The sequence below is a fragment of the Rahnella sp. JUb53 genome (assembly GCF_004346065.1).
GTDB lineage: Bacteria > Pseudomonadota > Gammaproteobacteria > Enterobacterales > Enterobacteriaceae > Rahnella > Rahnella variigena.
Window position 1 is genome coordinate 1 of sequence record NZ_SLYT01000012.1, and the last position, 57,488, is coordinate 57,488.

Sequence of the window (57,488 nt, forward strand, 5' to 3'; positions counted from 1 at the left end):
AGAAATGTCATTTTCTGCGGGGCGAAAACGCTTTCCTACCTGAGCGGGATGTATTTTAAAACTAACACACTTATTCTCCCACAAAACATATCTGCAGATAAGTTGAAAGAGGAACTACTTTTTTGGTGGTACAGGTATAATGTTGGGATCTATTCTGTTATTTGTCCAGAATCTACTGATGTCTTAACGCCAACAGAATGGAGGATAATAAGGTTGTTTTGTGCTGGATTACAAACTGAGGATATTTCTAACATAGAAGAAATAAAACTTAAAACAGTAAGCTCACATAAAAGAAATGCCATGCAAAAAATTTGCGCTAAGACAAACCAAGAGCTTTTTGTTAAAGTTAAGTTGCTAACAATTTTAAAGGTATTTCAATAAATTTTTGCCAACACCAGTAACTCATGTTCTGCCTTACCCTTCACCGTATTCAAAAGAAAAAAAGGTAAGACAGAACTAATTTTTGACTTAATGATTTATCTGGATGTGCATTATTTTTGACTGAATTGAATTTCGATTGGCAAACGAAGACCTGGAAAATTACTAATGAATTTTGAAGTAAATATGTTTCAATTAGATGAAGAAAACTTTCCCTAACCTGGTTCTTTCACACCACCTCTGTTTATAATCCCAGGCTGGATTATATAATCCAATTGAAAAATGCATTTTTTTATTTTTTTCTTTGCATAGATTTTGTGCATGCGTTATGTTCAACCACATGAGAATACTACCAGGACTCAGATGAGCAAAGTCAGGGTCTACCCCACCATTCGGGACATCAAAGTAGATCCAGTTCTGGCATTCAGCTTTCATAATCAGGTCATATGCACATGGTGATGTCCCGTTAACAAAAAGAACATGGCCATAAATCATATGGTTAAAGCGAGTAATAATATCCACAAGCACTTGCTTTTCATAACATTTTACATTGTTCTCGAATCTTTTGTTGAATAAGTAAATATATATATCTGCTAGTTCATCAGGGGTAAAATCACTAGCATTTTTAACTGATCCACCATGACTTATAAATTTATTAAATTCATTTCTTCTGGTTTTTTGTGTTTTTTTTGTAAAATTATCTTTTGCTAAACAAACTTCATTTTTGCTTATCTTGGAGAAAGATATATTGTATATACTTTTTCTATTTATCGGTGACAACCGATTAGATTTTGCGGGGATGATGAATTTCTCATCTTCATTTAGAGGGAGAATAATTTCATCATAGGTTATAGGGTATTTCCTCCAAACATCCACCCCAATTTTCCCTTTTTCGTTTTTAAAATAGGCGCCCTCAATTTTATCATTTTTAGAGTAATGATAAAATTTTATTTTACAGCCCCCTTCCTTTATAAGGTATTCAATAATATCCGGATGATTATTAACCCCCCCTCCAAACTTTTCGTAAGTCAATTTATAAATATCAAAAGTGGATTCTTTCCATCCAAATATTTTGGATATTACACTCATCATAATAGACAACTCCATTTGTATGCTCTTTTAAAAAAAGATTATTGCTATATAAAATTTAGTGTTGAATCTTAAAACATAAATTTCTTTGCATAAAAAATGCAAAGTCACTCAATAAGCTTGAGTGTTTTCTGATTTAAATAAGGATTTCTTCATAAAACTTTCTATAGCTGATTATCATGCTATTCATAATTAATGAATAGTAAAAAACAAAACCTATCTTTCTGTCGGGGTATTTTTCATTTCAAATGGGTGAAAATTACACAACAAATTATTATCAAGAAAATTTATCTCACTGTCAAATAATCTTCAAACTTAAAAATGGGTATTACATTCAAGCCTTACCACTTTGACTTAGATATGACGACTATTTATTAAATCAAGAGTGAAGGTTAATTTTAATGCTGACGAATAAACAGGTAGCGCAACATGGATAGTATCCCCTTTAATTATAAGAAATTAGGCGTAGTTATTCAGCCTTATGTATTACGCTAGTTCAATTTAGCATTACTGATTCATTCCCCACATAATACACTCATTTAGGTAAACGATTCCTAACAGACATGAAAAATTGAACGCTCAATGTAGCAACAGAACTTCCGCCCCCCCATAACCTGGCAAGCCATACCCACTAAGCGGATGATTAGAAGAGGTGACCTGCTCCCGTTAAACTAACATAGCACGATGTAAGCAATGTCTGCTTCTGGCACAAAGCGGACCGCCATACCTGCTTAAGTTACTGGCTTAGCGTAGGATATTTTCCGTTTTCTAAGCGGCCCCCGAAAAGGCCAAAGATCAGATCACTGGAACCGGCTGTATCTGTCATTATCTCAGTCGGGTTTAGCTCCGGTTTGCTGCTCCAGTAGCCCTTCCAGCACGAAAATGGAATCCCTTAGCGTGCCTGGAACGACAACGCCATGAAATCTGGAGTACTGATCTGAAATGAAGTTGTACCAGGTGATCCCTCACTGGAGCCAAAATATTTTCGGTTGGGGCCTGCATGTACCGTTCGTACCGGGGCAATAAACCGTATTCCATCAGCAGAGGCCACCTCACCACCGCCCCATTTCTGAGCCAGAGGTAGAGTAGACAGGGAATCAACCAGTCTGGCGTTTGCTTTTACCAGCGTTTCTGCCCTGAGATAATTTTGTTTGGTCCAGCTCAGACGATAACGGGTCAGCGCCGGAATATTGGGTCGAATAAAGGGCTCCATGCCAATATTACAGGCTTCAGCCAGCAATACCGCGCAGATACTGACGGTCAGGTCATCCATGTGCGCGCCCTCCTCGCTTGCATGGGTAAATTCATCTGCAAATCCTGTTGCGCGTTAATCTCAAGAAGAAGTTCTGTCAGATCGACAACTGGCAGCAGGTCAGATATACGTTTCGAGAGTAACTTCCGCGTCGGCGACTCATCCAGTCCGTTCAGATGAGCAATGGTCAGCTTCGTGCGTTTACCGGTGAAATCCAGTGAAACAGCCTGATTATCGGCAAAATTTTTAGCGACCTGTCGATACACAGTGTCCAACTGCCGGGTCAGTGCATTAACGGCCTCTCCGGCATTGAGGGGATGCCCAAGGGGGCGATATACCTGCACTCTGTTTTTGTGCCAGCCCTGCCCCTGGAGAAGTTTAGCCCGCGGATCTCCCCACCACGCCGGAATTGACAAGCGGTCGAAGCACCATGACGGCCACGCCAAACAGAACCGTTCCAAGGGCTGCAACCCAAAGCGACCCATTGGCATAGCCGATACCGGCCAGGCTGGCCGATAGGGCTATCCCAATGTACATCAGGCTCATGCCTAGAGCGATCAGAGCTCCGCGTCGTGCGGTAGCCAGTCTGGCGATGTGGTATTGCAGGGCGGGAGAACCCACTCCCCCCGCAAGCACCCATAACGGCAATGCAATTAGCAAGGACCATGGCAGTGCGCTTGCTACTGAAAATACCATTACATTCATGACCAAGCATATAATTAGGGCGATGCGCATGACGCGCCGCCCATCGCCGAGGCATGAAATCATCACGGGCATCATGAAATTGCCCGCCATACTGAGGACTCCGAGCAAGACGTACCTCAATCCGATGGTGCCTGTTCCGTACCCGGCAACATCGCGCAAGCGCTCACCGATTAGCGTAAAATACCGATGCCACCGCCAAGCCCAAAACCCATTGCGATCAGAGCACCCAAGGTCCCCGGTACAAGCAAGGGGGCTTAGGCTTCGTGACAACGACTACCGAATGCGATTGTGGTTTGATCACGAATGTCAGCGCCGCAAAAGGCACAGCTGCAAGGCCAAGCGCGATAAAGGCCACCGGCCAGGAGAACAGCGCGGTCAGTAGTGCCCCCAAACCAGGACTCATGATCATGCCAAACGTCAAACCGGCCGAAACGAAGGCTATGCTACGCACCGCGTTGGTGCCCCCTGCATCGCTGGCGATCGCAAAAGCAACCGGCAGCATCCCTGCACTCGCCGCGCCGGTCAGCACGCGAGAGAGCAGCGCCATCTCAAACGTCGCAGCGAGACCAGTCCCATCGAGGCTGCGGCGACGATAATTGACGCCGGGATGAGAATCCTCATTCTTCCATACCGATCCGACAACACACCGAAAAAGAATACACAAGCTGCATTGGCCAAGCTGTAGGCCGTGACAAAGAACGTCACGCTTTCCGGCCTCACGGATAAGTCGTTGCCGACTGGTGTGAGGATGGGCCCGAGCAGTAGTTCATCGGCACCGACGAGGAACGCGATGAAGAACAGCGTGACATTTTGGGTCCAAATCACTGTAGCTGCTCAATAAGTCGTGGTGATGGTCTTATCGTTGCGCAGAAACCAATACCATCATGGGACGCTCCACCTCTTCGGCCAGCGCCGGGTTTGCTTTGATTTGTTCCGCAGTTGGCCCCCATTCATTGACATGGCGAATAGCAAAACCAGAAGCCATCAGCGCGTTCAATGTGGTGCCCAAGGTCCGATGGTATTTTACCACCCCGTCAGCCAGCCAGTTGCTGACGCGCTTACCTTCATTTTGATAGTTGTTGACCGCCCACGACCGCTGACCTTCATCATCGGTAAGCCAGCCCTGACGTACCGGGCAGGTGTAGATTGGGTGCTCGGTCGTGAAGACAAACCAGCCGCCGGGTTGCAGCGCCTGATAGATGGTGGCAAATACCGGAGCGAGGCCGGGCAGGTAATGCAGAGCCAACTGGCTGTATACCAAATCGGTTGCCTGGCTCGGCAGTGCGAGCTGTTCAAGATCACCGCGTTGATAGCTGATGCCGTTGTCATCGGTGAGCTCCCGTGCCCGTGCTAGCATTTTTTCAGACAAGTCGACACCAAGTACCTCGGCGGCTCCTGCCTCTCGCGCACTGCGGCAAAACCAACCGTACCCACAGCCGAGATCGATGACCCGTTTTCCGGACAGATCCGGGAGCATGGCCTGAATAGACGCCCACTCCGGGGCGGCCTCCAAACCGAACTGAGAGCGTGGCAGTTGGGCATAACCGTCGAAAAAAGCCTGATTGTCGTAAATGTTTTGAGACATATTGAACTCCGAAAGTAATTTAGATCGCCTCAAAAATGAGACAAAAAAAAGCGAGCAAGGGAAAGCCCTGCTCGCTCTATGAAGCTGCCTGAAGGCAGCTTCAACGAAAAGGGCCTTGGATGAGTTATCATCCAAGGCCCTGATTAATCGCCACACACATAGCCAGCTATCTTTACAGACGAGGCATACGAGCATCGTGGCGATGAATGTAAGGAGGCTAAAGCTCCTGATCAGGCTCTGAACAACGCTTCATCGCAAGCAATTGTCAGAGCTACCCCGGGTAACGAGCTGATCTGAATCGTACGTATTTTGCATACCAAGCCAATCAAATAGGTGAGTATGCGCAATTTCTAATGCTTTTAGCGAAAAAAGTCAATTGGCGTTTTCTGTTATGTCGTGCGAGATTCTGTGGCTGCGCCAATGCTGACCAGCTCACTCTCCGTTTATCGTTATGGACTAGCCCGATAGGCGCTAAGAAACACAAGCTTAGCGTACGTTTCCGTACGGTTGGGCTTCAGACCCCATCAATGGGCCTTTGAGCATCGCGTGGAGTTGCGACTTATCCAGCCCGGCAAGCCGATACAGAACGGGTTTATTGAGAGTTTTAACGTACGCTTTCGCTATGAATGCATGAATGAACCCTGGTTCAGTGACGTCAGTCATGCCAGGAAAACCATCAGTGAATGACGTCAGGATTATAATGAGTGCCGCCCGCACCCCGCGCTGAACTATCAGACGCCGTTTGAATATTCCGCGGCCTGAAGAAAGGGTAATTCTTATAGTGAAGGATCCGACATTACTAAGTGAGCGTTGTATCTAATCCTGAGGGCAGGTCAGATCAAAGATAATGTTTTTGGCTTAGATGGAAACTTCAATCGATAAGGTTTGTAAGACATCTTTCATTATAATTTCTGAAATTAAATAGACTATAATGATTCACGCTGCGGGCTATAGTGTACTGCGAAATTGCTTTCAATGTTATTGTCCTGGATTATATTTTTTGTAATCGGCACGTTTTATAGGGGCTAATCTAGAATATTTCGCAAGAGCATAATGGTTAGAAGGTACATGCGCATATCCATCCATCTAACCATTATTAATTATTTGATGACTTTTGCTGAAGATTCAAATAAAGACGCAACTTCTAAAACATCCATGGAGTTATTTTTCACAAAATACATCATTCTATAAATAAATAAATCATAAGGAAGTGGTTTACTTATAAAAATAATATCCTCATTGAAATTTTGGCTTTTTACAAACTCTTGGGTTGTAAATGTAAACCCCAAACCTTCATTAATCCATGGAATAGCATCAATTATTTCCATGGGATTTTCCTTTATCAAAAATCCATCATTTAATAGTCTTTTTTTTAATTGTATGAACTTTATGTGCTCAATAGTAGATAGCGTTTGAAGCAAGAATTCATTTTTGAAAAGATTTTTTATATTTTTATGTTTGTCTAAAAGATTCTTATGAACGAGAACCCCAACTCTTTCTTTTCCTAAGGGAATTTTTTCTATACTATCACCGTTTAATTCAATATCAGAAGGTGAAATTACTATATCTGAAAAGCCATTTTTCATTTCATGCTTAATACTTTGGACTACCTCGCATGTACAAGACAACATAACTCTTGGATGACTTGTCATGTACGATCTAAGCTTTTCTTGGATGACAGGGTAGTACATACCGTCACTTTTTATTCTTACTACTTTGTTTATTTTATTAGATTTTATTGTTAAAAGTATTTTTTCAAGTGCCTCAACATGTGGACTAATCTCATCGTAAAAATATTTACCAATGTTAGTTAGGGTCATTCCATTTTTGGTTTTGCTTAGAAGTGACTTGCCTATTATTTGTTCTAACTCACTAATGCCCTGACTAATGGCTGAAGGCGTTATATTTATTTCTTCAGCCGCTTTAGTAATTGAGCCATACTTTACTGCTGCAAGAAATTGGTTCGTCTTTTTATTGATCAACATTTTATCCTCGCGATTTTCAATTAATACATTTCTTATTTAGGCCCCGGTAATAAAGTCTATATAAATATTATTAATAAAATTACAAAAAATAGTTTTTCAATAAAGACTACATTTTTCTAGTAAATTAAAAGAACTAATTAATACTAGCATATATATTTTTGAAAATGAAAAAAATTATTAAAGACAAATAGTAATTTTCTTAAAACACCCATCAAATCAATTAATGTTATATTAGAACCTCACTTACCATAAGAATATTCTTAAAACAATAAAACTCCCCGTATCTATTGTAAGAACAAAACGAAGAGCGATTATTTTAAATTTTGTTATCGTTAATTTTGTTGAGTTGGATGAAGGTAGTATTTTTCTATTATTGATCATAATCAATTTAGGAATTAAAAAAATCACCCTAAGACTAGGGTGCATATCAATTTATCGAGTTACTCATTTTATACCTAGTTTTTAATGTTATAACTTTCACAATCTGTAAGTATCCCGCTTAACCGAACCATTCACTTTTAGAGATCTTCCGACATACTGATTATGTCACCTGTGGAGATCGCTATGCGTAAGATCCGATTCACCGAGCACCAGATCATCGCCGTTCTGAAGTCTGTCGAAGCCGGGCGCACCGTCAAAGATGTGTGCCGCGAAGCCGCTATTTCCGAAGCCAGCTACTACAACTGGAAGGCGAAATATGGCGGTATGGAAGCCGCTGATATTAAAAAGAGCAAAGATCTTGAAGACAAGAATCGTCGTCTGAAGCAGATGTTTGCCAATCTGAGTCTGGAATGCCGGGCGCTGAAAGACGTCATCGAAAAAAAAGATTTAAAATCAGCAATGAAACGTGAGCTCGTCGACTATCTGACCACGCAGTTTACGATGAGCATACGCCAGGCATGCAGGACGTTATCGCTGAACAGGACGGTGTTTAGTTATAAACCGGATATGCGACGTGATGAACCGGTGATCCAGAGGCTGACAGAGGCAGCTGAACGCTATCCCCGCTACGGTTTTAAGAAGCTTTTTCAGGTGCTTCGCAGGCAGGGGCACTTCTGGAATCACAAGCGAGTACACCGAATTTACTGTCTGTTAAAACTCAATTTTCGTCGTCAGGGTAAACGAAGCCTGCAGGTGCGCAATACGGCTCCGCTGGCAACGCCGGAGGCACTCAACCAAAGCTGGTCGATTGATTTTATTCACGATGCGATAAAATGTGGCCGACGTTTTGGGACTTTCAACGTCATGGATGATTTTACCGCGAGGCTCTGGCTATCGAAATTGACCTGAATATCCCGGCGCAGCGGGTTGTGCGGGTGCTGGACAGGATAGTGGCAAACCGTGGATATCCGCTGAGGATGCGGATGGATAACTGACCGGAACTGATATCACTGGTTCTGGCGCAACGGGCCGAAGAGCATGGCGTGATGCTGGAATTTATCAAGCCCGGTTAGCTAACACAGAATGCGTTTATAGAACGGTTTAACCGAGCGTACCGGACCGAAATACCGGATTTTGATCTGTTCAGAACGCTGAATGAAGCACGGGAAATAACGGAACGCTGGCAGAATGAATACAACAGTGAGCGTCCTCATGAATCCCTTAAAAACCTGACGCCGGAAGAGTACCGGCTGATGGCTGTGAAACTGGAAATATCAAAAAAGTGCCTGGAACTAAAACCGGTGTGCTTACATTACCTTTAGGAGGTTTATATCCATAAAAAATGGAGTGTTGCTAGCATTGCTTTATCAATGAACCATCAACAAACTATAAAATATTTTATTTCATGAGGCATTTTTTTAATTATTTCATGAGCGTTATAATCTGCTTAACTATATTGTCCGCTCAACTCGCTCCATGCGCATACTTTTTATTATGAACAAAAAATTATAAATTCCATGGATTTTTAAGTAATCAATATTCGCTTTATTTTTAAGTTAGGTCTTTGACTGCTCGCAAATCAGCTTAAAAGAAGCTGGTTAATTAAGCATTGATGCGAATTTAGGTTAAGTAGCGAACGAAGTCAAGAGTTTGATCGTTACAATCGATCATTGAAATTATTTTGATAGGCTATGGCTATCAAAATTTGTTTAATTGATCGTTATAAACAGGTTTCATTAATGTTATTTACTTGGTTATGATTAAGGGAATCTAAATAAAACCCTAACCAACTCTCGTTAAATTTGAGGGTTGTTTGAATTTTAAAATATTAAAAAGCCAGTCATAATCTGATGACAACTTAACAGGGAAGGCCTCAGTCTTAACTATAAATTAAGAACGAATCTTGCTCAGATAAAAAATGAAAGATTGCAGTTTTTGTTTTTACAAAAACGTAATCGCGCAAATTTAGCTGTGCAATCTATATATTTATGAAAACTTTTACGCTTATGGCTTGGGGTAAACTCAGCGTTTTAAATATTATGCTGACACTGGCATCCCTCCTTTCATTTTTCATTGGGTGCGTCAGCAGAAGTTGTCAACGCTCATCAGGCTCCGCGCTGACGGATGGATAATGGGTTTATGTGAGCGGTATGCCTGACAAGGGAACCCGTAATCTGGGGTACGCGACCGATGTGACGCTTATCCATTCGCGCTGCCATGAAGAGGGTTAATGAATGAAAAAGCGATTTTGGTTTGGTCTAAGTGGCGTTCTTTTCTGGGCAATGGCTTCCGATGCACAGGCTTATGAATGCAAACTGATGACCGCCGCGACTACTCTTCCGGCCCCAGACTTGATAGTGCAAAGGGACCAGCCGGTAGGCTCAGCTATAGGCAATGAACTGGTCTCCGGGGTGGTGTCGGTTTACAACTGCACGAATGAGCCTGCTCCGGCCTTAATTGCCCAGACATTTGGGGTAAAGGCAGAGGGGACTTATGCAATGATGCTGTCTGGGAGGCGCATTTACAGCACCAATATTGCGGGCATAGGTTACGCGGTAGGTGTAACATCTGTCAGTAATTGTAACAACGCCTATACGTATTATGTTGATGGGACGAATGATATGGGTGGGAATAAAAACACTAAAGGAGTATGTGGTGCTGGGGGAATTCTTACTTTTCAGCCAATTACCGCACAAGCAAACATCCAGTTTTACAAAACGGCGCAAACGACGGGAACCGGAAACCTTGCTGTAGGAAAGGCCGGTGCGTTCATACTCTACAATCAGGGGACAACTTTTGAACCTGAGTCAGCTATTAACATCCCCGCGTTCAACGTCAAAAGTGTGGCATGCAGTGTGCAAGATACCGCGATAATCGTCCCAATGGGAACGGTAGAAAAGCGGGCATTCAAGGGCCCGGGCACCTGGCCGGGTGATGCAAACACGCGTTTTTTCCAAATCACTTTAAACTGCGATAGCCAAACCAATATTTATTTCCGGATAGACGGCAGCGCGCAGAATGCATTACAGGGGATACTGAACCTGACTGGTGCAAACGACGGTGCGTCGGGCGTGGGTATACAGCTTCTTTACAAGGATGTTCCTTTGCCCTTGTCTACCGAGACATATCTTGGGGTTGCTAATACTCCGGGGAGCCGAGACTATATAGTTCCACTAAAAGCCCGCTACTATCAGACGGGAAGTAATATCACCACGGGCACCGCAAAAGCCAGCGCCACGTTTACGATTATTTATAGGCAATAAAAATAATTATTCTGTTTATATACTATGACCATAGCACGCTTATTGCGTGAATTGCGCTGATTCATGGGAATGTCCTCATGTGGCTTATGATGACTCACTAACATCGGGGTGTACTAATAAACTGGTAGCTGGTCAGATGAGATGGGCTATCTATGGAATGCTGAATGGGGGGAAGCGTGTTGTCCGTTACCGCCCCGATGGGACCACAGACGCTATTCTGACGTCACCTGGAATCCAGAGCACCTGTCCGACACTCGCTACCCGCCTCTATTGCAGCACGGCTACAGCGTGACTCACTGCGCTGTTTGAATATGGCGGTGCATTGCTTAAAGCTAAATCTGGTCTCAGTCCCAGATTACCTGAAAACCGTTTTGCGGCACACACAGTTTCATGGTTTTGATACTGATGGAAATTTGGCAGTTCAGGCTTAAAGAAAACGTCCGCTTCTGGCACAAAGCGGGCAGCTGAGGGAACACTGTCCGAAATAGGCGAAGAACGGAAGTCAGGAATCCATACTCTCATCGATGTGTCTTGAATCATGGGCTGCAGGTCAAAACGATTGGTTGCTTGTTTGTCTGCGCCGACTACATGAATGACTGAATGAATACTGAGAGTTGTTAATTCCGCGGTAGCTGTACTACCTATATCTTCAATTTTTTGACGTTTTTAACATAGTCAACGCTGACGATCTTGTTAGTCGGTAAGTACCGTTTATTTCTCATAATATTCAATGCGATAACCTTATGCAAATTTATAAATAGCAATTGGTTTAATTAATGTTTCATTCCAGTTTGTAGAATAGAGGCTAACCAAATAGATAAGGATTATTCTTCACATGAAATCATCAATAGTTGTCGCCACTGTTTTAATGGGTTTTTTGTTAAGCGGCTGCGCTGTGCAAAATGATAAAACAAAGTTTCAAGGGTTGGGCTTGACATATCAATCTGATGTTAAAAAGCTGAATAATGGCGACTATCTCACTGAAGTAGAGGCAGCACCTGCTGCAGGACGTATACAAGGTGCTATTGGGACTGCAACTAAAAAGGCTTCTGATTTTTGTAGGGTACAAAATAAATCCATGAGTGAAGTTAAAACTGAAATTGATACACACTTACTTGTTAATGGCGTTGCTCGCCTGACGTTCAAATGCGTTTAAATATTCTTAAGTTGTATCGCTTTTTATAAAACTGAGAGCCGTTATTAAACAGGTTCTCTATGTGTATGTTATTACTGCTACTTAGTGATAATGAAATTATTCGCTAAAAACGGGCCATTCGCTTTTAGAGATCTTCTGATATTTTATCCCTTCCCAATATCGGTGTCGGGATAAATCAGAGATCGGGGTTTGAGAGCCATTAATGTAAAAAACCACGCTAAGAGCTTTCAGATTGCAGATATTTCCCGCTATACCCACTTTTAATGACTCACATTCTACATTGACCCATTTTGGATGCTAGCCTACTCACCTAGCATCCATCTTGTTTTTCATTATCCTAATGCCTTCCTCCGCACGCCTGAAGATAGCAGAGGAACGGCTCAGCGCTTCGCTATACTGTGACTTTTGCTTTTTGAGCATGGATGCGGTGCCGCCAGCAGGTATTCGACCGCCTAGCGTTTCTGCACCGGCCTCAGAACTTTTTTCGGATGACGTCCTGTAGCATTTCCTTGTCCAGACTGAGATCAGTGACCAGCCGTTTCAGGAGGTCAGCGGCACCAGCCGGATAACCCAGCGGTGAAGCGTAGAATGGTCAACGATAAAGCCGCGCTCAGCCATCATTTCTTCGAGATTCGTAGGCTAATGGCATAAGCCAGATACCAGCGAACGCTTTGGGCAATAGCATCAATAGGGTAATGCAGGCGTTTGAAAGCTTTACGTATCAGAGGCATTAGCAGGCAACATCATAAAAAAAACAGCATGTTAACTGACGCCGTCATAATGCGAAAGAACCGAACCAGTACACCTAATGTCGCGACCTTAACCGCAGCGGGCGGTATAGCCTCTGCACCGGGGGCGGCGCAGGAGCTGACTAATCTGGCTAAAGGGAATCTAGCAGCAGATTCCACGGATGCAGTCAACGGCATTCAGTTATAGGTACCGTGAAGGAGTAACACCCAACATGTTTATATGCCCACATAACAGGGGTGATAGTCATGCCATATCCTCTTCCAGAACTGGATAACCTTTCTGACGCAACTGCTGTAACGTAGCACCCATGTAAATTGTATTCAACAGCACGGTCATGTTAAGTACCAGTCCCATAGAACCAAGCTGACCTTATTAATCTTCACGGTAGTCTTACCTTAATTCACCTCGTTTTCCGTGAAAACATTTCTGGCCGTCGCATGACGACCTTCTGCTGTACTCATGGGGTTCTACGCCGGAACCCCATATAACTTTATTTGACCTGCAATTTCGATAAAGCGTGAAAGACTAGAAAGCCTGACCCACTAATTTCCAAAGTGTATTCGCAACCCCAGGCGCCCAACCAGAATTCGATACATGCGCTTGAGTACAAATATATTTCCTTCCATTGTGTTCAACAAGCTCATCGACTTCGTAACGAACAGAATTTGGAGACCATAGAACAGGTTTATCACCACTAATTTGGAGTGCTTCTATCGCCCTTCTAATATTAGGAAGAGGACCAACATGTCCGCCGCTTCCTTGTCGAGTACCTGTTTTGATTAAAAGCTCTCTCATAGCATGAGGAGATAATACTTCACCATTATTATTCGCTTTATACCATGACTGTACTGCAATAACTGCAGAGGCAACTATTGGTCCGGCAGATGATGTACCACTAAAATTAGATCTATAGTTTCTTAAGGGGCCAGCGTTAAAAAGATTACCACCTCCAGTAGTCGCGACTGTCCAGTCACCCCATCCTTGCAAATGAACCATGCTACTGCCATAAGTAGAAAAAGAGGCTCGGTGACGACCGACTTTTGTTCCGGCACCTACACGAATAGCGCCATTATCTCCCCGTTTTCTATAATTTTCGTAAGAGGGGTCATCCAAATCCTCGCTCCCATTTCCTGCAGTCATAACAACAATAATTCCATTATCTGTCGCGTTTTTTGTCAAATCCCAAACAGCCATATTAAAATCAGGTGGTACATAGTTGCCGTTTTGCCCCCCAGTTTGCATCTCAAATAAGAAAACATCTCCAGGGCGAAGATACTCCAGTCCCTTGGCAATACCAGCGGGCCTGCCATGAGTTATTTCAGATATTCCATAGAAGTAATCAAGACCATTGGCTGCCCCTTTCATACCAAAACCATTACCTCTAGCGAAAATAACACCTGCCACGCCAGCGCCATGGTCGTCATTAGAATGGTTAGTTGTAGCAACAAGCTCTATGAAGTTATCACTTTTTAAATTTTCATGACCATAAATATTACCCCATTCAATATCTGCACATCTGACACCTTTCCCGGTAATACCTATTGACCAAGCGTAGTCAGCATCAATACCGTAAACGTCAGCTCCAGCCTGGTCACGATTATATGTTTGATAGCTCGAGAGGTCGGGAGTGTTAGACAATACTCTGATACATGGCTCCTCCAAGTCAGGCATGGAGGGCGGGATGATAGGTTCTGCTGGCTCTAAAACGACATATTCTACAATATTTAGTTGTCTTAATTTGTCTGCAATTTCTTCCAGCTCACGGGATGTCATATCATTGTCAACATAAACAAGACCTTTATATTGAGAGAGGTCTATGTTATTTTCTGTGAATTCTTTTTTTCCGTTAGCAGCCAGATCAGGAATAGCCATCCTATAATCAAGGTTAAATATGAAATAACTGTCTCTTAACATAGTCTCTTTATCATGAAAATATAAAACACCATCTTTTACATGAGAGATGTATTCTTGTTTGAATTTTACAAGTAATTTGTATTTTTTTTCCATTTTCTAAATCCTAGATAATTAATATAATAAACGATTGGATAGTCAAATGTAAACTGTTAAAACATTTTTAATATATCAATAATAACAACCTTTTGCTTTAAATTAAAATAAAAGCAGTTTAAATATAAATTTAACTCATTGATCTATCGAGTCATCAATTCTTTTTCGTATATTAGTTTTGTGAGAACAGTAGTACGCCTACGGCATAGTTGAACAAGGAGTCTGAATCTCACTACTATTATTGGCATAATTACCGGTACCATCAAAAAAAAGACCAATAGTAAGAGTGATTTCACGGTTTTTTTCTTTGAAACCTTCGAGTGCAACTCCGGTTTAGCGATCGTTCTAACTTTAAGCATAACTTAGTCCACTTGAGCTAAATTACGAATAAAAAAGGCAGCATCCATTTGCCAGAGGCATTTTATGATTCGTTTATAAAAGTGAATGATAAATTATCTAAAGCCACCTTTGACTAAAGTTCCAGTCTTATCATGACTCCAGGTAATAGCTCCAGGACAAGCATCAGAGCCCCTGGATAAGGTAGAAATAGTACCTTGAATCTTCCCATAATTTCCGGTTGGTGGTAAAAACTTTACTTCGTAGTACGGCCAACCTTTATTATCACAGGTAAGTTTGAAGTTCGGATCATTCATTTTATAATTTTCAATCCAAGATGAATGTGAAATAGCTAAGCTACCTGATGACATTCCAATCTTCCATTGGCCAATGATATCCTCACGACCAGTACTTTTATTCAACACTGCACCAGTCATGAGTTGTCCTTCTTTCTTGACATGAAATAAAAATGAGTCACCTAGCTCACCTGGGATGTAAAGTCGGCAAGTGGCACCAGCTTTTCCTCCATCCGCTCCACTTTTACAATTTAAGTGATTTACCGTTGTGTCTTTTCTGAAACTGCTAAATAAAACTAAAAACTGCCGTTTACCATGGCTAGTATTTTTAGTTGGTTGGATTCCAGTATAACCTCCGCCACCTCCACCAGTGAAACTGAATTGGTTTGCAAAATAAAACTCATCGATAGGAGCTGCCTCATTAATAGTTATCCCAAACGTAATTTGATTTAATGGCTCTGGAGAGTTTATCCGCCAGTCCATCGTTGGTGTAGCAGATATACTACTGTTGGCATAAATAAGGCAGGGCATAAGTAATGTACATAACTTTAATATACTCATATTAACCTTCTTTTTTAATACTTACCTTGGAAAAATATTATTACTTTCTAAATATAGGATTATTACTAATTGTTTAACGCTTACCTATAGATAGATATAAGCACCATTACAACAAAGGATTAACATCTAATTGAATTTCTTAATCGTTCTATCTTAAGTGATAACATCACTCGGTATTAGAAATGTATTAAGATTTCACACTATGAATGAACTGCGTTTAGTATTTGATTTTTGATTAAAAATATCATAATACTCAAAACTCACATGATACAATCCAGGTTCTAAACATTCCACATCTAACTGGATATCCCTTTTATGTGGAGACGTTTCATTGTAACCAATTTTAAGCTCTCCATTCTTCATCTCCTTTCTAACTTCAATGTAAAATGTTAACTGCGGAGGAGTTGATTCATTAACCTCCCATGAAATACAAATATGCTTATTATTTTCTGTGTAGGTTGTAGACAAAGAGTCAACTAGAGGTGGAATAACTGGTTTTGGTTTACTATCCCACTGGTTAGGATTCAATGTTATAGTTGTTGATTGATTATTTGATTTCCCAACACTTAATTTTACATTTGCGTCTTGGTATAGTTCCGCATCCCATATTTCAGGTCTACCCCCAGCTGATGCGACATATTTAAAAGGTTTTTCCCAAACACCATGTTCGTCCATTCTAAAATGCTGTCCATAAATACCATGGTATGACTCGGCGGTCCCTGAAAAACGTTCAAGGAAACTGTTACACGTATTTCCAGTAAGTGGGACCCTTACCCCGGGAACATCAGCTGACATATAATGCGTCCACTTAGAATCAAGGTAAGAATACATAAACATTGCCATTCCTGTAGTTTTCGAGCTAACTGGGTTGTCCCACCGTCTAATGACTATTGCATACCATTGATTTGGGGTCCATGGCATGGGATGTGATGTATGAAGGCCAGTACCCTCCCCCCCAAAGTGACTAGAATGTAATCCAGGTAACCCATAGGTCAAAGTAACTTCTGAGGGAAGTGATGGGTCTAATGAATCTAAGTCCCAAATTGAGCAAATATTATTTCTAGTGAAAATTTTCCCATCAATTTCTTTATCATTCTGATGCTGAATACCTGAGTAACCACCTCTCTCTTCGAAATAAAAATTACAACCACTCCAGTATATGCTGATTTCGTCTCCCATTGATGGAACCATTTGCTCTACGTAAATTAATTCATACTTGTCTTTTGTGAAATATGAAGTTAAGGAAGGCCCCCAGGAAGGAACTTCATTAATTTCTTTAGTTTCATTTTTATTTCTGTCATTCGTACTAGGCATATAACCCCCATGTTCGTTAAGACTATATTGAGTGAATTTTTTGAATGTTTTTAAGTTTTTTCAAACTTTTAGAAACGAAGATCTTTCAGATCATTACATACTTGTGTTTTCCTATGAGTGAAATTCTAAAATATAAAACCCAATCGAATTTTATGATTAATATTTATCCCAGAATTTAGTTCTGTAATTAGTGATTTATATAAATTGATTATTTTTTTCGCACTAATAAGACTCTATTATTATGGGTAAAATGACCTAGGTAGTTCGAAATGAGGACCATCTTTTAGTTTTGACCATTCTCCTCCCCAAATAATAGGAATATCTAAATCTTTAGCTGCTTTTTTAATTATTTTCGCTAACTCTTCAAAAATTGAAAAGTCATCCCAAGGAACTTTATTATCAACAATAGGCACTACGTCAATAGCATGTCCAGTAAGGTGCCGACTATTTTGTGTAAGACTACGACCGCTCATAACCATCTGGCGTTGACGCTCTTCGCTACGAACCCCTTCTATTACTCTAAAATCTATTCGTGATATGCTTATAGCAAGTTTAATAATCTTCACTAAGTCTGGATGTACACCTTGTAAATTTTTCAAACTTACTTTTCCTAATGAAAATCTACTCATGACTTTTCTTCCCCATAAAACGATGCCACAGATAGCTTAAAGCGGTGCTACCTAACGTGCCGAAAAGCCCTGAGATTGCGAATGTCATATAATCGCTACCTCCATTCTCTAAGCTTAGTAGACCGCCAAGCACTCCTGTAAAGCTTGAAATAACTATTTGGCTAATGACGCCCATCCAACTCCAATTATATCTGCGTCCCTGTCTATCCATTAGATATCTAACAACCCCTCCCCAAGCAGAAAACCCCGCGACTATCAGCCAGGTTAATGCTTGATTATCAGTTAAAATATCCAAAACCATAATCTTCACTCCAGGCATAAATTTAATTAATTTGCCAAAAAATAATGAAATTTTTTATCCAGTAGCGTATTTTGGAAATGCTAGTCTTGATAAAAAATTACTTTAAGTTTAAGCAATATCTATGATGACTATTAGCAAATACATTTCAAGTTAGATTGGCTAGCATTTTTTGAAAACTGTAAGAGGTATGCCAACTCAAATTATTAACCTATTTACAGATATGAACTACGCCTTCAGTCCCTTTCAGTAATTCAATAATCTCATCCCTTACATTTTCTATTTCAATCCAGGTATCATCGCCATATATTTTTTGTAGTCCGTAATAACTTTGGTCTCTATATGTATTATCACCATCAGGAATATCATTATCATATTCTTTACTCACTAAGAATTCGATATTCTCTGCCAAATCATGATTCAACTCAATGCCTAAATCTAAAGATTGCTTTAATAGCATTGGAATGGTTGGAAGATTTAAAGTTTTATCATATTTATCAAGGTGGATATTTTTATAAAAATCCCAAGCTTCGAAAAATAACTTATCCTCTTGGATTTTTACAAGCCATCCGGTTCCCATATCGGTCACTCCATTTTCACCCTTAGTTAGGCTAGGTATTTCAATAAGTGTACCGAATGGACGTTGAATAAATTCAATTGTTCCCAAACCATTATGTATGTGCCCACACAAGCAAACTACCTGCGGATACTTTATCAAAATTTCTTTGAGGTACTCATCTTGATCTCCAAATCCACCAAACAGACTTGATCTCCAGTGTGTAAAGTTAAATGGCTGATGTGTTAATAAAAAAATTGGCTTGTCATCAACTGAAGCTTTTTGGAGAGTTTTATCGAGCCATTCAATCGCAATGTCTTTAATTTTCATTTGATCTTTGAGTCCAAAGTCAGTGTTTAAGCAGATAAAGTAATATCCATTTATCACCGAACAAATACTCATAAAATCGTCTGAGTACTCTAAGTTGAAATTATCCAGATACGAATGATATAACTTCACCAAATCAGGATCTAAGTTTTTATCAGGTAGTGCGCCAGTCCTAACATCATGATTACCAAGCATTGATATGATATTTGGAAAGTGATATTTTTCCGACTTTAACTTTAGTATTTCAAAAAAATTTTTTCGCCTCGACTCATAATCTCCAATATCACCGGCGATTAAAATACCAGATACTCCATTATTGATTATATTATCAATGCAAGTAGATATGACCTCTTGCTCGGATAGGCCATTGTTGTGAACATCACTAATAATCCCAATATTCATAATTACACCTTTAGGTATGTTGTCACTATTTTAAATATCATTATACTAATTGAAATGGTACTTGCTTAAGTAAGCAATTTCTTCTTGGGAATATATATTTTTTATAACATTTGGCAAGTTAATAAAATTTAAGTTTATCTAATTTTTTTAAAGCATCACAGGTACACCTTATTAGAGTTACATAAAATTTTTATTTAGCACCCATTGAAAATGTTACATTTGAGAAGGTTTAGTTATCTTAATGCATCTGTTAATTTTTTTATAAAGTTTTAAGATGGCAATTTTCCAATGATATTTCTTAGAGTCTACCTATGTCACTATTTTGAAATCAAGATGGATTTGCAAGCATACCCGTTTTAGTTCCACACACTTTTGAGATTTCCGTCTTCTCAGCCATCAGCCGGTATTCTTCCGGCGTCAGGTTATTCAGGGATTCATGGGGCCGTTCACTGTTGTATTCATTCAGCCAGCGCTGCGTTATTTCCCGTGCTTCGTTCAGCGTTCTGAACAGATAAAAATCCAGTATTTCTGTCCGGTAAGTTCGGTTAAACCCTTCGATAAACGCATTCTGCATCGGCTTACCCGGCTTGATAAATTCCAGCATCACAGCATGGTCCTCAGCCCATTGCGCCAGAGCCAGTGATATCAGTTCCGGGCCGTTATCCATCCGCATTTTCAGCGGATATCCACGGTTTGCCACTATTTTGTCCAGAACACGCACAATGCGCTGTGCCGGGATATTTAGGTCAATTTCGATGGCCAGAGCCTCGCGGTTAAAATCATCGACGACGTTGAAAGTCCGAAACGTCGGCCGCATGTCAGCGCATCGTACATAAATCAATCGACCAATTTTGGTTAAGTGCCTCCGGCGTTGCCGGCGGAGCCGGATTGCGCACCGGCAGGCGTTGTTTACCTCTACGACGAAAATTCAGTTTTAGCGACAGTAAATCCGGTGTACCCGCTTGTGGTTCAAGACGTGGCCCTGCCTGCGAAGCACCTGAAAAAGCTTTTTAAATCCGTAGCGGGGGTAGCGTTCAGCCGCCTCGGTCAGCACCTGGATCAGCGCTTCATCACGTCGTGTATCCGGTAGGTAACGAAACACCGTCCTGCTTAGCGATAACGTCCTGCATGCCTGGCGTATGCTCATCGTAAACTGCGTGCTCAGATATCTGACGAGCTCACGCTTTATCGCTGGTTTTAAGGCTTTTTTTCGATGAAATCTTTCAGCGCACGGCTTCGACAGACTTCAGAACGGCAATGATCTGGTGTTCGGTCAATCGGATCTTACGCATAGCGATCGCCTCAGGGGACATAATCAGTATGTCGGAAGATCTCTAAAAGTGAATGGGCCGTTTTGACGGGATACTTACAGAAACCCTGCTACTGCTTCGCGGAGAATACAGATGATAATTAGAACTAAATTTATTATTAAGTATATTTTTTTTGAGTTTGTGCTTAAAACAAAAGTAATGGTAAGTCATTAATTGACTGACAAAATGAGGTGCGAAATGTTTTTTTTTGAAAATTGGTCGCAATGTAGGGCATGGCTCAGAGGTATTGTAGACATCGGCCTGTGTACTGAAGAAGAAATAATTGAATTCATTGCGTCTAATAAACCGAAGCATTATCCCTGTATTGCATATTTTGATGTTAAAGAAATGCTATCGAATGATGAGGGTATTGTGTATATTTACAAAGACCAGATTCAAGAATGGTCTAAGCTCATGGCAGAACCTGAGGGCAAGACTCATGAATGCTTGCATGTTTCTTTAAATCCAAAATCAGAATAACCATATGAATATAAAGAAAAACCCACATACCCAACTGAAGAAAAAAAAGATTGGATTTAAATCTTCTGATCTATTTCCATGCTGTCTATCAGACAGGAAGTGTGAAGCATGCAGCATCATTTCTAAACTGCAGTTCACCTAATGTGAGCCAGTCATTGCAAAAGTTACGAGAGATTATTGGTGATCCGTTATTTATCCGCGATGGTCAACAGTTAAGCGCAACGACTGTCGCAGCAAGATTGTATGACGAGACAAAGGATAATATTCATGAACTGCTTTATTCTATAGAGAATTTAAGTGAGAAAATCCAAAGAAAACTTGTTATCGAGTGCATGCCTTACTTTTCAATTAAGATAACCCCATTAATCACCTTGTTTCTTCAGTCAAAGAATATTGATTGTGAAATTGTCCAAATGTCTCATACCACAGTAGAATCTGTTTTTTGGGAGCGTCTCTCTTTAAAAAAAGTTGACCTTGTATTCGGAATGAAGGTTGATTTAGAGGGTTCTAAGATGGGGTATCGCCTTGGTTCAGATACTTGTGTCTTAGTCTGCAGAAAAAACCACCCAAGAATTGTTGATTCATATACATATGGATCTGATGTCACGGAATCTATTACCAAAATTCACTCAGACATATCTGAGCTTCACAAAATGAGAAGTTTAAATAATGATTACTTTCAAAATTCTCCTTGCTCATTACAAGCAAAATCTCTTTTAGCTATTTGTTCACATATCTATGTATCAGACTCTATTGCAATTATCCCTTCGAGTTTTTATGAAAAATTCAAAGAAGTATTTAATCTTAAATCCTTAAAAACAAACCTGCAGATGCCTGATTTTGATGAGTATATGTATTTTAACAAAGCATCCAGTGATAAAGAGCTGTACCTGGAACTGTACAGATACGTTCAGGATAATTATGACAAAGTTTAATTAATTTTTTCTTTTCATAGCCATATCCTCTGTACCGGCTTTAAATTACCGTGCAGAGGAAACCATTCACCTTTCGGTATTGATTTACATTTGAATTGTTCCAGTGAACTACTTCCCCCCAAAAATTTGCTACCGACACTTTTAACAAAAAACTGAAAAATTAACACATGAGTTAAAAACTATCGCGTAATCCAATGTTTTTATTCGCATTTTGAATTATTAAATTAATTATTAATAAATTAAACGTCGGCCTGTAAGTTATGTTGTGTTATAAACACCTCACTTTTGTAAGGATACTTACTTATATTCCGCAAAGGTTATTTTATCATTTTAGAAATTAAGGAAAATTCATGAAAATCATCGATAAAGTTGCGGCGGTTACCATTATCGGCGGCGGTAGTAACAGTTGCTGGACAGAAAAACATTTCTCTCATTATCTAAATGGTCGCGGTGTTTGCTATGATACTTACCCTTGTATTTATACTGACAAGCATGGCAACACAAAACGTGTTAGTGATAAACGAGTGTCAAGTGATCGCTATTGGTGCTAATAATTTAGTTGCACGTTCGAAGCATAACTAATACGCACCATCTATAAAATAAAAACTAGCTTTTACAGGGACAAATGCGATCCATTAAGGATCAGTTGAATGCCCCAGTGGTTGTTTGAAAATCTGGAAACTAATTTAGTTTCCAGATTTTTTATACGTGCTATTCGATAAGACGACGCAATGACGGTCGGTAATGTTGAGCCGCAGCGTGGTCAGACACGTAGTCAGTCGGTTATCGACAACGTTCTGCAAAATCTGCAGGCGATTAACTTCATTCATCGTGAAAAAATCCTGACCGTATGCCGGCAGCATCTTGGGATCGCAACATAATCAGTCCAACAAATCATCCGCATCTCCAAAAGTGACATTATCAAATGTGACTCACACGCTCGGTACGCATAATCATAATCACGATAATGTTAAGAATGCATCACTCAATGGGTTCATCATTCATACCCCATCTCTCCAGCGGGATTTTGCGATCCCGCCCTTTTCTTTTATGCGCTTTCTGTTTGCGGTTCGAGGTACTTTTTGAACCAGGCAATGGTTCTTTCCCAGGCGAGATCCGCTGCGGCTTTGTCATAGCGCGGTGTCGAATCATTGTGGAAACCGTGGTTCACGCCGGGATAAATATGCGCCTCATAGACTTTATTATTGGCCTTCAGCGCCGCCTCATACGCAGGCCAGCCCTCGGTAATCGGTTTATCCAGTTCGGCGTAATGCAGCAATAACGGCGCTTTGATTTTCGGCACATCTTCAGCTTTCGGCTGACGCCCGTAGAACGGCACAGCGGCCGCCAGTTCCGGATACGCCACCGCTGCCGCATTGGCTACGCCGCCACCGTAACAAAAACCGGTGATCCCGACTTTGCCGGTGGCCGTTTGGTGATGCATCAGAAATTCAACCGCAGCAAAAAAGTCGTTCATCAGTTTGGCCGGATCGACCTTTTGTTGCAGCTCGCGCCCTTTTTCATCGTTACCCGGATACCCGCCGACAGAACTCAGACCGTCCGGCGCCAGCGCGACAAATCCGGCTTTCGCCACCCGCCGCGCCACGTCTTCGATATACGGATTCAGCCCGCGATTTTCATGCACCACCACTACGCCGGGCACTTTACCGGCTAATTTGGCCGGACGTACCAGATACGCCCGCACGCTGCCGTGCCCCTGCGGCGACGGGTACTCAATATATTCCGCCACAATATCCGGATCGGTGAATTCCACCTGTTCGGCGTAGGCGTAATTGGGCGTCATCAGCGTGGTCAGCGCTGCCAGCGACAAGCCGCCCGCCACAAATTTGGCTGACAAATCGAGAAATTCACGCTTGGTCATTTTGCCGTGTACGTAGAAATCAAAATATTCGAGGAGTTCAGGAGGGAAATCTTTGGCTGTCATTCGCGTCATTTTCAGGCTCCGTTCCATGCAAAAGAAGGATAAATAATGGCCTGCTTTTGGCGATTTTGTAAACCGATTGTGAAATTGAATGCCAATCACGCCCAGCGCAGACCCTTTTGCGGGCTGAGAATGCTAAACTCCGTGGAATTAAAAGGAGACGCTATGAACAATAATCTCGCAGGGCTGAGTAAAGAAGAAATGGACAAAGTGAGTGCCGGACTGGCCGCCGGGACGGTCGCGGTGCGTGAGCGCAATAATCTGCCGGTGAATGCAGACGAAGTTGAAATGGAACAACCGGAGCATCTGCGGGCGTATTTCCGCGAGCGTCTGGCGCACTATCGCCAGCAACCCGCAAAGAAGTAACCGCCACGATTTATACACGTACAGTTTTACCGGCGCACCGCGAAGAAATCGCTTATCGCCTGAATCAGATACCCCGCCGCCTCACCGGGTGGCGTCTGCCCCTGATGCAGGCTGATCCCCACTTCGCCCGGTTCGGGCAACGCATTTAACATTCTGACCGTCTGCGGCCTGCCGAAATCGGTACGCACGGTGATGCCTAGTCCCGCCGACATCGCCGCCCAGATCCCGCTCAGGCTGCGGCTGGTAAACGTGATACGCCACGGAATACCCGCTTTATCCAGCGCCGTTGTGGCGGCATTTCGCATCAGACACGGCGCTTCGAACACCAGTAACGGCAGCGGTTCGCCGGTTTGCTGATAGTGTTTCAGGTCGAAGTTTTCAGGGCCTATCCAGCGCATCGGTATACGCCCCAGCGACCGGCTGGATGGAAAGAGCGGCGCTTCATCGGCCTGCCAGCACACCGCCAGATCAAACTCGTTATGGCGGATCCCGTCGAGCAATTGCTGGTTGCGGGTTATGCTGGCGGAGACTTGCACCTGCGGATGTGCGCGGGTAAATGTGCCGAGGAGCGCCGGTAAAAGCGCTTCGCCGAAATCTTCCTGCATGCCCAGATTCAGACTGCCACTCAGGGCGCTGGCGAGCATGATGGCGCTGACTTCATCGTTGAGGCGGAGGATCCGCCGCGCATAGCTCAGCATCACTTCGCCGCGTTCCGTCAGGATCAGGTGCCGCCCTGATTTCTGTACCAGCTCCGTACCTGCCTGCTGCTCCAGCTTTTTCAACTGTGCGCTGACCGCAGAAGTCGAGCGCCCCAGCCGGTCAGCAGCCAGCACAAAACTGCCCAGCTCAATACCGGTCACAAAACTGCGCAACGCCTCTGCATCAAAAGTCACCGGTCGTTTTGCCATGTTTAATCATCCCGTTTTCATGGATTAATACTGCTGATATTTTCGATATTAAGGATAATCATAACGCCTTATGCTCCTTCTCACACCCACAAAAAGGAGCCTGATATGAGCACAGCTTCCCCACAAACGCAGACGCTGGACGCGATGTCACGCCTGACGCCTAAATTTGCAGAACTGACGGAACAGGTACTGTTCGGCGACCTGTGGAAAAGAGAAGAACTGTCACCGCGCGACCGCAGCCTGATCACCGTTGCCGCGCTGATTGCCCTGAACCGCGGCGAGCAGTTGCCCTTTCATCTGAGTCTGGCGGTGAAAAATGGCGTCACTCAAACCGAACTGGCGGAAGTGATCACCCATCTGGCGTTTTATGCTGGCTGGCCCGCTGCGGCATCCGCCCTGACGCGCTTCTCCGCGCTCAGCGATCAGTAAACCGCGCCCCGTTACCGGAGGAACAACCGTTGCCTTTTACCCGAATTTCCTTACCCGAACACCACGCAGATACCTGGCAGGACGCCATTTCAGCCATATTGCAGAACACACTGGTTGATCATTTTTCTGTGCCTAAAGATGACTGTTTTCAGCTGTTCGAACCGGCCAGCCGCCGCCAGAGAGTGATCAATCCGACTTATCTTGCCGGGGAAAATCATCACCGCTCAGAGGATTTTTTGCTGTTTCACATCACCGCAGGCAAACCGCGTAACAGTTATCAGAAGCAGGAACTGTTCCGTCATCTGGCTGAAAAACTGCACGTTGCGCTGGGGATTTCTCCGGCGGATGTGATGGTGGTGGTGAGCTTTACCCAACCGGAAGACTGGTCGTTCAGTCATGGTGAGATGTTCAAACTCCCACAAGGAGTGTTCTTATGATTGCCATGCAATACACCTTTACGCTGCCTGCCGATTACGACATGGGCATTATCGAAAAGCGCATTGCTGATAACGGCCATCTGATGGATGGATTTGCCGGGCTTATCTTCAAAACTTATCTTTACGCCCGCCGCGACTGCTCGCAATACGGCAGCGCAGAAAATCTGTATGCACCGTTTTACCTGTGGCATGACGTGCAAAGTATGAATCGCTTTATTTCAGGTGCCGGTTTTCAAGGTGTCGCCAGAGCCTTCGGCTGGCCGCAGGTCCGGGTTTATCCGGTGCTGGCAGCGCACGTCAGCGCAGACGTTGCGGCAGCTGTTTTTGCCAAAAGAGAGATTACTGACATTGCACCTTTCAGTGACCTTGCGCCACCTGATCAGCAAACGGTCAGTGACACACTTATCGAGGTGACCGCCTGGGATACGACAAACTGGAAGAAAATACATTTTACTGCGGGAAGAAACCCGCCGGAAGGAAACGGGCAGCATTACCGCATCGGCCATATTTCCTTGTCCGATGCGGTAATGGAAACGGATTAAATCAGTGCGCGGCAATCCCCAGTTTTTTCATTCGCGATAGCAACGTTGTGCGTTTTAATCCCAGCCGCTGAGCCGCGCCACGGGGTCCGGCCACCACGCCGTTGGTTTCTTTCAGCACCTGCAAAATGCGCGCCCGCTCGTCGTCTTCACTCAGCTGCGGTGCGGGCGTGCTTTCGCGCACAGAAGGCGTGACCAACGGAGCCATCGGTAACGGATAATTCAGCTCAGGCAGTTGCAAATCCAGCACCGTTCCGCGCGTCAGCAATACCGCTCTCTCGATGACATTTTCCAGCTCGCGCACGTTGCCCGGCCACGGCATACGGCTCAGCAGACGCAGGGTTTCGGCGGGAATACTGTCGATGGTGCGCTTCATGCGTTTGGCGATTTTATAGGTCAGGAATTTCACCAGCTGCGGAATATCTTCCGGACGCTCACGCAGCGGCGGAATGACAATCGGGAACACATTCAGCCGGTAATACAGGTCACTGCGAAATTCTTTGTCGGCCACCATCTGGCGCAGGTCACGGTTAGTCGCCGCGATCATCCGCACATCCACTGAAATCAGTTTATTGCCGCCGACACGCTCAAACTCCTGTTCCTGCAAAATACGCAGCAACTTGGGTTGCAGTTCAATCGGGATTTCACCCACTTCATCGAGGAATAACGTGCCTTTGTCAGCCAGTTCGAAACGCCCCATACGCTGCGCCGTAGCGCCGGTGAAAGAGCCTTTTTCATGGCCGAACAGATCGCTTTCCATCAGGCCAGCCGGCATCGCCGCACAGTTCATTTTCACCATTCGCTGATCACGGCGATCGCCCAGATTATGAATAGCGCGGGCGATCAGTTCTTTGCCGGTGCCGGTTTCACCGAGGATCAGTACCGAGCAGTCGCTTTTCGCCACGATCTCGACCTGCTTCAGCATCGCAGACATGGAAGGACTGCGCCCGACAATGTCGCTGAAATCCGGGTTATTGCTGTTGATTTGCTCGGTAAGATACAGGTTCTCGTGCTGCAATTTTTCCTTCAGGCTTTTGATTTCCTGATAGGCCAGCGCGTTATCTACCGCAATCGCAATACGTTCGGCAATTTGCTGTAAAACATGCAAATTCGCCGTATTGAAATTATCAGGCTGACACTGCGCCAGTTTCAGCACGCCCAGCGTTTTGTGACCAAAACGTAACGGCAGGATGCACAGCGTTTGGGTCTGATCACGCCACAGCAGCTGAAACAGCGTGCTCTCATCGCTCCCGAATTCTTCTGCTGGCCGGACATTGGTCAGCAGCATTTCGCCGCTTTTCATCACCTGTTGCTCAAGGGAACCGTTCAGCATCATGCGCGACTGCTCGCGTTCTGCAACGTGAGTTTGTACGTAATGAGTGGCGTAAACACTGGCCTGTTCGCTGTCTTTGTCCGCATCGCACAGCACAATACTGATGGCATTGATGTGGAAAAAATGATGAATGGTTTTGGCAATTTCACCGGTCAGCTCATCAAGATCCAGCTTTGAGAGAACCGCGTTAGTGATATCGACCAGAATGCGGAAATCGTCCCGCTCGTGACGCAGCTGAGATTGCTGAAACAATGCATTTTCACGCAGCTGGATTTGTTCAACCGCAATGGCAGCCAGCATACAAAGTTCGTGCAGACCGTTTTTGTCTTCTTCGCTGAACGGCGTTGCATTCTGGCGGGTAAACTCACAGCCCCCCAGTAAACCGGATGAAGCCAGCAAAGGCACCAGACAATATCCGCTAAATGGCGGATACAGATTCAGTGCGCTTAATTGCGGATAACGCAGATGCAAAGCATCGCTGCGCCAGACCTGAGTTTTCGGGTTATTTAGCAGGGCATGTACCGGACCGGTCGCCAGCAGCGTTTCATCTTCATAGCTGACCGGCTGATGATGGGGATCGATACCATAAAAACTGACGCGTTCGCTGTTGTTGTCGAACAACACCAGCGTCACGGTATCCGCAATACCCGCGCCCTGCACTACCTGAGTGAGAGTTTCCAGCAGCGATGTCATGGTCTGTTGCAGCAGCAATGTGCGCGTCAGTTCCAGCAATCCTTTGTGTTTGGTAATGCTCATTGTTGCACTCTGCATAGCGTTAACTCTGGCTTTTGATTCAAAGCATTTTTGAAGAAACTATTAAGAAAGTTTACGCCTTCATAGCGGCGCTCTCCCCTGACGAGATCAACAAATGCGGGGTAATGGCTCCGCATGGGGCAACATTAGCTGGCGTGAAACCCCCAGCGCACCGCGCAGACAGACCCGGGGATTTTCTGTTACTTCACCTATCGTCGCAGCGTCGGCACCCAGCGGGTGGCTGCGTAATAGTTTCAGCACCGCGTTTTCTTCCTGCGCCGAAACCACCACCACCAGTTTTCCCTCGTTGGCAAAATTGAGCGGCTCCAGCCCGAGCAGCTCGCAAATTCCGCGTACCGCGGGCTTCACCGGGATAGCCGTTTCGTCGATGCACATCCCGAACCCGCTGGCGGCGCTGAATTCATGAAGGATCGCATTGACCCCGCCCCGCGTGGCATCGCGCAAGGCGCGGACACCCGAAAGTGCGCGCAGCGGAGCGATCATCGGCGCCAGCACGGCGCAGTCGCTTTCCACCTCCAGCGTCATTCCCAATTGTTCGCGAAGATTGAGGATAGTGGCACCGTGATCGCCCAGCGTGCCGCTGACGATCACTTTGTCTCCGGCCTGAATATGGCTGGCAGCCCAGCGGACATCCGCCGGGATCACGCCGATCCCCGCCGTATTAATAAAAATCTTGTCCGCCGCGCCGCGCTGCACCACTTTGGTATCGCCGGTGACAATGGCAATCCCGGCCTCGCGGGCGGTCTGTGCCATCGCATTCACAATCTTGCGCAAGTCTTCAAGCGGCAACCCTTCTTCGAGAATAAATCCGCAGGAAAGATATGCCGGTGTTGCACCACTGACGGCCAGGTCATTCGCCGTTCCGCACACCGCCAGCTTGCCGATATTACCGCCGGGGAAAAACACCGGATCGATGACATAGCTGTCGGTGGTAAACGCCAGTCGGTCGCCCTGCGCACTCAGGCTGGCAATCGGCAAACGTGCCGCATCTTCGCGCTCACTGAGCCACGGGTTATCAAAAGCACTCAGGAACAGGCGTTCGATCATCTGCTGCATCGCCCGCCCGCCGCTGCCGTGCGCCATGGTGACGACGTCTTTATGCTCACTCATCCTGTCACACACCTTCTGTTGTTGTTTCTTGTGCTGTGGTTTCCTGATGCCGGTACTGATACCACGCGGCGCAGGCGCCTTCGGAGGACACCATCAGCGCACCAAACGCGTTGTGCGGCGTACAACCGGTGCCAAAAAGCGGGCATTCATGCGGCTTGCAACGTCCGGTCAGCACCTCGCCGCAACGGGAACGCGGATCATCCGCCACCGGCTGCGCCTGCGGTCTGAAACGAATTTCCGCATCAAACGTTGCATAAGCCCGGCTCAGGGAAATACCGGAGTCTTCGATAATCCCCAGCCCGCGCCATTCGCTGCTGCCGGAAAGCCGGAACACCTCGCGCATGGCTTCCTGTGCCAGCAGATTACCCTCTTGCGGCACGACGCGCCGGTACTGGTTTTCTGTTTTACACGATGCCTCGCAAACTTGTTCCACCAGCATCAGCACGCTTTGCAGCATATCCAGTGGCTCGAAACCGCTGATCACCAGCGGCTTACCGAATTCTTCATTGATGAAATGATACGGTGCCGTGCCGGTCACCATGCTGACATGACCGGGTGCCAGAAAGGCGTCGATGCGCACATCCTCCTGTTGCAGCAGGCTGCGCAACGTAGGCATCAGGCTGATGTGCTGGCAGAAGACGGTGAAATTGTTCAGGCCTTCCCGCCGCGCCTGTTGCAGCGTGACGGCGGTCACCGGCAGCGTGGTTTCAAAACCGAGCGCAAAAAACACCACCTGAGACTGCGGATTTTCACGCGCCAGCTTCAGCGCATCCAGCGGGGAATACACCACCCGCACGTCCGCGCCGCGTTCGCGCGCCTGCAACAGCGAACCCTGTTTTCCCGGCACGCGCAACGCATCGCCAAAGGTGCAAAAAATCACCCCGTCATGCCCGGCGATTTCGCAGCAGGCATCAATTCGCCCCATCGGCAACACGCATACCGGACACCCCGGTCCGTGAATAAATTCCAGCTGCGGGGGCAACAGTTTATCCAGTCCGAATTTGAAAATGGCATGGGTATGACCGCCGCACACTTCCATAATTTGCATCGGCTTTTCTGCGCTGAAAGGCAGATGTGCCGCCCGCTGATGCAGGCGCTGGATTAATGTTTTCGCCAGTTTCGGATCCCGAAACTCATCAACAAAACGCATTACCTTGATTCTCCTGCACCCAAAAATAAGGCGACGTCGGCTTCCACTTCTTCCATCGCATGCAGCGCGGCCAGCGTGTCCAGCGCTTCGTGCTCATCGAGCCGGCTCAGGGCAAAACCAACGTGGATTAATACCCAGCAGCCGATCAGCGCTTCGCGGTCGCCTTCACACACCAGCGCGATATTAACTTCACGTCGCAGTCCGCATACCTGCGCCCAGGCGTGATCGGGCTGATTTTCATGCAACGCGACGATTTGTCCCGGAATGCCTATGCACATCGCTGCTGCTCCAGCCAGTGCAGCCACTGATCCATGCCTTCGCCGGTGGTGGCAGAAAGCTGAATCACTTCAATCTGCGGATTCACCTGACGTGCATTGGCGATACAGGTCTCAACGTCAAAACTGACGTAAGGCAGTAAATCGATTTTGTTGAGGATCATCAGGCGGGAAGCGGCAAACATATGCGGATATTTCAGCGGTTTGTCTTCGCCTTCGGTCACGGAAAGTACCGCGACTTTGTGCAGTTCGCCGAGATCAAAACTGGCCGGACACACCAGATTGCCGACGTTTTCGATAAACAGCAGGCTGTTGTTGTTTGGCGATAACTGATGCAGCGCATCGTGAACCATTTGCGCGTCCAGATGGCAGCCTTTGCCGGTATTGACCTGAATGGCCGGAACGCCGGTGGCGCGGATCCGGTCGGCGTCGTTGGTGGTTTGCTGATCGCCTTCAATTACCGCGCAGTCGAAATACGGGGCCAGCCGGGTCAGGGTGCTGGTCAGTAAGGTGGTTTTGCCGGAACCGGGACTGGACACCAGATTCAGCGCCAGAATCCCCGCCTCAGCAAAGTGCTCGCGGTTGTGGGCGGCAATGTGATTGTTCTTCGCCAGCACATCCATTTCGATATCCACCAGACGACGCGCTGCAAATGGCAGTCCGTGGGAATGGGCATGGGAATGATCGTGATGATGGTCGTGCGAAGGGTCATGAGAATGATGAGCGTGCCCGCTACTGACGCCTTCAATACGAAGTTCGCCGCTGGCACAACCACAGGTACTGCACATAGCTTTCTCCCCGGGCAAACAAACGCCCGTTATTCGATTTCGATACGTTTTATTTTCATGCCGTCACCGGCAATCACCCGCAAATCGCGTCCGCCACATTGCGGGCAAATCAGCACGTTTGGGCTGAGCAGCGCGATATCCTGCTGACAGGTGCGGCACCAGCTTTCTGCCGCCGGTGTGTCCAGATGCAATTCGCATCCCTGCGCCAGCGTTTCACGACACGCCAGCTCAAAACAAAACTGCACGGCCTCCGGTTCGACGCAGGAAAACGCGCCGATTTCCATCCATACCGCGGTAATTTTCCGCGCATTATTTTGCCGTCCGAACTGTTCCATTATTTCAACGGCATTCTGGCATAACGTTATTTCGTGCATTATTTCCCCTCCCTCGGGAGAACAATTAAGACTGGCTGCAATATTGATGCCAGAAATTTCGACACGTTGCCTTTATGCAAAAACCTTCTCAGTAAATGATGTGCAGAAATAAGCCGTCACCGCCCGTCATAATTGTCGAAATAAGGTGTCATCGACATGTCATTTATTTTATCCGCTGACACAGAACCAAAGCCAAATCCTATCTAACCCGTTAATTAAAAAGCATTTATCAGAATAAAACAGAAACTGGCACGCTTTATGCCAACAGAGAGTTATGCGTCGTATTTTCGTCGTCACCCGACATATCAATTAACAACGGATAATGAACATGAGCACTCTCAGCGAACTGACTACTAAAGCCGACTATATCGCCAGCAAAAACAGCCAGATGAAATCACAATGGCATACCTATCAGAACAGCCTGATAAAGGCCGTCACCACATCAAATAAAAAGATAAATCATGAGTTTAACTGTGGAGAAGAACAGGACATCCGCTTTGTGCTGTTCAATCATTTTGTGGTGAGTATTCATCAGGGCGATGACTTTTACAGTCAGGAGATCATTTACAGCCTGAACATGGCGCAAGGCCAGGAAGAAGTGGATTTCAGAGCCTTCGCGCAGGCCAGATTAAGTGAGGATGGCCGCGTGGACGGCACGGTGGATATCCACGATAAGAACGCCGTGCTGGAACATTATCTGAATAAAATCTCCGCTATTTATCAGTGCCTGTTTGATTCCCTGCACAGTAATCAGCCGGTGCATCCGCAACTTGAGAAATTACTCGGCCACGCCGGATAAAAAACCTAAAACATTATTTTACGGTCAGGTGGGAATAATCTTTTCACCGAAAATATTGACCGGTTTTTAGCGGATCCAATGCCGACATAAATGTCGAAATGTCAATTTAAGTGCCGATTTCGTCACCTTTGACGAAATACCAAGGAGACTTCATGCGCAATATGGCCGCCATGAATCAGTATGTGATCGCGGACCCCAAACTTTGTATCGGCTGCAATACCTGTATGGCGAGTTGTTCGCAGGAGCACCAGCTTCACGGCCTGCAATCCGAGCCCCGCTTGCAGGTGATGCGCAACCGGCTGGATTCTGCGCCGGTGATGTGTCACCAGTGCGAAGACGCGCCGTGTGCGCAGGTCTGTCCGGTGAACGCCATCACCCGTGAAAACGACGCCATTCATCTTAACGAGAGCCTGTGTGTGAGCTGCAAACTGTGCGGCATCGCCTGTCCGTTCGGGGCGATAACGTTTTCCGCCAGCACACCTGTTGATATCCCGCGTGACTGCAATACCTCAAAAGCGCTGCCCGCACCGCGTGCGCCACGCGCTGTCAGCCCGTTTCTCGACTGCGTGCCAGGGCTTCGCGCCGTGGCGGTGAAATGCGATTTATGCAGCTTCAGCCCGGAAGGTCCGGCATGCATCAAAACCTGTCCGACCCAGGCCATCACGCTGGTTACCGCCAGCCTGTCTGAATATTCCAGCCAGCAAAAACGCCTCAATGCCATGAACGTTTTCCCCGCCGGACTGACTTCACTGAACGCCCCTGATACGGAGGCTAAATAATGACGACTCTATTTACCGGTGAACCGGCGTCGTTACTGGCGCTGGCGCTGCTGATTTGGGTGCTGAGCGGCCTTGGTGGCTGGCTTCTGGCGTCCATGACGAAAATCAGCAGCCTGATTTTTGGCGCAGGCGGCATGGCGGCAGCGCTGTGCGTTATCGTGGCGGCGTTACAGATTTTGCAGGGCGGTGTGGCGGTTCAGGCCGTACTGCCGGTGGTGCCTTTTCACGCTGAACTGACTGCGCTGAATGCCTTAATCCTGCTGGCGATGTCCGTCACCGCGCTGATGTGCAGCCTGTATGCCTGTGCGTGGCTGGCGAATGTGAGAGCCCCTAAGCGCGCCCGCACCGGTCTGATGTGCAATCTGCTAATGGCCGCACTGACAGCAGCGGCGATGTCGGCCAGCGCCGTGGAACTGATCCTGATGATGGAACTGGCTGCCCTGTGCGCCTATTTCATGATTGTTCAGGCTGACGATGTGAAAAGCCGCCGTGCCGGTCTGAATCAGTTTTTATCCGGCCGCCTCGGCACACTGTGTCTGATCCTGGCCTTCGCGCTGCTGCATCACGCCAGCGGCAGCGTCAATTTTGAGGTGCTGCGCCACACGGCGTTCACGCCGGGCATTAAATCGGCGGCCTTCCTGCTGGCGCTGGCCGGTTTCGGGCTATACGCCGGGATTATCCCGCTGCACGCCTGGGTGCCGCAGTCGCATTCCAGCGCGCCTGCTCACGCCGCCGCCCTGTTCTCTTCTGCCCTGATGAAAATCGGCATTATCGGCATCGTAAAAGTCGGTCTGGATCTGCTGGGCGCACCGCCACTCTGGTGGGGCCTGATGGTATTGCTTCTGGCAATCCTGACCGCGTTTATCGGCGGGTTGTATGCGCTGATGGAGCACGATATCCGCCGTCTGCTGGCCTATCACACGCTGGAAAACGTCGGGATTATTTTGCTCGGTATTGGCGGGGCAATGACCGGCGTGGCACTGAACCAGCCGGTGCTGGCTTCCCTTGCGCTGCTGGCGGGTCTGTTCCATCTGTTCAACCACGGGCTGTTTAAAACGGCGCTGTTCCTCGGTGCCGGTGAAATTGAAATGCAGACCGGCATAAAGGACATGGAAAAACTCGGCGGTATCGCCCGTCTGATGCCGTGGACAGCGGCAGCGATGCTGATCGCATTAATGTCGATGGCCGCGCTGCCGCCGTTAAACGGTTTCGCCAGTGAATGGCTGCTGTACCAGTCGTTGTTCCAGCTGAGCAGCAGCCACGTCTTTATCGCCCGCCTGATGGGGCCGCTGCTGGCGGTCGGTCTGGCACTGACCGGCGCGCTGGCGCTGATGTGTATTGCCAAAGTTTTTGGCGTCACGTTCCTGGGTACACCGCGCAGCCAGGCTGCCGCAGACGCCACACCGGCACCACGCGCCATGACGTTCAGCACCGTATTACTGGCGTTGTTGTGCGTGATTTCCGGCGTGGCTTCCCCGTGGATTATTCCGCAATTCTCTGCTGTCGCCGCCTCCGTACTGAACACGCCGGTTCTGCTGGCTGCTCAGCATGGCGTGGCGTTCTCGCCGGCGTCCGCGGTGTCTGCCCCGATGGTGGCCATTTTGCTGCTGGGAATGCCGTTAGTGCCGTGGCTTATCGCCGCAGTTCTGCGTGGCGCGCGGCTGCCAAACCGTTCGCGTGGCGATGCCTGGGCCTGTGGTTACGCGCACTCCGCCGACATGGTGGTGACGGCGACCGGTTTCGCCCAGCCGCTGCGCGTGATGTTTGCTCCGCTTTACCGTCTGCGCAGCCATGCGACACCGGCGTCACTGGTTTCAGCCCTGCACCGTGGCTGGCTGGGGCCGTTCTGCCGTCGTCTGGCGTTCATCGAACTGGCCGTATTACTGGTCGTGGCTTTTGCCTGAGGAACTGACTATGAACTTTCCTTCCCTGCTGGCCGGTTCGCTGTGGCCGCTGGCGCTGATTCAGGCGGCGGCATTGCTGGCTGTCGCTCCGTTATTTGCCGGATTCAGCCGCGTGATGCGTGCGCGGATGCACAACCGGCGCGGGCCCGGCGTATTACAGGAATACCGTGATATCGCCAAATTACTCCGGCGACAGAGCGTTGCCCCCGCGGCGGCAGGCATGGCGTTTCGCAGTATGCCGTATCTGCTGACCGGCGGTTTACTGGTCATCGCTACTGCGCTGCCTGTGGTGACGCTGACATCGCCGATGGGCGCGGCGGGTGATCTGATCACCGTTATCTATCTGTTTGCGGTAGTGCGCTTTGTATTTGCCATCGCCGGACTCGACACCGGCAGCACTTTCTCCGGCATAGGCGCCAGCCGTGAAGCGGTACTCGGCGTTCTGGTCGAACCGATTCTGCTGCTCGGCCTTTGGGTGGCGGCGCTGGTCGCCGGTTCCACATCACTCGGCGCGATTGCGGCGCGGGTACTGCACTGGCCGGTTTCCTCTTCATTAACCCTGATTCTGGCCGGTCTGGCCTGTGCGTTCGCCACCTATATCGAAATGGGCAAGCTGCCGTTTGATATGGCCGAAGCCGAGCAGGAGTTACAGGAAGGTCCGCTGACCGAATATTCCGGCGCGGCGTTAGGCGTGTTGAAAATCGGCATCAGCCTGAAACAACTGGTGGTGTTGCAACTGTTTCTCGGCCTGTTCTTCCCGTTTGGACTGGCAGAACACATTACGCCGCTGACGCTGCTGATCGCCGTGGTGTTGTGTCTGCTGAAACTGCTGATCGCGGTGTTTGTCGTCGCGCTCATCGAAAACAGCGTCGCCCGTCTGCGCTTTCTTAAAACCTCCCGCACTACGTGGGCGGGATTCGGTCTGGCGTTTCTGGCGCTGGTTTCCTGGCTGGTCGCAGGCTGACCTGACATTTTTCTTGTCCCGCTGCGGCGGGAAGAGGCTTTGCAATGAGTGAGTTCAACACCGCATTAAATCAAAACCCGGTCGGCAAAGAGTATCTGGCTGCGCTGGCAAAACAGTTTCCGTCGGCGATTCTGGGCAGCGAATGGCAGACCGACACGCAGGCGACCGTCACCATCAGGCTGAACTGGCTGCCGGAAGTGGTCGAATGGCTGTATTACCAGCAGGGCGGCTGGCTTTCCGTGCTGTTCGGTAACGACGAACGCACGCTGTGCGGCAACTACGCGCTGTATTACGTGCTGTCGATGGAGAAAGGCGTGAAGTGCTGGATAACCGTGCGCGCCGAGGTGGATCCGATTTCACTGGAATTCCCGTCCGTGACACCGCGCGTACCGGCGGCGGTCTGGGGTGAGCGTGAAGTGCGTGATATGTATGGTTTGCGTCCGGTAGGGCTGCCGGACGAACGTCGTCTGGTGTTGCCGGATGACTGGCCTGACGATTTATATCCGCTGCGCAAAGACGCGATGGATTACCGCCAGCGCCCTGCACCGACCACAGATGAAGAAACCTATCCGTTTATTTCTGAGGCCAAAGAAGGCAGCAAAATTGTGCCAATTGGCCCGCTGCACGTCACTTCTGACGAACCCGGACACTTTCGTCTGTTTGTCGATGGCGAAGACATTATCGACGCGGATTACCGTTTGTTCTATGTGCATCGCGGCATGGAAAAACTGGCCGAAACCCGCATGGGCTATAACGAAGTGACGTTCCTGTCTGACCGCGTGTGCGGCATTTGCGGGTTTACCCACAGCGTGGCGTATACCTCGTCGGTCGAAAACGCGATGGGGATTGTGGTACCGGAACGCGCCCAGATGATCCGCTCCATTTTGCTGGAAGTAGAACGCCTGCACAGCCATTTACTGAACCTCGGGCTGGCCTGTCACTTTGTCGGATTTGACTCCGGTTTTATGCAGTTTTTCCGCATCCGTGAGCAGTCGATGAAGATGGCGGAAATCCTGACCGGTGCGCGTAAAACCTACGGCATGAACCTGATCGGCGGCATCCGTCGCGACATATTAAAAGACGACATGATTGCCACGATTGCGCTGGCAGGCGGCATGCGTCGTGACCTGAATGAGCTGGTGGATATTCTGCTGAGTACCGCCAACACCGAACAACGCAGCATGGGCGTTGGCATTCTGGATCCGCAGGTGGCGCGCGATTTCAGCAACGTCGGCCCGATGGTGCGCGGCAGCGGACACCGCCGCGACATGCGACAGGATCACCCTTACGCCGGTTACGCCAAACTGCCGTTCGAACTGTACAGCGAAACCGGTAACGACGTTTATTCCCGCCTGAAAGTGCGCATTCACGAAGTCTTTAACTCCCTGAATATGATCGAGTTTGGCCTGCAAAGCCTGCCCGGTGGCCCGCTGGCAGTGGAAGGCTTTAATTATATTCCGCACCGTTTCGCGCTCGGTTTTGCCGAAGCGCCACGCGGTGACGACATTCACTGGAGCATGACCGGTGACAATCAGAAGCTGTTCCGCTGGCGCTGCCGTGCGGCGACCTACGCCAACTGGCCGACGCTGCGCTACATGTTGCGCGGCAATACCGTCTCCGACGCACCGCTGATTATCGGCAGTCTCGACCCTTGCTATTCCTGCACCGACCGCATGACGGTGGTCGATGTACGCAAGAAAACGTCCATCGTCGTGCCTTACAAAGAGATCGAACGTTACGGCATCGAACGCAAAAACTCGCCGCTTTAAGGAGCCGCTCAAATCATGCTGAAACTGATTAAAAAAGTGCTCAAAACCGGCACGGCAACGGTGGGATATCCGTTCGAACCGCTGGATTTAGCGCCCAATTTTCGTGGTAAGCCGCAATACACCGCGCAACAGTGCATCGCCTGCGGCGCCTGCGCTAATGCCTGTCCGTCGAATGCGCTGACCATGACCACGGCAGAAGACGGCGAAACGATCCGCTGGCAGCTGTTTTTAGGGCGCTGTATTTTCTGCGCCCGCTGCGAGGAAGTCTGCCCGACGGCGGCGATCAAATTGTCTCAGGAGTTCGAACTGGCGGTCTGGCGCAAAGAAGACCTGTTTGAAACCGCAGATTTCCCTGTCTGCCATTGCCGGGAATGCGGCAAACCTTACGCCGTCCAAAAAGAAATCGACTTTGCGCTCAGCCTGTTACAGGAAAGCGCCGCGCTGAGCGACCGGCAGATCAGCGATCGCCGCGTGCAGTATGAAACCTGTCCGGCGTGCAAAAAAATGCACGGTCTCTCTTCCAGCGACCGCATTGATATTGGCCGCCATATGACTACGGAGGCCCGCTGATGAGCCATAACCCGATTGCGCCGCGTGACGAGAATGGCCTGCCGGTGCCCGTTACGCTTGATGAAAGTATCGCCGCGCTGAAATCGACATTACTCAATAACATCCGCCGCTCCGCCTACGTTTACCGCGTGGACTGCGGCGGCTGCAACGGCTGTGAGATTGAGATTTTCGCCGCCATTTCGCCGCTTTTCGACGCCGAACGCTTTGGCATCAAAGTCGTTCCGTCGCCCCGCCACGCGGACATTTTACTGTTCACCGGTGCCGTCACCCGCGCCATGCGTATGCCCGCTTTGCGCGCCTGGGATTCCGCGCCGGATCCGAAAATCTGTATTTCCTACGGCGCGTGCGGTAACAGCGGCGGAATTTTCCACGACCTTTATTGCGTCTGGGGCGGCACCGACAAAATCGTGCCCGTGGATGTTTACATTCCCGGCTGCCCGCCGACCCCGGCCGCCACCATTTACGGGTTCGCGATGGCGCTGGGTTTGCTGGATCAAAAAATCAAAGGCCAGCAGCACGACGTGGCCGCCGCAGAACCGGCTGCTTTATTGCATCCGGACTTGCCGCAGCCGCTGCGCGTACTGCTGGATCGTGAAGCACGCAGGATGGCAGGTTACCGCTACGGTCGCCAGATAGCCGATCAGTTTATGGATCTCGTCGCTGCCCCCGGTTTACAGCCGGTGGAACAGCGCGTTGCGACTTATCTGGCGGAACAGGGTGACCTGCGTCTGAGCGAAATCGTCGGCAATCTGCAACACATTTATCAGCAGGTGCTGCGTGGCGAGGTGCGTCTGTGATGACTTCAGTCAACGACCAGCGCTACGCGCGCCATCAGCCTTATGCCGGTCATACGCCTGACAAAAACAAAGTGGTTTTCTATTCGCTGAGCAGCAAGTTCGTCGATGAGAAAAGCGCACAGAAACGCAGCTCGCAGAAAGCGCAGGAAGTGATTTATTACAGCCTGGCTATCGGCCATCACCTCGGGGTAATCGACTGTCTGCAGTCGCGCCTCGAATGCCCGCTCGACGGTTATCTGCACTGGATTAACTGTCTGGAGGAAAACAGCGAAGCGCGCCGCAAACTGGCCGGTGTCCAGCGTTTTGGCGAGATCAATATCGACAGCAGCCACACGCATTTGCTGGCACTGGCGCTGCGCGATGCGCGTCCGCAGATGAATGCTGAACAGCGTGGCTGGAGCGATCAGCTTACCGCCCTGCTCTCGCAAATTGAACACGACCCCGCCATGTACCTGATGGTCAGGAGATACGATGCCTGATTACCCTGAGAATCTCCCCCGCTACGCACTGTTGTGCGTGGGCAACAGCATGATGGGCGACGATGGCGCAGGCCCCCGTCTGGCTGAAGTGTGCGCGGAAAAACCGCTGCCCGGCTGGACAGTGGTGGACGGCGGTGCCGCACCCGAAAACGACATCGGCTTTTTACGCGAACTGTCTCCGCAGCATCTGGTGATTGCCGACGCTACCGATATGGGGCTGGCTCCCGGCGAAATGCGCATTATCGCCGAGGAAGATATCGCCGACATGTTCATGATGACCACCCACAATCTGCCGCTGACCTTTCTCATGCAGCAACTGCGTGAGGATATCCCGCAGATCACGTTTGTCGGCATTCAGCCCGACGTTGTCGCGTTTTATTACCCGATGAGCGCCGCCGTAGAACAGGCAGTCAGCCGCCTGCATCAGTTGTTACCGCGACTGGAAACGGGTCTGGGGATCGCCCCTTTTACAGTTTCGACATAACTGTCGATACGGTGACGACGCAAATATGACGTCAGTGAAAAATTTCGTCAGCGGCGCATCAGTTAAATTTAACTTACTGAATTTAATGATTAAAAATTAAAAACAGGAACTGGCACGCTTTATGTATAGCCAGTACCTGAAACCAATGACTTAGGGATTAAATCATCATGAACCGGTTCATCATCGCCGACCCCAAAAAATGCATCGGCTGCCGTACCTGTGAAATTGCCTGCGTGATGGCGCACAGCGATTCGCAGGATATCTCGCTGCTCAATGCCGAGACCTTCGCGCCACGTTTACATGTGATCAAAGGCGTTAATCTCAGCACTCCCGTCATGTGCCGTCAGTGCGAAGACGCCCCCTGCGCCAATGTCTGCCCGAACGGCGCGATTGCCCGCACCGGCGACCACGTTCAGGTGATGCAGGAACGCTGCATCGGCTGCAAAACCTGCGTCGTCGCCTGCCCGTATGGCGCGATGGAAGTGGTCACCAAACCGATTTTCCGCCAGAACGGCGCGGCGATGGTCGCGACCTCCGATAAAGCCGAAGCGCATAAATGCGACCTGTGCTATTTGCGCAGCGAAGGCCCGGCCTGCATGGAAATCTGCCCGACCAATGCGCTCTTCGCCATCGACCGCAACCAGTTACAGGAAATGAACGCAGAAAAACGCCGCCGCGCTGCGCTCGACAGCACTTCACCCTTGCTGTTTTAACCCCGGATAGAGGAAGTCATTCAATGAAAAAAGTTACTACTGTCTGCCCGTATTGCGGCGCCGGATGCAAACTGAATCTGGTGGTGGATAACGGAAAAATCATTCGCGCCGAAGCCGCGAACGGCGTGACCAATCAGGGCGAACTGTGCCTGAAAGGCTATTACGGCTGGGATTTTCTCAATGACACCAAACTGCTGACACCGCGTCTGACGCAGCCGATGATCCGCCGTCAGAAAGGCGGCAAATTCGAAGCCGTGAGCTGGGATGAAGCCATCCGTTACACCGCGCAGCGTCTGAAAGAAATCAAACAAAAACATGGCCCGCGCGCCATCATGACTACCGGTTCTTCCCGTGGTACCGGCAATGAAACCAACTACGTGATGCAGAAATTTGCCCGTGCGGTGATCGGCACCAACAACGTCGACTGCTGCGCCCGCGTATGTCACGGCCCGTCCGTCGCCGGTTTACAGGCCACGCTCGGTAACGGCGCGATGAGTAATTCCATCGGCGATATCGAGAACTCAAAATGTCTGCTGGTGATCGGCTATAACTGCGCCGATTCCCATCCGATCGTCGCCCGCCGCGTGATCAAAGCTAAAGAAAAAGGCGCACAGATTATCGTCTGCGATCCGCGCCGCATTGAAACCGCGCGTATTGCCGATCAGCATCTGCAAATCAAAAACGGCTGCAACATGGCACTGGTGAATGCTTTCGCTCATGTGCTGATCGAAGAAAATCTGTATGACCACCACTATGTCGCCAAGTACACCGAAGGCTTCGAGGAGTACCGCAAAAACGTCGCGGATTACTCGCCGGAAGCCGTTGAAGAACAGACCGGCGTTTCTGCGCAACAAATCCGTCAGGCTATGCGCACCTATGCCGCTGCGCCTTCTGCCACCATCATGTGGGGCATGGGTGTCACACAGTTTGGTCAGGCCGTGGACGTGGTCAAAGGGCTGGCGGGTCTGGCATTGCTGACCGGTAATCTCGGACGCGCTAACGTCGGCGTCGGTCCGGTGCGCGGCCAGAATAACGTGCAGGGCGCGTGCGACATGGGCGTGTTGCCTAACGAATTCCCAGGTTATCAGTCGGTTACGGATCCAAAAGTTCGTGCAAAATTCGCCGATGCCTGGGGTATCGACGTCAACCAGATGGACGCCGAAGTCGGCCTGCGCATTACTGAAATCCCACATCTGGCGATTGAAGGTAAGGTCAAAGCCTATTACATCATGGGCGAAGATCCGTTGCAGACCGAAGCCGATTTAGGGCTGGTACGCAAAGGGTTCGAGGCACTGGAATTCGTGGTGGTGCAGGACATCTTCATGACCAAAACCGCTGAACAGGCGGATGTAATTTTACCGGCCACCTCCTGGGGTGAGCACGGCGGCGTGTTCTCCTGCGCGGATCGCGGTTTCCAGCGTTTCGAGAAAGCTATCGAGCCGAAATATAACGTCAAACGCGACTGGGACATCATCAGCCTGTTGGCGACGGAGATGGGCTATCCGATGCATTATCAGGATAACCAGGAAATTTGGGACGAAATGCGCAGCCTTTGCCCGCTGTTCTACGGCGCAACCTACGAAAAAATGGGCGAACTCGGACACGTTCAGTGGCCTTGCACCACGCTGGAAAGTCCGGGGACACAGTTCCTTTACGCCGATAATCACTTCGATACGCCAACCGGTAAAGGCCAGCTGTTTGCCGCCCCGTGGCGTGCGCCTGCCGAAGTGCCGGACGGCGATTATCCGCTGGTGCTGTGTACCGTGCGCGAAGTCGGTCACTACTCATGTCGCTCGATGACCGGCAACTGTGCCGCACTGCAAACACTGGCCGATGAGCCGGGCTTCGTTCAGATGAACCCGGTGGATGCACAGGCTCTGGGTATCCGCGACCAGCAACTGGTCTGGGTGGCATCTCGCCGCGGCAAAGTCATTTCACGCGCCAACTACAACGAGCGCATCAACGCCGGTGCCGTGTACATGACGTATCAGTGGTGGATCGGTGCCTGTAATGAGCTGACGCAGGACAATCTCGATCCGATTTCCAAAACGCCGGAAACCAAATACTGCGCGGTAAAAATCGAACAGATTGCCGATCAGCGCTGGGCAGAAAACTACGCCCAGCAAACCTACAGCGACATGAAAGCGCGCCTGCGCAGTGCCGTCGAAGATGTGATCCCGGTGGTTGAGGTTTAGTTTTTAATTTGGATTTTGGGTAAAAATCACCATTGATACCCAAAATAATTCGAGTCTTAGAAAGGCGGCAAACGAGTGAATCCCGATGAGCTGACACTGGTCAGTGATTCGGGTTTGCGAGTGCAGCCAACGCATCTGCGGCTCGAAGTATGAAGGGTATGAGGTATTTATGTCTGATTCCGGTCTGCTCATTCGCGTCTGCGGCAAAGTCCAGGGCGTCGGTTTCCGGCCTTTTGTCTGGCAACTGGCCGATCGTCTGCAGCTTTGCGGCGAAGTGTGCAATGACAGCGCCGGTGTCGAAATCAGGCTGCTTGCGCCGGTTAACATCGAAACTTTTATCGGCCAGTTACAACGCGACTGCCCGCCGCTGGCACGTATCGACAGCATCAGTTTCGATCCTTTTGAATGGCAAACACCGCCGAAAGATTTCACCATCACACCAAGTCGCCAGAGCCAGATGGACACGCAGGTGGCGCCCGATGCGGCGACCTGCCCGGAATGCCTGAAAGACATCACGCGCGCGGGCGATCGTCGTTTCAGCTATGCCTTTACCAACTGCACCCATTGCGGTCCGCGATTTACGCTGATCCGCGCGATGCCCTACGATCGTCCTTCCACCAGCATGGCGCAGTTCGCACTGTGTCCGGCTTGCCAGCAGGAATATGACAATCCTGCCGACCGGCGTTTTCACGCTCAGCCGGTGGCCTGTCCGCACTGCGGCCCGCAGGTGAGCGCCACATTTCAGGATGGAAAAATACAGGCGCTGGATCAGGCCGCGCTGGCACACGCCGTTACCGCATTACGGGCGGGAAACATCGTCGCCATCAAAGGGCTGGGCGGCTTTCATCTGGCCTGCGATGCCACGCAGCAGGACGCTGTGATGCGGCTGCGTGAGCGGAAACACCGGCCGTCAAAACCGCTGGCAGTGATGCTGCCGGATGTCAGCTGGCTGGCGCGATGCAGCGACGACAGTCCCCAGTTTGCGCTGCGTGAACTGCTTGAATCCCCCGCAGCACCGGTTGTGCTGGCGACGAAAAGCGCGATGTCACCGCTGTGTGCTGCCATTGTGCCGGAGCTTAATGAAGTCGGCCTGATGTTGCCGTTTACGCCATTACATCATTTGCTGATGCAGGAATATCAGACACCGCTGGTGATGACCTCCGGTAATGCCGCCGGATGCGCTCCGGCGCTGACGAATTCTGAGGCACTTGAACAACTGAAAGGTATTGCCGATCTGTGGTTGCTGCATAACCGCGATATCGTTCAGCGGGCCGATGATTCGCTGGTGCGGCTGACGGCGCAGGGAACGGAGGTGTTGCGTCGTGCGCGCGGTTACGTGCCGGATGCGCTGCCGTTGCCGCCGGGTTTTGGTCTGCAGCCACCGCTGCTCGCACTGGGCGGCGATCTGAAAAATACGTTTTGTCTGGTGCGTGGTCATCAGGCCATTCTCAGCGCGCATTTGGGCTCGCTGACGCACAGTGATATCGCGGTGCAACAGCAGCAGGCGATTGCACATTTTCAGCAACTTTATGACTGCACCCCGGTGGCTGTCGCCCGCGATGCGCATCCGGGTTATGTCAGTCACCAGCAGGCTGAGCGCCACGCAGTGCGGACAGTAGATGTCTTTCATCATCACGCGCATATCGCCGCCTGTCTGGCGGAACATCACTGGCCGCTGGATGGCACAAAGGTGATTGGTCTGGCGCTGGACGGCCTCGGTTATGGCGAAAAAAACAGTCTGCGGGGCGGCGAATGTTTGCTGGCCGGTTATCTGCATTGCGACCATTTGGGCGGATTGCCTGCCGTCGCCCTGCCCGGCGGCGACCTTGCCGCACGCGAGCCGTGGCGTAATTTACTGGCGCACTGGCAGGCGTTCGTGCCGGACTGGCAGACGCGTCCGCAAGCGCAATCACTGCTTTCACAACCGTGGCAGCCGCTGTCAAAAGCCATTGCTGCCGGGATCAATTCTCCGCTGGCGTCTTCCTGCGGACGTCTATTTGATGCCGTCGCCACCGCGCTGGGCTGTGCGCCGCCGAAGCTGAGCTGGGAAGGTGAAGCCGCCAGCCGGCTGGAAGCACTGGCGCATCAGGCATACGGCATTTCACACCCCGTCACAATGCCGCTGCGGCATACCGAAAACGGCACGTTGCTGGATCTGGCGACGTTCTGGCACCAATGGCTGGACTGGCAGGCATCGCCCGCCGCACGGGCCTTTGCTTTTCATGACGCACTCGCCCAGGGCTTCGCCGCCCTCACCCGTTATCACGCGGTCAGAACCGGCATTCGCACCGTCGCAACCGGCGGCGGCGTGCTGCATAACCGTTTACTGCGCCAGCTTTTACATCGCTACTTAGCGCCCCTGAATGTGCTGATGCCACAACACATTCCCGCCGGTGATGGCGGTCTGGCGCTGGGCCAGGCCCTCATTGCCTGTGCCCGTCTGCAACATACTTCTGCTCAGATTTCTTCTGGTTTTAAAAATAAGGATCTCCATGATTAACCGTCAATTTTTCTCTTCGAACCGTCGCGCTTTCTGGCTGCTGGCCGGACTGGTGGCCGTGAATTTACTCGCCTGGGGATGGGCACTGGCGGTGTTTCGTCACAACGCGGCGCTGATCGCCGCGTCATTACTGGCTTACAGCTACGGACTGCGTCACGCGGTCGATGCCGATCATATTGCGGCTATCGATAACGTGACCCGCAAGCTGATGCAACAGGGGCAGCGGCCGGTCGCCGTCGGGGCATTTTTCTCCCTTGGACATTCCAGCATTGTGGTACTGGCCTGCGTGGCGATTGCCGCCACCTCGCTGGTCTTCGGCAATAAAATCGGCTGGCTGCATGATTACGGCAGCACTATCGGCACGCTGGTTTCGGCGCTGTTTTTACTGCTGATGGCGCTGCTGAATGCGTTGATCCTGCGGGACGTTTACCGTCGTTTTCAGAAAGTGAAACAGGGAAAAAGCTTTACCGCCAAAGAAGAACTGCACGCGGTACAAGGCGGTGTGATGAGCCGGATCTTCAGCTTCGCCTTTAATCTGGTGAATAAAAGCTGGCAGATGTATCTGGTGGGATTTTTGTTCGGGCTGGGTTTTGATACCGCGACTGAAATCGGCCTGCTGGGTATTTCTGCCGCAGGTGCGTCTTCCGGCATGTCGGTATGGAGCATTCTGGTGTTTCCGGCGCTGTTTGCCAGCGGCATGGCGCTGGTCGATTCACTGGATAACTTTGTGATGGTCGGTGCCTACGGCTGGGCGTTTGATAAACCGGTACGCAAGCTCTATTACAACATGACCATCACCGCCACCAGCGTGGTGATCGCCCTGTTTATCGGCGGACTGGAAGCACTCGGACTGGTGGCCGACAAACTCGATTTGCACGGCGGATTATGGACCATTGTAGAACGCCTTAATGACAATATGGGCAGCGTCGGATACGCCGCCGTGGCGATTTTCCTGGTGTTCTGGGGCATCTCTGCGCTCAATTACCGCCGTAAAGGCTACGACAATCTGGCAGTGTGATCGTCTTTAAAATCAGGCGTCGTTCGGCAAGGTGATCTGTTTTTCCAGACGCAGCGATCCGCCGTCCGTAACCGTGATCATAATTTGGGTTTTACTGCCCGGCTGAACGGAGAAACGCATACGGCCCAGCGGTTGTGGCTGGTTAGCGGTCAGATTGACATTGCTGCTCTGGCGGCTGGTGCTGCTGCCGGACACGCCTTCCTGTGAAACAGAAACCGCCACCTGACAGGCGCAGGCTTTAGTGAGACTGACCATCGGGGTAATGACATAGGTCTGCGCGTCGTTGTGGGTGTCGAACCACAGCTGGTTGGACATCACGGCGGCAATCAGGAGCAAATGCATGGCGTTTATCCTCAGAGTTCATTCGAAAAAAAACAGGGCTAGTGCCCTGTTTTGCTGTGATCCTCCCCTTCGCAGGGGAGGAAGCGTTATCAGTTTTGTGACGCATACGCCAGGTTAGCTGTACCGACCTGAGTAATGCTGGTCAGAGAGCCGTTGGCGCTTTGTGACGCCTGAGCGTAGTTGCCTGAACCATTCTGGGAGACAAGCACTTTACTGCCGTTTGCGCTCTGCGCCACGTTGGCACCGTTGTAATCACCCTTTTGCACTACGCTGATCAGGCTGCCATCACCGGTCTGATTGGTGCTGGAGCTGTTTCTGTAGCCATCCTGATTAACCGCTGTCAGCGATTTTTGAGCGCCAGTCTGAGTGGCATTCGCCAGGTTTGAGGTACCCTGTTGGTAAATCTGAATTTCAGAATTCCACTGAGTCGCAGTGAATGTCGGAACCGTTGAAGGAGGTGTCGTTGTCGGAGGTGTAGAACCACCGCCGCCGCCATGATTTGAACCGGTTGCAAACGCACTGCCACTGACGACTAAAGCGGAGACTGCCACAATTTTCCAAAGTTTCATGATGCTACCCCATTGGTTTAATATCGGATGTCATGTTTTACCCTTCATATTTCGAGTTGCAGATGCGTTGGCTGCACTCGCTCACACCCGTCGCTTAGTTATCTAAGCTCCCGGTGATTCCCGACCTTGCCGCCTTCCTGCACCTCAAACTATTTTGGGTATGATTTTGTATTAATGCTGTGTCACTCTAATCGCCATTCCTGACGAGTTTTGTACGACACCGCTGCTCTGGTTCGTACCATTCTGGCGAATTTCCGTCACACTCCGGCCTTTTTGCAGAATGTAAGCCGTATTGCCAAAATTCTGTTGCGTAATGGATGCATCCCCGCCGCCGCTTTGCGAAATATAAGCAAAGTTATCGCTGCCGCTTTGGGATATATCGGCGTTATTTCCATTACCTCGCTGATTTACCACCGCAGTATTTTCTGACCCTGACTGACGGATGACGCTGGAATTGCCGTACCCCGTCTGATTATTTGCAGCCAGATTACTATTACCGTTCTGGTAAATCGTTGATGAATTCCCTGATGAATTCCTCGCGCCAGCGAAGACGTGTTCCGGACTGTCACTACTCATTTCCGAATAAGCCATATCAAACTGCTGAGCGTGAACGACCCAGGAGACTGAAAGTAACGCCAGGGTCAGTAAAGTCTTTTTCATTTCGTCACCTGTATATCTCCGGCGACTGTGTATTAGCTCACCGGGTTATTGCTGTTGACGAATTGATTATGATGTTTGGCGGAAATAAGAAACTCACCCGCACGTCGTATTTTAATTTTTAACTTCATTAAAAAGTATGAGACGTCACTTCTCATGCGGATTGACCAGAATGTTTCAGTAATACGTCAGTGACGCTAATCGACCCCATGGCATTAATCCTAAAGTGCCAGGAAACTCCGGCGCAAATAATCACACAAATGCAACTATTCCTAATCCCCTTGCGGTTTAAAAATGGCCTTAAAAGAGATCGCCGCCACATTTCCACCCCTTATCATTCCGGCTTTTACGGTATTTAGGGTGCCCGCCGGGCGGTTTACGCAGGCATAATCAGGCCTGAAAACGGCCTAACCTAAGTGAAATCGATTATACAGGAAGCAGTTATTTGAGTTATTAAAGAGGAATCATGCGCCAGATTGCTGTATCCCGTGGATTATTCAGACCGGCATTTATTTAAATGTGCTGTCATAACAAGGCCAAACGTTAAGATAATGTAAATCCATTACTTAAGGTTTATTTAACATGCACGACTCATGCTAATGGCAATACATTAAGAAAATTTTATACATTTTACGTTACATTTTGAAACATAAATAAGCCTTGCGTAAGGTCATCCAAAAGCTAAATTGAGTCTGTACCGCACATAGAGCGACTTAAAATATTGTGCGCCTCACGCTGCGTTTATTTGCTACTTTCAGATATGCACAGCAAATATAAAGCTATAGATTTAGCACATAATATCTCAGTCTATTACCGGTCTGTTTATACAAAGACGCGGCAGGCTGTGGCTATAAAAATCAGGGCAGGGTTTCATTATGAGTAATGAAGCAGCAATCAATAATAATATTCTTTTATTAGTGACTAAACCATCATTACAAGCCAGTGCTTTATTGCAGCAATTAAAACAGCAACTTTGTGTCAATACCCGGTTACACAGCATTCATAAAACACTTGAGGATCAGTATCTTCATCAGACGCTTATTCTTTTCGACATGATGGAAGCTGACCGGCGGACTATTGAGGTCTGGCAATCCGCCATTAACCGTTATCACGAGAGTGTGAAGTTATTATTATTAAATACGCCCGATAATTACCATTTTCGGGAAATAGAAACCTGGCCGCGAATAAGCGCTGTTTTTTATCTTTCTACTGACGAAGAACATCTGGTGGAAGGGATCCGCAGCGTGATCCGCGGAGAATGTTACTTCTCTCAGGGTTTCGCCAGCTATCTGATCAATCAGTCCGGTGCCTTCCGGCACATGCATTCAGAAGATACCGGCCTGACTCATCGCGAAAAAGAGATCCTCAATAAGTTACGCGTGGGTGCGTCCAACACGGAAATCGCACAGCTTTTGTTTATCAGTGAGAACACCGTCAAGACGCATCTTTATAATTTATTTAGGAAAATTTCGGTAAAAAACCGTACTCAGGCGGCGTCCTGGGCAAATGACAATCTCAAGCGCTGACATCATGACTATTTGCATCAGGACCTTCTGGCTCTGGCTGGCGCTGCTCTGCGCCACCTGCCTGCACGTACAGGCTGCGGATATCAAAGACCCGGGGCTGATTACCGACCGGACAGTGACGTCGGTGGGGCACGATTTTTATCGCAGCTTCACCGCCAAATGGGAACAGAACTACCCGGAAACCATCACGATTTCAGAAAGACCCAGCGCCCGCTGGGGCAGTTGGATCACCATAAAGATAGGTCAGGACACCCTTTATCAAACTCTGTTGTTTCCTAACCGTCACAACTTTGAGAAGGACGTCGACACCGCACTGGCTGGCGTGACGGAGGCGTTATCACGACGCCAGCTGGACAAAGCGTTACTTGGCACCGGGGATCTTGCCCATGACGAATTTTAATGCACAGCCTCTTTTAAGGAGAGCATCGTGAATATTTCAGTCTCTGCTTCGCGTTCAGTCATGTTGCTGGCATTACTGACGGCGTCCCCGGTTTCCTGGGGAGGCAACATGGTTTTCCAGTTCATTAACCCGAATTTCGGCGGCAACCCGAATAATGGCGCGTTCCTGCTCAATGAAGCCCAGGCGCAAAACTCCTATAAGGATCCGGATTCGTACGATTTCGGCACTACCGGCACCTCTGCGCTGGATAACTTCACCGCATCGATTCAGTCGCAGCTGCTGGGCAGTCTGATGGGCAACGTGAATCAGGGCAAACCGGGGCGGCTGGTGACGCAGGACTTTATTGTGGATATCCAGAATACCGACGGGCAACTGGTGATGAATGTCACCGACCGTAAAACAGGCAAGATTTCCACCATTCAGGTTCAGGGCCTGTCTGCCACTACCAACTGATTCCGGCGACAAATAAAAACAGGAACAACATCATGCGCAGCTATTTATTACTCATCGCAGTTTTTGTGTTGAGCGGGTGTCTCACAGCGCCCCCGAAAGAAGCCGCCAGACCGACATTATTGCCACGGGCACCGAGTTATACCGACCTGACTCATCTCCCGGCCCCGAAGGGACGTGTATTTGTCTCCGTTTATAATATTCAGGATGAAACCGGTCAGTTCAAACCGTATCCGGCGAGTAACTTCTCGACTGCGGTGCCGCAAAGCGCCACGGCCATGCTGGTCTCGGCGTTAAAAGACTCTAAATGGTTTATTCCGCTGGAACGTCAGGGACTGCAAAACCTGCTCAATGAACGCAAAATTATCCGTGCGGCTCAGGAAAACGGCAGTGTCGCTATCAATAATCAGCGTCCGCTTTCTTCTTTGGTGGCGGCAAATATTTTGATTGAAGGCTCGATTATCGGCTATGAAAGCAATGTGAAATCGGGCGGCATAGGGGCGCGTTACTTCGGTATCGGTGCCAGTACGCAGTACCAGTTGGACCAGATAGCCGTGAACCTGCGTGCTGTCGACGTCAATACCGGGGAAGTTTTGTCGTCTGTGAATACCAGCAAGACGATTTTGTCGTATGAAGTGCAGGCCGGGGTGTTCCGCTTTATCGACTATCAGCGTCTGCTGGAAGGCGAACTGGGCTATACCACCAACGAGCCAGTGATGTTGTGCCTGATGTCGGCCATTGAATCCGGGGTTATTTATCTGGTCAATGACGGTATCGACCGTAATCTGTGGCAATTGCAGAATCCGTCGGAAGTGAATTCGCCGATACTGCAACGCTACAAAAACAGCGTTGTCCCTGCCGAATCCTGATAGGGCAGTTGGCGAAGGGAAGGGGTGGGTTGACACCCCTTCCCTTCTTTTTTAAGCATTTAAGCAAACATCAGGTTTTATTCTCTTCGCTTTTCACCGCCTGACGGTAATTATTCACCCGCTTTTTATCCTCAAGATTGAAGTCAGGGTCGAGATAAATACTCAGCCGTTTGATCAGTAAATCGTCAAATGCAAACACCGTACAGAAATGATGGCTGCCGGCTTCCGAGGTCGGCCAGCGGTCGCCGTTTTGCATCACACCACGCATCTGCCCTTCCAGCACAATGGTGTCGCCATCGCTGAGAAACCGGAAAGCATCCTGAATATGCTGGATCTTGTCGATTTCCAGGGCGAAGCGTTTACCCAGTTCTCCCAGGGATGACTTCCCCTGCGCGGTGCCAAATTTCGGAAAAAACAGCACCACATCTTCAGCAAAGAGATCCAGCAAAGTCGAATCTGCCTGATCCAGTTTGGCGTAGAAATTCTTAACGATTTCAATGCGTTTTTCTTTCAGTTCGTGTTCTGACATTTTCACCTCGAAATTCTCCATCCAATACCTAAGCCTAGTGACTGCGGCTGATTTTGCCAGTTATGTGGTGATGCTCACAAAATGCGCACCCTGCCCCGGAAAAGAGTTTTCTGCACCGGAACACGGAACCCATTACACTGGCGTACGTTTTTACCCTTACTTCCTCTTACACTTTCGGAGAGTCACGGATGTCTCAGTTCAATCGGGCCGGCCTCAGTTTGCCCCCACTGCCCGTTCCCTCCCGCTGGCTTATCATGGTTATCTGCCTGCTGCAGGGACTTTTGCTGTATTACTTTTTCTCAGACAGCCAGGCGGTCACGCGGTCGGCTTTCTCCCACAATATTTACGGCCAGACTATGGCATTCACATTACCGGTGCTGATTTCGTTGTCGCTGGTACGGCTGAATGACCGCCGGTTCTGGGGTGCAATGGCGTTGATGACCTTGCTGCTGGCAGGGCTGGCAACGTGGGTGAAAAGTAATGTGACCGGCACACCGGCAGATTCGGTGATGGTGCCGTTTAACCTTTCGCTGGTGACGATGGTCTTTTTTGTGCTGCCCTGGTTACAGGTGCAGACGTTCCCGGCGCAGAACCGTTACCGTTACGCCCATCTTGCCGCCTGCTACAGCCAGAATATGCTGTGTGCAATGCTCACTTTCCTGCTGATGCTGCTGACCGTCGGTGTACTGGCGTTGTGCGCTGCCCTGTTCCGGGTCATTGGCATTGAATACTTCCACGCGCTGTTTTTCGATACGCCACTGTTTATGCATCTGGTTTTCGGGCTGCTGCTGGGGATAAGCATCATCACCTGCCGCACACAACCGGCGCTGATGAACACCACCCGCAATATTATCCGTTTCATTCTCAAAGGCCTGCTGCCTCTGGTGGCGTTCGTTGCGCTGATCTTCCTGTTCGCCCTGCCGTTCACCGGTCTGACGGCGTTGTCGAAAACTTGGTCCGCCGCCAGTCTGCTGACCATTATGGCGCTGAGTCTGCTGGTGCTGGTGAACGTCGTGCGCGAAACGGACAGCGGCGTGAAACCTTATCCGCAGGCTGTCCGCTGGCTGGTCAATGCAGCCATCCTGCTGCTGCCGGTGTATGCCGCGCTGGCGCTGTATTCTACCGGTCTTCGCGTCTCGCAATACGGCTGGACGCCGCAGCGCCTGTGGGCGGTGGTGATTATTGCGGTCACGCTGACAGCGTCGCTTTGCTACAGTTCTTCCGTTTTCGATAAACGCCCGGACTGGCTTTCACGTCTGAATCAGTTCAATAAACCGCTGTCATTGTTAGTTGTATTGCTGGTTATCGCGGTCAACAGCCCGCTGCTCGATCCTTACCGTATCAGCGTCAACAGTCAGATTGCGCGGCTCGACAGCGGTAAAACGCAGGCGAAAGATTTTGATCTCAAATTACTGCGCTTTGAAACCGGCCGTCGTGGCAATGAGGCATTGGCGAAACTACTGCAACATCCTGCATTTACCGCTGATCCGCGCCTGCTTGCCACGGTGAAAAATACGCTGGCAATGACCTCACGCTGGGGCTCATACAATGATAAAGAGGCCGATGCACTGGCTAAAAATTATCGTGTTGAGGAGGCGAAGAAGATGATCACGCTGGCGAAAGGCGCAGTGCAGCCGGATGACGGCTGGTGGAAAGGTCTTCCTGCGCTGGAACAATACCGCAACACACTGCGCGATTGTCTGAGCGTTCAGGGCGTGTGTATCGTCAATACGCTGGATCTTAACAGTGACAGACAGAAAGAAATCCTGCTCTGTAATACGCTCGATGCGCCTTCCGTCAACTGCCGGGTTTACGCGAAGCAGGCCGGACAGTGGGCGCAAAGCGGTGAACTTTATCTGTATCAGGAAAAAGATAAAGAGACGCTGATCCAGGCACTGCGCAACGGTGAAGTTAAACCTGCGCCGCGCAAATGGGCGGATATCCAGATCGAAGGGAAGCGTCGCGTGGTGCATTACCAGCAGGATGAAAACTGATTTATCCGCCAGTCACCGGCAGGATCTCTGCCGGTGAACCCGCGGTTAAGGCGTCATGCGTAACAGGGTGTCATCTTTACGGAAGTAATGATGATAAATCGCTGCCAGCGCATGTAAGCCAATCAGGTAATAACCGCAGTTCGCCAGAAACACATGAATCTGTTTAACCGTGCTGCGCACGGAAGGATCCGGCGTCACGAACTGCGGCACCTGCCAGCCAAACAACACCCAGTCACGTGCGCCAAATTCCAGCGTCAGCACGCCCAGCACCGGCAGCGAGAGAAATAACAGATACAACACGCCATGTACCGCGTGCGATGCCGCGATCTGCCAGCGTGGCAAAGGCGGCGTGATGACGGGCGTGGCATAACGGGTACGCAGGAACACACGCACCCACATCAGCAGCCAGACGCAAATCCCGAAATTAAAATGCAGTAATCGCACCAGCGGCTGGTTATCTTCCGGAAAATAGTCGCGGGTCAGCATCGCGGTATACGTCAGAATAATCATCAGTAAGGTTGCCCAGTGCAGGCTTATTTGCGACAGCGAATAACGGTTTTTCATGAGCAATTTCCTGGCCGGAGGATATTAAAGGCGAAATCAAAAGTGACAGAGTGAGTATAGAGAGGAATTACGCAGACTTTGTGGATAAGGCCGGGCGATAAGGATAAAGAAGTTAAAGTACTGCTATAAAAAAAACCGGGCCAAAGCCCGGTCTGATTTGCTGAGGCGGCTTATGCGCCGACAGAAGGATCCGGCCCAACCGGCGGTTCACTGCTGGTTTTTTTCGGGGCCAGTAAACCGTCAGCACGGAACATCGCTTTGATACCGCGAATGGCCTGACGGATACGATCCTGATTTTCGATCAGCGCGAAACGGACGTGCGTATCACCGTAATCACCAAAACCGATGCCCGGAGACACGCAGACTTTCGCGTCAGACAGCAGGCGTTTGGCGAACTCCAGCGAACCTAAATGCGCATACGCCGGGGGGATTTTTGCCCAGACATACATCGACGCTTTCGGGTTTTCCACCATCCAGCCCGCTTCATGCAGCCCGCGCACCAGCACATTACGACGCTGACGGTATTGCTCGGCGATATCTTTCACACATTGCTGATCGCCTTCCAGCGCGGCAATCGCAGCAACCTGTAACGGCGTGAACGTCCCGTAATCGTGATAACTTTTGATACGCGCCAGCGCGCTGACCAGCTCAGGATTGCCGACCATAAAGCCGATACGCCAGCCCGCCATGTTGTAGCTTTTCGACAGGGTGAAGAACTCTACCGCAATATCTTTCGCGCCCGGCACCTGCATGATCGACGGCGCTTTCCAGCCGTCGTACACGATATCCGCGTAGGCCAGATCGTGAATAACCAGCACGTTGTATTGTTTGGCCAGCGCGACCACGCGTTCGAAGAAGTCCAGCTCTACGCATTGCGCCGTCGGGTTGGACGGAAAGCCGAGGATCATCATTTTCGGACGAGGAATGGTTTCGCGAATGGCTTTTTCCAGTTCAGCAAAGAAATCCACACCTTCTGCCAGCGGCACGGATCGCACCTGAGCACCGGCGATCACTGCGCCGTAAATGTGGATCGGATAACTTGGGTTTGGCACCAGAACGGTATCGCCATGATCCAGGGTCGCCAGCATCAGATGCGCCAGACCTTCTTTCGAACCGATGGTGACGATAGCTTCGCTTTCCGGGTCGATCTCCACCTGATAACGATCGGCGTACCAGCGGGAAATCGCACGACGCAGACGCGGAATACCGCGTGACGTTGAGTAACCGTGGGTGTCTTCGCGCTGCGCAACCTGCACCATTTTTTCCACAATGTGCGGCGGTGTCGGGCCGTCAGGGTTGCCCATGCTGAAATCAATAATGTCTTCGCCGCGATGGCGTGCGGCCATTTTCAGTTCAGCGGTGATGTTGAAAACATAAGGGGGAAGACGATCAATACGTGAAAAACGACGTGGTGAACTGGAATCAGCCATAATTTCCTCTGGGATACGTAAGCGCCCGGACCGTCCGAGCGACGCTGGCCGCGTTGCGGCCTTCAACGAACATAACGCAGAGAAAAACAGCTGTCGAGATACTGAGCGTTTTTTTTTACGGACGCGGATCAGTTGCCAGCAGCCCCAGCAGCCAGTCGTTCTTCCACTCGTCGCCAATCCGGTAACTGTCGCGCAAACGCCCTTCCATCTGAAAACCGCATTTCTCCAGCACGCGGCGCGAACCGTCATTGCCTTCCAGTACGTTGGCCTGCAGGCGGTGAAATCCGCAGTGGTCAAAAGCAAAGTTCAGCACTTCACGCAGGGATTCCACCGCGTAGCCTTTACGCTGATGCTCGGGCGCGAGAATAAACCCCACTTCGCCCTGTTTATAAGGCCGCCAGTCCGGGAAGAATCCGGTCAGCCCCACTGCGGCGCCGGTCTCTTTTTCGCGGATCAGCAAGCATAACCAAAAGTCGCAATAGCGATCCCAGTTGCCCAGCCGCTGTTCAAAACGGGTATGAACCTGAGCGGGCATCTCGATATCGCCGATAAAACGCATCACCTCCGGCGTCTGATACAACCGCAAGAAAAATGCCCAGTCGTCAGCCTGAATGGGCTGCATAATCAGCCGCGGCGTGGATAACGAAATCATCTCGGTTGGCTCTCCTGTGTCTGCCGATGGTGAAAGTCTGACCTTTTACATATAATAACGGCTGAATCCATTTGGCACGCTTATCTTTACGGCGCGCAAAGAGTTAATCTGCTAT

At 49.2% G+C, this 57,488-nt stretch carries 56 protein-coding genes and 7 pseudogenes (1 of these 63 running past the window's edge); 34 read left to right on the forward strand and 29 right to left on the reverse strand.

From position 1 onward, the window contains the following. Nucleotides 1-381 (forward strand): LuxR family transcriptional regulator (locus EC840_RS21605; RefSeq protein WP_243701111.1); only part of this gene is annotated, 381 nt, incomplete at its 5' end. A gap of 192 nt (nt 382-573) precedes the next feature. On the opposite strand, the gene EC840_RS21610 is transcribed toward EC840_RS21605, so the two are convergent. From EC840_RS21610 to EC840_RS21625, 4 genes and pseudogenes are all read right to left on the reverse strand, one after another. Continuing rightward, on the reverse strand, nt 574-1,485 hold the full coding sequence (locus tag EC840_RS21610) for a hypothetical protein (RefSeq protein ID WP_112287208.1): 912 nt from the start codon (nt 1,483-1,485) through the stop codon (nt 574-576). A 763-nt stretch (nt 1,486-2,248) separates the two neighbouring features. Next, nucleotides 2,249-3,117, reverse strand: a pseudogene (locus tag EC840_RS21615) (Tn3 family transposase); the annotation flags it as partial. Between the two features lie 524 nt (nt 3,118-3,641). Next, nucleotides 3,642-4,088: an MFS transporter gene (locus tag EC840_RS25700; protein WP_341798980.1), complete on the reverse strand. Its 447-nt coding sequence runs from the start codon at nt 4,086-4,088 to the stop codon at nt 3,642-3,644. 192 nt (nt 4,089-4,280) lie between these two features. Continuing rightward, nucleotides 4,281-5,009 (reverse strand): class I SAM-dependent methyltransferase, encoded by a 729-nt coding sequence (locus EC840_RS21625; RefSeq protein ID WP_132967025.1) that lies wholly within the window; start codon nt 5,007-5,009, stop codon nt 4,281-4,283. Between the two features lie 525 nt (nt 5,010-5,534). Here EC840_RS21625 and EC840_RS21630 point away from each other — a divergent pair. Beyond that, nucleotides 5,535-5,771, forward strand: a pseudogene (locus EC840_RS21630) (transposase); the annotation flags it as partial. Nucleotides 5,772-6,109: 338 nt separating this feature from the next. Here the strand turns inward: EC840_RS21630 and EC840_RS21635 are convergent. Continuing rightward, entirely contained in the window at nt 6,110-6,994 is an 885-nt protein-coding gene (locus EC840_RS21635; protein WP_112287210.1) for a LysR family transcriptional regulator, read from the reverse strand. A 564-nt stretch (nt 6,995-7,558) separates the two neighbouring features. Between EC840_RS21635 and EC840_RS21640 the strand changes: the two are divergent. The 4 genes and pseudogenes from EC840_RS21640 to EC840_RS21655 all read left to right on the forward strand — a co-directional run bounded on the left by EC840_RS21640 (nt 7,559) and on the right by EC840_RS21655 (nt 11,794). After that, nucleotides 7,559-8,697: pseudogene (locus EC840_RS21640) on the forward strand (IS3 family transposase). A gap of 912 nt (nt 8,698-9,609) precedes the next feature. Next, nucleotides 9,610-10,638 carry a fimbrial protein gene (locus tag EC840_RS21645; protein ID WP_243701112.1) on the forward strand — a complete coding sequence of 343 codons (1,029 nt, stop codon included), beginning with the start codon at nt 9,610-9,612 and terminating at the stop codon, nt 10,636-10,638. A 123-nt stretch (nt 10,639-10,761) separates the two neighbouring features. Then, nucleotides 10,762-11,038 (forward strand): annotated as a pseudogene (locus EC840_RS25600) (SMP-30/gluconolactonase/LRE family protein); the annotation flags it as partial. Between the two features lie 435 nt (nt 11,039-11,473). Further along, nucleotides 11,474-11,794, forward strand: a complete 321-nt coding sequence (locus EC840_RS21655; protein ID WP_132967027.1) for a hypothetical protein — start codon at nt 11,474-11,476, stop codon at nt 11,792-11,794. Between the two features lie 549 nt (nt 11,795-12,343). On the opposite strand, the pseudogene EC840_RS21660 reads toward EC840_RS21655, so the two are convergent. Then, a pseudogene (locus EC840_RS21660) lies at nt 12,344-12,525 on the reverse strand (IS6 family transposase); the annotation flags it as partial. A 49-nt stretch (nt 12,526-12,574) separates the two neighbouring features. Between EC840_RS21660 and EC840_RS25315 the strand changes: the two are divergent. Next, complete coding sequence (locus tag EC840_RS25315) at nt 12,575-12,730, forward strand: hypothetical protein (RefSeq protein WP_165929054.1); 156 nt, start codon at nt 12,575-12,577, stop codon at nt 12,728-12,730. Here the strand turns inward: EC840_RS25315 and EC840_RS25605 are convergent. From EC840_RS25605 to EC840_RS21700, 8 genes and pseudogenes are all read right to left on the reverse strand, one after another. Then, a pseudogene (locus EC840_RS25605) lies at nt 12,711-13,005 on the reverse strand (Tn3 family transposase); the annotation flags it as partial. The gene EC840_RS25315 and the pseudogene EC840_RS25605 sit on opposite strands and share 20 nt — an antisense overlap. A gap of 64 nt (nt 13,006-13,069) precedes the next feature. Then, a complete protein-coding gene (locus EC840_RS21670; protein WP_132967031.1) occupies nt 13,070-14,551 on the reverse strand; it encodes a S8 family serine peptidase in 1,482 nt (493 codons plus the stop codon). A gap of 452 nt (nt 14,552-15,003) precedes the next feature. Beyond that, nucleotides 15,004-15,744 carry a hypothetical protein gene (locus EC840_RS21675; protein ID WP_132967033.1) on the reverse strand — a complete coding sequence of 247 codons (741 nt, stop codon included), beginning with the start codon at nt 15,742-15,744 and terminating at the stop codon, nt 15,004-15,006. A gap of 195 nt (nt 15,745-15,939) precedes the next feature. Continuing rightward, nucleotides 15,940-17,058, reverse strand: a complete 1,119-nt coding sequence (locus EC840_RS21680; protein ID WP_132967034.1) for a DUF3472 domain-containing protein — start codon at nt 17,056-17,058, stop codon at nt 15,940-15,942. Between the two features lie 239 nt (nt 17,059-17,297). After that, entirely contained in the window at nt 17,298-17,687 is a 390-nt protein-coding gene (locus EC840_RS21685) for a M15 family metallopeptidase (RefSeq protein ID WP_112291642.1), read from the reverse strand. Next, nucleotides 17,680-17,988 carry a phage holin family protein gene (locus tag EC840_RS21690; protein WP_112291644.1) on the reverse strand — a complete coding sequence of 103 codons (309 nt, stop codon included), beginning with the start codon at nt 17,986-17,988 and terminating at the stop codon, nt 17,680-17,682. The genes EC840_RS21685 and EC840_RS21690 overlap by 8 nt, the downstream gene beginning before the upstream one ends. 208 nt (nt 17,989-18,196) lie before the next feature. Next, entirely contained in the window at nt 18,197-19,270 is a 1,074-nt protein-coding gene (locus EC840_RS21695) for a metallophosphoesterase (RefSeq protein WP_132967036.1), read from the reverse strand. 328 nt (nt 19,271-19,598) lie between these two features. Further along, a pseudogene (locus EC840_RS21700) lies at nt 19,599-20,562 on the reverse strand (IS3 family transposase). A 216-nt stretch (nt 20,563-20,778) separates the two neighbouring features. On the opposite strand from EC840_RS21700, the gene EC840_RS21705 reads away from it, so the two are divergent. From EC840_RS21705 to EC840_RS25320, 4 genes are all read left to right on the forward strand, one after another. Next, nucleotides 20,779-21,060 carry a hypothetical protein gene (locus tag EC840_RS21705; RefSeq protein ID WP_112290091.1) on the forward strand — a complete coding sequence of 94 codons (282 nt, stop codon included), beginning with the start codon at nt 20,779-20,781 and terminating at the stop codon, nt 21,058-21,060. A gap of 50 nt (nt 21,061-21,110) precedes the next feature. Next, a complete protein-coding gene (locus EC840_RS21710) occupies nt 21,111-21,995 on the forward strand; it encodes a LysR family transcriptional regulator (protein WP_132967038.1) in 885 nt (294 codons plus the stop codon). A 350-nt stretch (nt 21,996-22,345) separates the two neighbouring features. Further along, nucleotides 22,346-22,546, forward strand: a complete 201-nt coding sequence (locus tag EC840_RS21715; RefSeq protein ID WP_132967040.1) for a hypothetical protein — start codon at nt 22,346-22,348, stop codon at nt 22,544-22,546. A 180-nt stretch (nt 22,547-22,726) separates the two neighbouring features. After that, entirely contained in the window at nt 22,727-22,876 is a 150-nt protein-coding gene (locus EC840_RS25320) for a hypothetical protein (protein ID WP_157961002.1), read from the forward strand. A gap of 167 nt (nt 22,877-23,043) precedes the next feature. Here EC840_RS25320 and yghX read toward each other — a convergent pair whose 3' ends face one another. Beyond that, on the reverse strand, nt 23,044-23,949 hold the full coding sequence (gene yghX, locus EC840_RS21720) for a YghX family hydrolase (RefSeq protein WP_132967042.1): 906 nt from the start codon (nt 23,947-23,949) through the stop codon (nt 23,044-23,046). A 153-nt stretch (nt 23,950-24,102) separates the two neighbouring features. Here yghX and EC840_RS21725 point away from each other — a divergent pair, with 153 nt between their 5' ends. Then, nucleotides 24,103-24,303 (forward strand): DNA polymerase III subunit theta, encoded by a 201-nt coding sequence (locus EC840_RS21725; RefSeq protein ID WP_112290086.1) that lies wholly within the window; start codon nt 24,103-24,105, stop codon nt 24,301-24,303. 26 nt (nt 24,304-24,329) lie between these two features. Here the strand turns inward: EC840_RS21725 and EC840_RS21730 are convergent, their stop codons facing one another. Next, a complete protein-coding gene (locus EC840_RS21730) occupies nt 24,330-25,211 on the reverse strand; it encodes a LysR substrate-binding domain-containing protein (RefSeq protein ID WP_132967044.1) in 882 nt (293 codons plus the stop codon). A gap of 105 nt (nt 25,212-25,316) precedes the next feature. Here EC840_RS21730 and EC840_RS21735 point away from each other — a divergent pair, with 105 nt between their 5' ends. The 3 genes from EC840_RS21735 to EC840_RS21745 are packed head-to-tail and all read left to right on the forward strand — an operon-like array spanning nt 25,317 to nt 26,619. Then, complete coding sequence (locus tag EC840_RS21735) at nt 25,317-25,640, forward strand: carboxymuconolactone decarboxylase family protein (protein WP_132967046.1); 324 nt, start codon at nt 25,317-25,319, stop codon at nt 25,638-25,640. Nucleotides 25,641-25,669: 29 nt separating this feature from the next. Further along, on the forward strand, nt 25,670-26,077 hold the full coding sequence (locus tag EC840_RS21740; RefSeq protein WP_132967048.1) for a tautomerase family protein: 408 nt from the start codon (nt 25,670-25,672) through the stop codon (nt 26,075-26,077). Continuing rightward, nucleotides 26,074-26,619: a DUF4865 family protein gene (locus EC840_RS21745; protein WP_132967050.1), complete on the forward strand. Its 546-nt coding sequence runs from the start codon at nt 26,074-26,076 to the stop codon at nt 26,617-26,619. Before EC840_RS21740 ends, EC840_RS21745 begins: the two co-directional genes overlap by 4 nt. A 1-nt stretch (nt 26,620) precedes the next feature. Here EC840_RS21745 and flhA read toward each other — a convergent pair whose 3' ends face one another. From flhA to hypA, 6 genes are all read right to left on the reverse strand, one after another. Next, a complete protein-coding gene (gene flhA / locus EC840_RS21750; protein ID WP_132967052.1) occupies nt 26,621-28,720 on the reverse strand; it encodes a formate hydrogenlyase transcriptional activator FlhA in 2,100 nt (699 codons plus the stop codon). Nucleotides 28,721-28,810: 90 nt separating this feature from the next. Then, nucleotides 28,811-29,833 carry a hydrogenase expression/formation protein HypE gene (gene hypE / locus EC840_RS21755; RefSeq protein ID WP_132967053.1) on the reverse strand — a complete coding sequence of 341 codons (1,023 nt, stop codon included), beginning with the start codon at nt 29,831-29,833 and terminating at the stop codon, nt 28,811-28,813. A gap of 4 nt (nt 29,834-29,837) precedes the next feature. After that, on the reverse strand, nt 29,838-30,983 hold the full coding sequence (gene hypD, locus EC840_RS21760) for a hydrogenase formation protein HypD (RefSeq protein WP_132967055.1): 1,146 nt from the start codon (nt 30,981-30,983) through the stop codon (nt 29,838-29,840). After that, nucleotides 30,983-31,261 carry a HypC/HybG/HupF family hydrogenase formation chaperone gene (gene hypC, locus EC840_RS21765; protein ID WP_113876988.1) on the reverse strand — a complete coding sequence of 93 codons (279 nt, stop codon included), beginning with the start codon at nt 31,259-31,261 and terminating at the stop codon, nt 30,983-30,985. The genes hypD and hypC overlap by 1 nt, the downstream gene beginning before the upstream one ends. Beyond that, entirely contained in the window at nt 31,252-32,046 is a 795-nt protein-coding gene (gene hypB, locus EC840_RS21770) for a hydrogenase nickel incorporation protein HypB (RefSeq protein WP_112290068.1), read from the reverse strand. Before hypB ends, hypC begins: the two co-directional genes overlap by 10 nt. 29 nt (nt 32,047-32,075) lie before the next feature. Beyond that, a complete protein-coding gene (gene hypA / locus EC840_RS21775; RefSeq protein WP_112290067.1) occupies nt 32,076-32,420 on the reverse strand; it encodes a hydrogenase maturation nickel metallochaperone HypA in 345 nt (114 codons plus the stop codon). A gap of 328 nt (nt 32,421-32,748) precedes the next feature. Here hypA and hycA point away from each other — a divergent pair, with 328 nt between their 5' ends. From hycA to EC840_RS21840, 13 genes are all read left to right on the forward strand, one after another. Continuing rightward, a complete protein-coding gene (hycA, locus tag EC840_RS21780) occupies nt 32,749-33,219 on the forward strand; it encodes a formate hydrogenlyase regulator HycA (RefSeq protein ID WP_113876986.1) in 471 nt (156 codons plus the stop codon). 170 nt (nt 33,220-33,389) lie between these two features. Further along, nucleotides 33,390-33,998 carry a 4Fe-4S dicluster domain-containing protein gene (locus tag EC840_RS21785; protein WP_113877065.1) on the forward strand — a complete coding sequence of 203 codons (609 nt, stop codon included), beginning with the start codon at nt 33,390-33,392 and terminating at the stop codon, nt 33,996-33,998. Continuing rightward, on the forward strand, nt 33,998-35,902 hold the full coding sequence (locus EC840_RS21790; RefSeq protein ID WP_132967057.1) for a proton-conducting transporter membrane subunit: 1,905 nt from the start codon (nt 33,998-34,000) through the stop codon (nt 35,900-35,902). Before EC840_RS21785 ends, EC840_RS21790 begins: the two co-directional genes overlap by 1 nt. Before the next feature lie 10 nt (nt 35,903-35,912). After that, a complete protein-coding gene (locus EC840_RS21795; protein WP_132967059.1) occupies nt 35,913-36,866 on the forward strand; it encodes a respiratory chain complex I subunit 1 family protein in 954 nt (317 codons plus the stop codon). 44 nt (nt 36,867-36,910) lie between these two features. Beyond that, the gene (locus EC840_RS21800; protein ID WP_113876983.1) at nt 36,911-38,635 is read left to right on the forward strand and encodes a hydrogenase large subunit; all 1,725 of its coding nucleotides are present in this window, start codon (nt 36,911-36,913) and stop codon (nt 38,633-38,635) included. Between the two features lie 15 nt (nt 38,636-38,650). Further along, entirely contained in the window at nt 38,651-39,205 is a 555-nt protein-coding gene (locus tag EC840_RS21805; protein ID WP_129639089.1) for a formate hydrogenlyase complex iron-sulfur subunit, read from the forward strand. Further along, the gene (locus tag EC840_RS21810; protein WP_112290058.1) at nt 39,205-40,002 is read left to right on the forward strand and encodes an NADH-quinone oxidoreductase subunit B family protein; all 798 of its coding nucleotides are present in this window, start codon (nt 39,205-39,207) and stop codon (nt 40,000-40,002) included. Before EC840_RS21805 ends, EC840_RS21810 begins: the two co-directional genes overlap by 1 nt. Further along, nucleotides 40,002-40,481, forward strand: a complete 480-nt coding sequence (locus tag EC840_RS21815; RefSeq protein ID WP_132967121.1) for a formate hydrogenlyase maturation HycH family protein — start codon at nt 40,002-40,004, stop codon at nt 40,479-40,481. Before EC840_RS21810 ends, EC840_RS21815 begins: the two co-directional genes overlap by 1 nt. Continuing rightward, nucleotides 40,474-40,965 (forward strand): hydrogenase maturation peptidase HycI, encoded by a 492-nt coding sequence (gene hycI / locus EC840_RS21820; protein WP_129639090.1) that lies wholly within the window; start codon nt 40,474-40,476, stop codon nt 40,963-40,965. Before EC840_RS21815 ends, hycI begins: the two co-directional genes overlap by 8 nt. Nucleotides 40,966-41,132: 167 nt before the next feature. Beyond that, nucleotides 41,133-41,678 (forward strand): electron transport protein HydN, encoded by a 546-nt coding sequence (gene hydN, locus EC840_RS21825; protein ID WP_112290053.1) that lies wholly within the window; start codon nt 41,133-41,135, stop codon nt 41,676-41,678. 23 nt (nt 41,679-41,701) lie between these two features. Then, on the forward strand, nt 41,702-43,873 hold the full coding sequence (gene fdhF / locus EC840_RS21830) for a formate dehydrogenase subunit alpha (RefSeq protein WP_132967061.1): 2,172 nt from the start codon (nt 41,702-41,704) through the stop codon (nt 43,871-43,873). A 169-nt stretch (nt 43,874-44,042) separates the two neighbouring features. Then, nucleotides 44,043-46,373 (forward strand): carbamoyltransferase HypF, encoded by a 2,331-nt coding sequence (hypF, locus tag EC840_RS21835; RefSeq protein ID WP_132967063.1) that lies wholly within the window; start codon nt 44,043-44,045, stop codon nt 46,371-46,373. After that, entirely contained in the window at nt 46,366-47,391 is a 1,026-nt protein-coding gene (locus EC840_RS21840; protein ID WP_129639092.1) for a HoxN/HupN/NixA family nickel/cobalt transporter, read from the forward strand. Before hypF ends, EC840_RS21840 begins: the two co-directional genes overlap by 8 nt. Before the next feature lie 12 nt (nt 47,392-47,403). Here the strand turns inward: EC840_RS21840 and csgC are convergent, their stop codons facing one another. From csgC to EC840_RS21855, 3 genes are all read right to left on the reverse strand, one after another. Next, complete coding sequence (csgC, locus tag EC840_RS21845) at nt 47,404-47,733, reverse strand: curli assembly chaperone CsgC (RefSeq protein ID WP_113876975.1); 330 nt, start codon at nt 47,731-47,733, stop codon at nt 47,404-47,406. 89 nt (nt 47,734-47,822) lie between these two features. Then, on the reverse strand, nt 47,823-48,302 hold the full coding sequence (csgA, locus tag EC840_RS21850; RefSeq protein ID WP_113876974.1) for a curli major subunit CsgA: 480 nt from the start codon (nt 48,300-48,302) through the stop codon (nt 47,823-47,825). A 171-nt stretch (nt 48,303-48,473) separates the two neighbouring features. Further along, nucleotides 48,474-48,962, reverse strand: coding sequence for a curlin (locus EC840_RS21855; RefSeq protein WP_132967065.1), 489 nt, complete (start codon nt 48,960-48,962; stop codon nt 48,474-48,476). A gap of 872 nt (nt 48,963-49,834) precedes the next feature. On the opposite strand from EC840_RS21855, the gene csgD reads away from it, so the two are divergent. From csgD to csgG, 4 genes are read left to right on the forward strand one after another with little or no spacing between them, the layout of a single operon-like run. After that, the gene (gene csgD / locus EC840_RS21860; protein ID WP_113876972.1) at nt 49,835-50,485 is read left to right on the forward strand and encodes a biofilm master transcriptional regulator CsgD; all 651 of its coding nucleotides are present in this window, start codon (nt 49,835-49,837) and stop codon (nt 50,483-50,485) included. 4 nt (nt 50,486-50,489) lie between these two features. Beyond that, nucleotides 50,490-50,885, forward strand: a complete 396-nt coding sequence (csgE, locus tag EC840_RS21865) for a curli production assembly/transport protein CsgE (protein WP_112290771.1) — start codon at nt 50,490-50,492, stop codon at nt 50,883-50,885. A gap of 60 nt (nt 50,886-50,945) precedes the next feature. Continuing rightward, on the forward strand, nt 50,946-51,338 hold the full coding sequence (gene csgF / locus EC840_RS21870) for a curli production assembly/transport protein CsgF (protein ID WP_112290770.1): 393 nt from the start codon (nt 50,946-50,948) through the stop codon (nt 51,336-51,338). Nucleotides 51,339-51,370: 32 nt separating this feature from the next. Next, on the forward strand, nt 51,371-52,204 hold the full coding sequence (gene csgG, locus EC840_RS21875; protein WP_112290757.1) for a curli production assembly/transport protein CsgG: 834 nt from the start codon (nt 51,371-51,373) through the stop codon (nt 52,202-52,204). A gap of 70 nt (nt 52,205-52,274) precedes the next feature. On the opposite strand, the gene EC840_RS21880 is transcribed toward csgG, so the two are convergent. Continuing rightward, nucleotides 52,275-52,733, reverse strand: coding sequence for a nuclear transport factor 2 family protein (locus EC840_RS21880; RefSeq protein ID WP_112290768.1), 459 nt, complete (start codon nt 52,731-52,733; stop codon nt 52,275-52,277). A gap of 356 nt (nt 52,734-53,089) precedes the next feature. On the opposite strand from EC840_RS21880, the gene EC840_RS21885 reads away from it, so the two are divergent. Beyond that, nucleotides 53,090-54,727 carry a DUF4153 domain-containing protein gene (locus EC840_RS21885; protein WP_243701113.1) on the forward strand — a complete coding sequence of 546 codons (1,638 nt, stop codon included), beginning with the start codon at nt 53,090-53,092 and terminating at the stop codon, nt 54,725-54,727. Nucleotides 54,728-54,772: 45 nt separating this feature from the next. Here EC840_RS21885 and EC840_RS21890 read toward each other — a convergent pair whose 3' ends face one another. The 3 genes from EC840_RS21890 to EC840_RS21900 all read right to left on the reverse strand — a co-directional run bounded on the left by EC840_RS21890 (nt 54,773) and on the right by EC840_RS21900 (nt 57,373). After that, on the reverse strand, nt 54,773-55,291 hold the full coding sequence (locus EC840_RS21890; RefSeq protein ID WP_113876969.1) for a cytochrome b: 519 nt from the start codon (nt 55,289-55,291) through the stop codon (nt 54,773-54,775). A 170-nt stretch (nt 55,292-55,461) separates the two neighbouring features. Next, on the reverse strand, nt 55,462-56,721 hold the full coding sequence (alaC, locus tag EC840_RS21895; RefSeq protein WP_112290753.1) for an alanine transaminase: 1,260 nt from the start codon (nt 56,719-56,721) through the stop codon (nt 55,462-55,464). Nucleotides 56,722-56,836: 115 nt separating this feature from the next. Then, nucleotides 56,837-57,373, reverse strand: a complete 537-nt coding sequence (locus EC840_RS21900) for a GNAT family N-acetyltransferase (RefSeq protein ID WP_113876967.1) — start codon at nt 57,371-57,373, stop codon at nt 56,837-56,839. 113 nt (nt 57,374-57,486) lie between these two features. Here EC840_RS21900 and EC840_RS21905 point away from each other — a divergent pair, with 113 nt between their 5' ends. Beyond that, nucleotides 57,487-57,488, forward strand: partial view of a sensor histidine kinase gene (locus EC840_RS21905; protein WP_113876966.1) — a 2-nt sliver only. Its footprint extends 1,732 nt past the window's final position; only 2 of the gene's 1,734 nt are visible here; its start codon straddles the right edge of the window (only 2 of its three bases are visible, at nt 57,487-57,488); the stop codon falls past the right edge of the window.

Bases quoted from the DNA above. Each gene is read 5' to 3' on its own strand.
- EC840_RS21610 (WP_112287208.1), bottom strand. From the start codon at position 1,485: ATGGAGTTGTCTATTATGATGAGTGTAATATCCAAAATATTTGGATGG.
- EC840_RS21625 (WP_132967025.1), bottom strand. From the start codon at position 5,009: ATGTCTCAAAACATTTACGACAATCAGGCTTTTTTCGACGGTTATGCC.
- EC840_RS21635 (WP_112287210.1), bottom strand. From the start codon at position 6,994: ATGTTGATCAATAAAAAGACGAACCAATTTCTTGCAGCAGTAAAGTAT.
- EC840_RS21645 (WP_243701112.1), top strand. From the start codon at position 9,610: ATGAAAAAGCGATTTTGGTTTGGTCTAAGTGGCGTTCTTTTCTGGGCA.
- EC840_RS21655 (WP_132967027.1), top strand. From the start codon at position 11,474: ATGAAATCATCAATAGTTGTCGCCACTGTTTTAATGGGTTTTTTGTTA.
- EC840_RS25315 (WP_165929054.1), top strand. From the start codon at position 12,575: ATGCGAAAGAACCGAACCAGTACACCTAATGTCGCGACCTTAACCGCA.
- EC840_RS21670 (WP_132967031.1), bottom strand. From the start codon at position 14,551: ATGGAAAAAAAATACAAATTACTTGTAAAATTCAAACAAGAATACATC.
- EC840_RS21675 (WP_132967033.1), bottom strand. From the start codon at position 15,744: ATGAGTATATTAAAGTTATGTACATTACTTATGCCCTGCCTTATTTAT.
- EC840_RS21680 (WP_132967034.1), bottom strand. From the start codon at position 17,058: ATGCCTAGTACGAATGACAGAAATAAAAATGAAACTAAAGAAATTAAT.
- EC840_RS21685 (WP_112291642.1), bottom strand. From the start codon at position 17,687: ATGAGTAGATTTTCATTAGGAAAAGTAAGTTTGAAAAATTTACAAGGT.
- EC840_RS21690 (WP_112291644.1), bottom strand. From the start codon at position 17,988: ATGGTTTTGGATATTTTAACTGATAATCAAGCATTAACCTGGCTGATA.
- EC840_RS21695 (WP_132967036.1), bottom strand. From the start codon at position 19,270: ATGAATATTGGGATTATTAGTGATGTTCACAACAATGGCCTATCCGAG.
- EC840_RS21705 (WP_112290091.1), top strand. From the start codon at position 20,779: ATGTTTTTTTTTGAAAATTGGTCGCAATGTAGGGCATGGCTCAGAGGT.
- EC840_RS21715 (WP_132967040.1), top strand. From the start codon at position 22,346: ATGAAAATCATCGATAAAGTTGCGGCGGTTACCATTATCGGCGGCGGT.
- EC840_RS25320 (WP_157961002.1), top strand. From the start codon at position 22,727: ATGACGGTCGGTAATGTTGAGCCGCAGCGTGGTCAGACACGTAGTCAG.
- yghX (WP_132967042.1), bottom strand. From the start codon at position 23,949: ATGACGCGAATGACAGCCAAAGATTTCCCTCCTGAACTCCTCGAATAT.
- EC840_RS21725 (WP_112290086.1), top strand. From the start codon at position 24,103: ATGAACAATAATCTCGCAGGGCTGAGTAAAGAAGAAATGGACAAAGTG.
- EC840_RS21730 (WP_132967044.1), bottom strand. From the start codon at position 25,211: ATGGCAAAACGACCGGTGACTTTTGATGCAGAGGCGTTGCGCAGTTTT.
- EC840_RS21735 (WP_132967046.1), top strand. From the start codon at position 25,317: ATGAGCACAGCTTCCCCACAAACGCAGACGCTGGACGCGATGTCACGC.
- EC840_RS21745 (WP_132967050.1), top strand. From the start codon at position 26,074: ATGATTGCCATGCAATACACCTTTACGCTGCCTGCCGATTACGACATG.
- flhA (WP_132967052.1), bottom strand. From the start codon at position 28,720: ATGCAGAGTGCAACAATGAGCATTACCAAACACAAAGGATTGCTGGAA.
- hypE (WP_132967053.1), bottom strand. From the start codon at position 29,833: ATGAGTGAGCATAAAGACGTCGTCACCATGGCGCACGGCAGCGGCGGG.
- hypD (WP_132967055.1), bottom strand. From the start codon at position 30,983: ATGCGTTTTGTTGATGAGTTTCGGGATCCGAAACTGGCGAAAACATTA.
- hypC (WP_113876988.1), bottom strand. From the start codon at position 31,261: ATGTGCATAGGCATTCCGGGACAAATCGTCGCGTTGCATGAAAATCAG.
- hypB (WP_112290068.1), bottom strand. From the start codon at position 32,046: ATGTGCAGTACCTGTGGTTGTGCCAGCGGCGAACTTCGTATTGAAGGC.
- hypA (WP_112290067.1), bottom strand. From the start codon at position 32,420: ATGCACGAAATAACGTTATGCCAGAATGCCGTTGAAATAATGGAACAG.
- hycA (WP_113876986.1), top strand. From the start codon at position 32,749: ATGAGCACTCTCAGCGAACTGACTACTAAAGCCGACTATATCGCCAGC.
- EC840_RS21785 (WP_113877065.1), top strand. From the start codon at position 33,390: ATGAATCAGTATGTGATCGCGGACCCCAAACTTTGTATCGGCTGCAAT.
- EC840_RS21790 (WP_132967057.1), top strand. From the start codon at position 33,998: ATGACGACTCTATTTACCGGTGAACCGGCGTCGTTACTGGCGCTGGCG.
- EC840_RS21795 (WP_132967059.1), top strand. From the start codon at position 35,913: ATGAACTTTCCTTCCCTGCTGGCCGGTTCGCTGTGGCCGCTGGCGCTG.
- EC840_RS21800 (WP_113876983.1), top strand. From the start codon at position 36,911: ATGAGTGAGTTCAACACCGCATTAAATCAAAACCCGGTCGGCAAAGAG.
- EC840_RS21805 (WP_129639089.1), top strand. From the start codon at position 38,651: ATGCTGAAACTGATTAAAAAAGTGCTCAAAACCGGCACGGCAACGGTG.
- EC840_RS21810 (WP_112290058.1), top strand. From the start codon at position 39,205: ATGAGCCATAACCCGATTGCGCCGCGTGACGAGAATGGCCTGCCGGTG.
- EC840_RS21815 (WP_132967121.1), top strand. From the start codon at position 40,002: ATGACTTCAGTCAACGACCAGCGCTACGCGCGCCATCAGCCTTATGCC.
- hycI (WP_129639090.1), top strand. From the start codon at position 40,474: ATGCCTGATTACCCTGAGAATCTCCCCCGCTACGCACTGTTGTGCGTG.
- hydN (WP_112290053.1), top strand. From the start codon at position 41,133: ATGAACCGGTTCATCATCGCCGACCCCAAAAAATGCATCGGCTGCCGT.
- fdhF (WP_132967061.1), top strand. From the start codon at position 41,702: ATGAAAAAAGTTACTACTGTCTGCCCGTATTGCGGCGCCGGATGCAAA.
- hypF (WP_132967063.1), top strand. From the start codon at position 44,043: ATGTCTGATTCCGGTCTGCTCATTCGCGTCTGCGGCAAAGTCCAGGGC.
- EC840_RS21840 (WP_129639092.1), top strand. From the start codon at position 46,366: ATGATTAACCGTCAATTTTTCTCTTCGAACCGTCGCGCTTTCTGGCTG.
- csgC (WP_113876975.1), bottom strand. From the start codon at position 47,733: ATGCATTTGCTCCTGATTGCCGCCGTGATGTCCAACCAGCTGTGGTTC.
- csgA (WP_113876974.1), bottom strand. From the start codon at position 48,302: ATGAAACTTTGGAAAATTGTGGCAGTCTCCGCTTTAGTCGTCAGTGGC.
- EC840_RS21855 (WP_132967065.1), bottom strand. From the start codon at position 48,962: ATGAAAAAGACTTTACTGACCCTGGCGTTACTTTCAGTCTCCTGGGTC.
- csgD (WP_113876972.1), top strand. From the start codon at position 49,835: ATGAGTAATGAAGCAGCAATCAATAATAATATTCTTTTATTAGTGACT.
- csgE (WP_112290771.1), top strand. From the start codon at position 50,490: ATGACTATTTGCATCAGGACCTTCTGGCTCTGGCTGGCGCTGCTCTGC.
- csgF (WP_112290770.1), top strand. From the start codon at position 50,946: ATGTTGCTGGCATTACTGACGGCGTCCCCGGTTTCCTGGGGAGGCAAC.
- csgG (WP_112290757.1), top strand. From the start codon at position 51,371: ATGCGCAGCTATTTATTACTCATCGCAGTTTTTGTGTTGAGCGGGTGT.
- EC840_RS21880 (WP_112290768.1), bottom strand. From the start codon at position 52,733: ATGTCAGAACACGAACTGAAAGAAAAACGCATTGAAATCGTTAAGAAT.
- EC840_RS21885 (WP_243701113.1), top strand. From the start codon at position 53,090: ATGGCATTCACATTACCGGTGCTGATTTCGTTGTCGCTGGTACGGCTG.
- EC840_RS21890 (WP_113876969.1), bottom strand. From the start codon at position 55,291: ATGAAAAACCGTTATTCGCTGTCGCAAATAAGCCTGCACTGGGCAACC.
- alaC (WP_112290753.1), bottom strand. From the start codon at position 56,721: ATGGCTGATTCCAGTTCACCACGTCGTTTTTCACGTATTGATCGTCTT.
- EC840_RS21900 (WP_113876967.1), bottom strand. From the start codon at position 57,373: ATGATTTCGTTATCCACGCCGCGGCTGATTATGCAGCCCATTCAGGCT.